The following is a 57,671-nucleotide window of genomic DNA, read 5'->3' on the forward strand; positions in this document are numbered from 1 at the left end:
CCGGGGCAGTAATGGGGTTCTGGGCATTCAGCTTCGGCGCGACATCTATCGCTACAGCTCCTTTACGTCTTCTCGGTCATGGGGACAACGCAGCCATTTCCGTGGTCGCTCCCGTCACGTTCATTCTTGCGAACGTGCTCGTTCTCGGACTGGCGGTCATGACGGTCTGGCTTCTGCTCTCCGGCAGGATGTACGGCAAGTCCGCCCCATAATTCAGCTTTAGCCTCATCAGCGCGATCAGAGTTGCGCAGTAGCGCCGGATCGCAAGCCCCTGTCATTAGACGTTCGTCACCCGACCGGACCCGACTACCTGTCCGGCCGCAGACTTCGAAAACCACCGAGGATTTGTCATGACCGCCACGCTCGAAACAGCAGTTACCGAATATGTCGAAGTGCGCGGCGTGCAGCTCGCCTATCGCCGGATCGGACATCGGTTCGCACGGAAGCTCGTACTTTTGCAGCATTTCACGGGGACGATGGACACCTGGGATCCAGCCGTCGTGAACGCTCTTGCCGAGGTCAGCGAGGTCTTCGTTTTCGACAACGCCGGCGTCGGTTCGTCCGGCGGAGCGACGCCGGACAGCGTAGAGGAAATGGCGGGTTACGCGGAAGGTTTCATATCGGCCCTGGACCTCGGGGAGGTGGATCTCCTCGCCTTCTCACTCGGAGGTTTCCTCGCCCAGGTAATGGCGGCGCGCAGGCGGGTTGCTATCGGACGGATGGTCGTCGCCGGGAGCGCACCGAACGGAGGCGAGGAGCATCTCCTCAAAGTCGTCGAGGAAGCATTTGCGCAAAAGTCTGCCGACGTACGCCTTCCGCTGTTCTTCACACCGTCCGCAATGAGCCAGGCAGCAGGCAGGGCTTTCATCGAAAGGACGCTCGTCCGCTCACGCGATCGGGCTCCGGAGAGAGGCGAATCCGTGAGCGGCCCACAGGCAATGGCGATCATCGACTGGTGTGCCCGCCCGGACCCCGATCATTTATCGCTGAAGTCTATACCAACCGCCACCCTCATCGTGCATGGCAGCGACGACACCATGTTCCCCTCCGACAACGCTTACACGATGTTCAAGCACATGCCGAATGCAACGCTCATCCTCTATCCGGACTCTGGCCACGGCGCGCTTTTCCAGCAGCCGGAAACTTTCGTCACGCACGTGAAAACTTTTCTCGAACTCTAAACCCCGCAACTCGAAGGATCACAAAATGAACGCGCTCGTAAGCAAGATCATCGACGCCCACGGCGGCCTTCAACAATGGAGGAAATTTTCTTCTCTCAGAGCTCGCCTCAACCAAGGAGGAGCTTTGTGGACACTAAAAGGACACCCCACGACGCTGTCAGTGACAACCGTGACCGTCGACCTTAGGAGAGAGTGGGCGTCGCACTCGCCGTTCGGCCCGGAGGCTATGCTCTCGAGTTTCGAACCGGGCAGGGTCGCGCTGAGTAACGCCGACGGCGAAGTCCTCGAAGAGCTGCTGGACCCACGCTCGACGTTTGCCGGGCATACTCTGGAGACGCCGTGGAACGAGCTTCAGCTTGCGTACTTCGCCGGCTGCGCCATGTGGACTTACCTAAACATGCCGTTCTTGCTCGCCCATGAGGGCGTCGAAGCCGAGGAACTGCCGGATTGGTCGGAGAATGGTGAAACCTGGCATAGGCTAAAGATTACCTTCCCAGCGGACATCCTCAGCCATAGCGCGGTGCAGACGATTTATTTCGACGATGCCGGACTGCTCAAGCGCCACGACTACGACGTTGAAATAGCCGGCGGGACCCCCGGAGCACACTACATCAGCGGATACATAGATGTCCAAGGCATCAAAATCCCTACAAGCCGCCGCATTTACCCGAGACAGGCGGACGGACGGTCACTGCCGGAGCCTCTCGTCGTCTCGATCGAACTTTCGGATATCGTGCTGACATAAAAGAACTGAGTGCCTCAACTAGATTGAGGCAGGCGCAATTCGGTCATCGGTGATGTCGAATGCTTGTTCGTCGACGGCGAACGCAGCGTTCGCTTTGCCCTGACGTTAGTTTCAGCATGACGCAAAACGGGCCCACCCCCCATTCTGCCTGGGATGGGTGTTGACGGCCCTTCGATCCGAGATGTTTGGCATCGACAAGCGACGTACACACTGTGCTGCGGTCGCTGTCCACAGCGTCCGCAGAAAACCGGAGCAATATGATGTACAATGATCTGTCAATGCGCGAAGCCATCACGGACGAATTGATAGCGCGTGTCAACGCCGCGGACGGCACGGACGAACAGTCGTTCGCCCTTCTGTTGGAAAGCGTTGCTCTTAGGCTTGCGGCCGAGGAAGGGAAGGATAGTTCAGAAGATCTCGTCATATCGACTGCCGATCGCCACATAGCAAAGCCCACACTATCCAGGGCACCGCACGAGGCGTTTTGGTCATTTTCCAATCAACTCCTCCCGGACGATCTCTCCCCTTTCCCCAATGCCTGAGCTTCCATTAGGTGATGCGAAGGCTCACGGAGGATGCCGGACAATCGGCTCCTCGTAAGTACTTTACTCCTTCGCTATCCGGGTCTTTTGCGGACCAATACCTGTCTCTAGGGATAGGTAAGGCCAACCCACAGTACAATTGTTCCCAGCCACGGGTCGTATATCGATTGCGTGTGACAGGCTTCTTCGGCGCTGTCAGCGGCTTTTTACCTCGGATCGCTCCCGGTCTCTGACCCGATCGATCACAAAGTGGGCGCAGGTGGACGATGACGGTTCTTCGGTTCAACGATTTCGAAATGGACATTCCGGCCCGAAGCCTTAAACGGTCGGGTTGCGAGGTCCGCATCGGCTCACGCGCTTTCGATCTGTTGGCCGCTCTGGCGTTTCGGCATGGAGAAATCGTCTCCAAAGCGGAACTGATGGAGGTAGCCTGGCCCGACACTCACGTGGAAGAGAGTTCTCTTCGGGTGAATATCGTATCGCTTCGCAAGGCACTCGACGGCGGCAATCCCTATAGCTTTGTGGAGAACGTCGCCGGCCGGGGCTATACCTTCACCGCTATCGTCACCAAGCATGACGAGCACCGAACGACCGACGCGACACTACGGACGGACAGCCTCCCGAACAGCTGCGCGCGCCTCGTGGGTCGGGAGCAGCTGATTTCTAAATGGGCCGATATGATCGGCACAGGAATCACGACTATCGTTGGACAGGGAGGGATCGGAAAGACTGCGGTGGCGCTCCGGATAGCCAGCCTCCTCCGAGACGCGTACGACAGCGTTGTATTCTTGGACATCGCGGGAGAGACGGCAAGCACCCGGACGCCGATTTCCATGTCCCTAGCGGTAGAAAACCTGACATCGGACGTGCTGCGGCAAGCTGTAGAGAGTCTTGCGGGACAATCCGCGCTACTGGTTCTCGATGGATGCGACTGGTCGATTGATCGGGCGGCGCTGGTTGCCGAGTCTCTTGCAGACAGGCATCCGGGCCTCGCCATTCTGGCGACGAGTCGTGAACCACTCGGCATCATCGGTGAAAACGTTCTCCATCTCCCCGGACTAGAGGTCCCCGAAGCCGAGCAACAGATAGATGATCTCGTGAAATTCAGTGCCGTCGAGTTGTTTGCAGAACGGGTATCGATGGTAGCGGAGGAATACGCTATCGGCGGCGCGAGAGAGATCGAACTCGCCGCCGAGGTCGTCCGCAAAACGGACGGCAACCCCTTGGCGATCGAGCTAGCCGCGTCTCGCGTTGCCGACCTCGGCTTGGAGAACTTGGTGATCTCCCTCGATCGTCCTTTGAGGACGCTCCGCAGAGGAAATCGGACGGCCCATCCACGACAACAGACGCTTCGCGCAAATATCGACTGGAGCTACAACCTTCTAGACAGAAATATGCAGTCGCTACTCGGACTGCTTTCAATGTTCGACACGGAGTTCACGAAGGAGGCCGCGAATAGGCGCTATGGCCTGGAATTCGCACGCTACGACTTCGAGGAAGCTTTCGACGGTCTCGTTATGAAATCGCTCATAGCAGGTCGGCCTGGCGGCGGTACATACGCCCTGCCCGGGCTGATACGCCAGTACGCGCTGGAGAAACAGGCGGAGGCTACGACTGCTACTCATCTGCCGTCGATGAATACGGAGCTCGTCCCGAGCTACGGCGACCACCATCAGGGTTTCCCGGCACCTTTATCTTCGCGCACCAACTCGCGTACGGCCACAACGACCAGCAACGCCGCCTAGCTATCGATACTGGTCGATGATTGCTCTTGCGCTAGAAGTTCGGCCTTCTTGACGAGGTCAGCCACCGACCGGACACGCATTTTCTTCATCACGTTGGACCGATGAAGCTTGACGGTCACCATACTGATGCCGAGCTGGCCGGCAATTTGCTTGTTCATAAAACCGTTCACCACCGCATGCATGACCTCGACCTCCCGGGGGGTCAAAGTCTCGCGAAGTCTTGTGACTTCCGAAAGGGTCCGAGACTGTGACCTTATGACTTCGTCTCTCTTGATCGCGCCGGTTACGGCATCGATTAGGTCTTGCTCTCTAAATGGCTTGGTTAGAAAGTCTATGGCTCCCGCTTTCATCGCCCTCACGGTCATAGGAATATCCCCATGTCCTGTTACGACGATTATCGGCATCCGATTGCCTGCTTTCTGTAAATCCGACTGGAAATCCAGACCGCTCGTTCCTGAAAACCTCACATCGAGCACTATGCAGCCGGGCGTATCGAGATCGTCTGCTTCGAGCAATGCCCGAGGTGCGTCGTACGCTATCGCATCGAGATCCATCGACTTGAATAGGTCGAGAAGAGCCACTCGCACGGATTTGTCATCATCGACTATGCGAATTAGCGGCTGTGATGGAGATTTCTCTTGCACCGGGCGATCCTCGATCCTCGACGGCTCCAACCGGAAAAGATCTTACCGAAACCAGTGGCGTCTAGAGGGAAATCTAGCTCGGGAGAGCGCAGGTTGCAATTCTATCGACCACATAGAAGTGTGGGTAACGGAGGTGGCGAAAACGCCACGCGCCGGCCGCGGCCGATCTTCGCAGACAGGCCCCTCCCGCGCTGCGGCATCGAGGAGGCCGGAAAGACTTCCTGCGGACAGACGAACGCCTTGGAGGCGATGCTTTCACACGCATGCCCTCTTCGGCATATCGGCGATGCGTGATCTACCTCTCGATGACAGGCTGCCCGAGACTACCGGGACAAGGAGGCGCTTCGAATTATACCGCCCACGCAGGAAATCCAAATTTAACAACATTTCACATGCGTTAACTCACGTTTTCGGTGAAGTTTTCTCAAGGGCATCAACGAGTTCTGAAACCTGTTACTTCGAGATGTTCGACATCGTCGGTCGGTTCGTTGACGGGAGATGAGTACCCGTCCGAATAGTCGCTCTAGCTAGGTGTCCGATCGGGCGGTTTGAGACATGGTATGTCGGGACAGGGAGCAATGACGATAACAAATGGGGCAGCGGTTGCGGAGAACGAAGAGATCTCCGATCTGGTCGCTAGCCGTGGGAGGGAGCAGATACCGAGCCGTGTCACTGGAGGCGGCATCCCCGTGGGCGAGTATGCACCCGCGTTCGTACTGCCACGCGGTGACGACGGAAGCAGCGGTCTCGCCGATATGATGGGGGCACCGTTTGTACTTCATTTCTTTTCGGGAGCGGAAGACGATTGGCTGCGGCAATCTGATTGCCTTACGGTGATAGCTCCCGCTCTCGGCGAACTTGGTGTAGGTCTCGTTGGTATAATTTGCGCGGACCGATGGCGGGTACGTCATTTCGAGGCCGTCGGGAAGGGTTATCCGATCTTGATGGATTGGGAGCCCAAAGCACTTGTCTCCCGGATCTACGGTTTCAACCGTACCAAGGCCTCGCCTGATATGTCGGCTACCTATCTCGTGGACCGACGAGGTGTAGTCAGGTGGGTCGCATTCAATGGAGCAGAAGGCCGCAGCGCTCCATCGTCGATATTGGGTGCCGCGAGGCTACACCTCCCACGTCTTTCAACCGTCGACACGAGCGACTGAGCCAAGGTCCTGCCGCATGTCGTACCTACAATTCGACGACTACGAAATCGATATCGAACAGCGACGGTTGACCGAGAACGGAATACCGCTGCGGCTGGGAGGCAGGGCATTCGATATTCTCTCGGCTCTTGTCTCCAGGGCGGGAGATGTCGTGAGCAAAGACGAGTTGATCGCCGAGGTCTGGCCGACGACCGTCGTTGACGAGGGAGCGCTCCGCGTCCACCTGGTCGCGCTCAGGAAAGCTCTGGGGGAACACGCGAGACACTTGATCGAGAATGTACCGGGTCGAGGATATGTCTTCGCAGGAAGCGTTCGGCGTATTTCGCGTGAGAGACCGAATCCGCAGACGGTTGTGACGGAACTCAAGGTTGCTGTCGCCAGAATTCCCCGTATACCGAAAAAATTGATCGGCAGAGACGGGTACATCCTCGCGACGCTGGATCTGCTCGAAACGACGCGTCTTTTGACGCTTGCCGGTCCCGGTGGGATCGGAAAAACCGCGATCGCCGTATATTGTGCTAATGCGGCTGCCGAAAGGAAGCGCGTGGTGTTCATCGATCTCGGAACGCTCGCCGACGGTGCCGGTCTTCTTTCCACGATTGCAACCGAGCTCGGATTGAGCACATTCGGCGACGACACCCTTCCCGGCATAGTCGTCGAACTATCAAAAAAACCCACTTTGCTACTCCTTGACGGGTGTGAACACGTCGTTGATGCCGCTGCCAACGCTGCGGAGGAAATCCTCCGAGAATGCGCGACGACACAGATCCTCGTAACGACCCGCGAACCTCTGAGAACAGCGATGGAGAAAGTGCGGCACGTCCCGCCGATCGAACTGCCGCCCGACGGGGGAGACAGCTCAATTCTCAGCGGAGTTCCGGCCATTGAACTCTTCACTTCGCTAGCGGTCCTCGCCGGAGACGACCTCGATCTGTCCGGCAAAAAAAGCCTCGAGCTGGTGGCGGACATAGTCCGCAGTCTCGACGGGATACCACTGGCTATCGAACTCGCCGCAGCGCGCCTTTTCGATATGGACCTGCCATCCCTCCACCGATCGGTCGCCGAACCCATCGCCTTCCTCAGGCGTGGCCGCAGGACTGCGCCACCCCGCCAGCAGACAATGAGGGCGACCTTGGATTGGAGCTATTCGACCCTTTCCGACGCAGAGAAAGAGCTACTGTTGCGTCTCTCGGTATTCGCCGGGACGTTTTCCACAGAAGCCGCACTCGCGATATCGGAGAAGGCGGAAGATCCCGAAACCTTCTACGAGGCTTTCGATGGCCTGTTTCTCAAGTCACTTCTAGCAGTCACCCAGAGAGGCGGTAGCTTTAAGCTGCTGTTGACGACGCGGGACTACGCCCGTGAAAAGCTCGCCGACACGACTTTCTCGCGATCGTGCAGGGAGAAGCACGCACGTATTTGTCTGGATCGTCTTCGCTCAGCTACGGACGAATGGCACACGGTTGATCCGATAAAATGGCGAGCTAGTAACAGCGAGATCGTGAACGATATGCGTTGTGCCCTCATATGGGCGCTCGGAGACGACGGCGACGAAAACCTCGGCATGGCGCTCACAGCGACTTCCGACACGGTCTGGGTACAGTTCGGTCTCATCTCAGAACAGCTCTCTGCTACGGAGCGCGCGCTGGAACTGTACGAGGCCCGAGGCCTTTCGGATCCTGCACTCGAGATGAAACTGCGCATGTCCTACGGAATCGCGCTCTATCACACGAAGACCTTCGATCGGAACGGTGATGTCATAGTTCAATACGACAGGGTATTGGACCTCGCTGTGGCCACCGGAGACATGGCCATGTTGATGCGGGTTATAGGAGGAGCGGCGGCAATTCACACCGCTAACGGACACTACCGGAAGGCGATCGACCTCGTTCATCGTTTCGGAGCAGAGTTCGATCAGATGCCTCCGCAGGCCCGGAGCCATTTTCTCAATCATAATTATCACTACATCGGTGACTTCGACAGCGCGATGGAGCATGCTCGGATCACGCTCGTTCCGCCAAAAGAGACCCTCAGACCCCCGCCTAACAGCGGCAGCTATTTCGACATCCGCATCAGCGCGTTTTGCGTGATTGTCAAGACACTCTGGATACAGGGGCGATATTCCGCCGCGGAAACGACTCTGCAAGACGCCCTCGGCGAAGTGAGGGAAAAAGATCACGCGATTTCGACATGCCTCTTTCTGGCCGCCTCTGCATGTCCGACGGCGCTAGGCATCGGCAACGCCGATCTTGGGACGAGGCTCGTAGAAATGCTCCGAGAAGAGTCGACTAGGAATTCGCTACTCAGATGGAGAGCCTGGGGGCGGGCCTACGAGGAAGTCATAGCCGCTACTAGAGAGAACGATCCGGCAGCATACGACAGAACGGTATCCCGACTGGGCGGAACGCCTTTCGAAAACTGCCTCGTCATAGGCGGCCGTCTTGCCAACGCCGGACAACTGGAGCGGATCGTGCCGGAGGATACCTGGTGTGGCGCGGAAGTCCTGAGATTGCGCGGCGAGTTGGCGATGTCGACATCCGCGGCACAGGGCCGAGGCCTCCTGCTGAGGGCTCATGATCTAGCATTGAAGCAGGGCGCGGGCACTTTTACCCTGAGATGCGCGACCAGCCTTTACCGATACTCGGCACCGAATATAAGAAACGCCTCGAGAGACCTGCTTCTCAGGGCGTTGGAGGCAGTGGAATATCGTGATGATATCGCCGATGTGGCTGCTGCCACATCGGCTCTTCAGCTGCTGCCCGGACGGGTTAACTTTTGCGATTAGACTCGAACAGGAACCAGACGCGACCTTCGGCTTCATCCACCCAGCCTTCGAGAAGACTTGTGGTGGCGACATCGCCATGTTCGGATGTCAAATCGTGGACCTGTCTCATGATCCCTATAAGTTGTTCGTTATCGCTCTTGAGTTCGGCGAGCATATCGTCGGCGGTGACGAAATCGGCGTCGTTGTCGAGCAGTCGCTGGACCCTCGCGATATGACCGACGGACCGTAGCGTCGCGCCGCCGATCTTTCTGGCCCGCTCCGCGATCGCGTCCGTCATCCCGATCAACTGCCCGGCTTGATCGTCCAGCATGAGGTGGAAGTCTCGGAAGTGTGGCCCTGAAAGATGCCAGTGGAAGTTCTTGGTTTTGAGATAGAGCGCGAAGACATCTCCAAGGAGAGCGGTAAGAGCCCCGGAAATATCGATGCGCGCGTTTTGGCCGAGGTCGGTCGGCGTGTTGAGGGAAGCTTTACGAAGCGTGGATGCGGAAGTCTGGTCCATAGAGGGCTCCTTGGGTGCTGTCGGATGTGAAACGCTGAAGCGCCACCTGTCCGGGATCACTGAAACCTGATGGGTATTCGAACACGTTTATTGCACGATCGCGCCTTTGAACCCGAGTTCCGCATAGCTGGAGCAACGCCGCGGGCGACATCTATGGTCGAACTCGCTCGGTGCGGCACCTTTGACCAACGAAAATACGCCTCGAAGCCGGACCGTGGTCCGGGCTGACCTATTGTCTAGCGACAACGAGCGCGTAAGGAGGTATTTAGGTCCGCGGGGACGGCCACGTGGACGGCTGGCTGAAAAAGGGCCTGGGCGGCATGACTGAACGGTTACGACGAGCTTTGTTTCTGACGTTCGCAGCTATGCTGGCCGCCCTCGTCTTTTGGATCGATAGCATCGCCGAATACGAGTCGTCCGTTGCAATTCTCTATTTAGCGGTTCTCGTTCTCGTTTCTGCGGTAGGGAGCGGTGCGGAAGTGACGCGCGCCGCGCAATGTTGTGTTGGTTTGACCGTCCTAGCATGGCTCGTCGTCCATCTCCACGATCCGGGAGCCGCGAGTATTTTACGGTGCGCATTCGCCTGCATCGCGATCGGTGTCACGGCGGCGCTGCTTATCAGCAGAAAGCGGCTCGAGGCGACCCAGCAGGACCTTGAACATAGTCGCGCCGAGGTCGACCTCTTCGCAAACTCCGTGCCTTACGTACTTTGGCGTTCCAACCCGCGTGGCGAGATCGAGTACCTAAACGCAAGTTGGACGGCCGTGACCGGAATGGATCGCTGGGACGTGCTGGAAGGTCAGCGCTATAACGAGGTCGTCCATCCGGATGATATTCCCATTCTCAACGAAACGGTTTCCGCAGCTGTCGCCAACCGTACTGTAACGAACCTCAAGGTCAGGATACGTCAAGCGGACGGCACCTACCGTTGGATGCAGATCTACGACAACCCGGCCTACTCGCCCTTGACTGACCGGGTGGAGCGCTTCGGAGGCTTGTCCGACGTCCACGACGAGGTAGTCGCGAAACAGCAGCTCCAACTTGTCCGTGACGAACTGGAGGTCAGCAGGGCAGAACTCGTTAACTTCACGGACTCGGTCCCGCAAATTTTGTGGCGCGCCGACGCGGAGGGCAAAATCGACTTTTTCAATCGCCGCTACACGGAAATCACCGGAAGAGGCGCCGATCAGACGATTGAGGGACAAACCCAAGCAGATGATGTTCATCCGCAGGATCTGGAAACCTTTGACCGCGCGTGGCGAGAGGCGATTGCCGGACGCTCGGAGGTCCGCGCGACCTATAGGCTGCGTCACGCAAGCGGGGAATACAGATGGATGTCGCTGGTGGGGAGACCCGTTCGAGTGGGCGAGAGCCCGGGCGAAATCCGGTATTATGGTGGTATATCGGATATTCACGACGAGGTGATGTCGCATCAGAAGGTCAAAGAACTGAACGAGACCCTCGAGCACCGCGTGGCGGAGCGGACGTCGGAGCTGATGCGGACGGAGCAGAGGTACGCGGGGCTTTTCGACGTCAGCAACATGACCTTCGCGGAGATGGACTTCAGCGAAGCAGAAGAGATGCTCGACACGATCAAGGCCCGCGGGGTAACCGACTTACGCGCCTACATGACCGCTCACCCCGATGAACTAATTCGTACTCTCGGCGCGATCCGGACGACGAGGGTGAACGAGGCCTTAGCGCGACTTATGGGGTACGAAAGCGTTGCGGACCTGGTCGCCAATCCGCCCGCCCAAAACGCCGAGGATGGCACCGAGGTCCTCCTACGCCAACTCGAGATGTATTTTCACGACATTCATCATATCGATGGCCGCACCGTACTCATCGGGAAGGCCGGGCGGCGCATTCCTGTCTATTTCACGGTGACCAGGCTATCGGACGGCCTTCATCTATCGAGCCATCTCGACCTTTCGGAGCAGGAGCGTATCGAGCAGATGCGCCAAGCAGCCCAGACGGAGATCGCGCGTGCGAACCGCATCGCAACCGTTGGGGCGTTCTCGGCATCGATCGCTCATGAACTTAATCAGCCGATCACGTCCATGGTGTTCGACGCCCGGACCGGGACCCGCATGATTGCACGTGAAAACCCGGACATCGAAGGGGTCGACCGTATTTTGCAACGCATGGAAAAAAACGCGCAACGTATATCAGGCATCGTTCAGCGAACCCGCGAGAACCTCGTCGGGAGACGCAGGGCAGTCGGAGCTGTCGACCTTCATCGCCTTGCTCTGGAAACGCGTGATCTTATCGACCACGACTTGAAGCGCGCCGACGTCGAAATGGAAGTGAACTGCGAGAATACCATTCCGGCGATAATGGGCGATCCTGTGGAGCTTCAGCAGGTTTTCGTCAACCTAGTGAACAACGCGATAGACGCCATGCGCGGTGGGGAAGGAGCACGTCGTGTCACGATAGGTCTCGCTGCGAAAAGCGGCTCGGTCGAGGTCAGGGTGACCGACACCGGACCGGGAATACCCGAAGAGTATATCCAGAAACTCTTCGAACCCTTCTTCACTACCAAGGAAACCGGGATAGGTATGGGACTTGAGATATGCCGTTCCGCCGTGGCTGCGATGGGAGGGCAACTCACTGTTGCTAATCTACCTTCAGGCGGCGCCTGTTTCGCCTTCGAACTTCCGTTTGCTGTGGCGCCCCCTTCCTAAAGAGCTCTTTGCGTCAACCGGCAACGCGCGATGGCGGTGTTATCTTACAATATCTGTTTGTGATTCTGGCTTCCCTTTATCGGATGAACGCGTGCTGCCCACCGCGGCACGCGCCCGATTTGACCGACGAAGGGGAACGAGTATGCAGGATGAGCGTCCGGATGGTATCGAACGCTACGACGAGCCCGCGGGTGGGTGGGGCGCCCTCCGAGCCGTCGCGAAGACCCTGGCCCATCAACAGGTCGTCGCCCAGGGCGCCGCAACATTGTTGAAGGCGAACCAGCCGGACGGTTTCGATTGCCCGGGTTGCGCATGGCCCGATCCCAAACACACCTCTTCGTTCGAGTTCTGCGAGAATGGCGCGAAGGCCATTACCTGGGAATCGACCGCTCGTCGCGTCGGTCCGGACTTTTTCGAAGACCACGCGGTCGAGGACCTCTGGACCTGGACAGACCATAAGCTCGAAGACGCCGGCAGGCTTACTACGCCACTCCTCTATAATCCGAGCCGCGACCGCTACGAAGCCGTCGATTGGGAAGACGCGTTTAAGATCATAGCGTCTGAACTGAACAGATTGCCCGAACCGAGCATGGCCGAGTTTTACACCTCCGGCCGGGCATCGAACGAAGCGGCATTCTTGTATCAACTGTTTGTTCGTGCGTTCGGGACCAACAACTTCCCGGACTGCTCCAACATGTGTCACGAGGCCACGAGCGTCGGCTTGCCGAAGTCGATCGGCGTCGGCAAGGGAACGGTAACACTCGAGGACTTCGATCACTGCGATGCGATCTTCTCCTTCGGCCACAATCCCGGCACCAATCACCCGAGAATGATGACGACGCTTCATGAAGCAGCCCGCAGAGGCGTGCCGATCTTGGCCTTCAACCCTCTGAAGGAGCGCGCTCTCGAGCGGTTCGCAGCACCACAGGACCCCGTGGAAATGCTGACCCTGTCGTCGACCCCGATAGCGTCTTCATACAACCAGCTGCGCGTCGGTGGAGACATCGCCGCCCTTAAGGGCTTGATGAAAACGGTGTTCGAGCGCGATGAGGCCGACATCCGGCGCGACGGTCCGGGAGTGCTGGACCGCGTGTTCATCGCCGAACACACGACCGGGTACGACGAGCTCCGAAGCGAGGTGAAGGCATCTTCTTGGGAGAGCATCCTAGAGGTATCCGGACTTTCAAGAGAGGATTTCGATCGCGCGGCCGACGTCTACATCCACGCCACCAGCGTCATCGTCTGTTATGGAATGGGGCTGACACAACACGAAAACGGCACGGCCAACGTCCAGCAGATCGCGAATCTCCTGATGCTGCGGGGAAATCTGGGGCGCAAGGGTGCTGGCATCTGCCCGGTTCGGGGCCACTCGAACGTTCAAGGTGACCGTACCGTCGGCATCACGGAAGCACCCAATGCTAGTCTGCTCGACGGAATGGAGAAAGCATTCGGCTTTCGCCCGTCAGGTGAGAAGGGACACAACGCCATCGAAACGATCGAGGCAATCGCCGAAGGTCGCTCCAGAGCGCTCGTCTGCCTCGGCGGAAATTTCGCCGTCGCGATGCCCGACCCGGAGGTGACATTCGAGGCCATGCGGAAGCTCGATCTAGTTGTTCACATCGCAACAAAGCTAAACCGATCGCATCTGCTTTTGGCAAAGACATCAATCATTCTGCCTTGCTTCGGCCGGACGGATCTCGACACCCAGGCGTCGGGCCCGCAGTCCGTAACGGTCGAAGACTCGATGTCCATGGTCCACGCGTCTCGCGGTTTTCTCAACCCTCCCGATCCGCTGCTGCGCTCTGAACCTGCGATTGTCGCAGGTATCGCCAAGGCGACGCTCGGCGACCGCCACGGAATCGATTGGGAGGGGCTTGTCGCCAACTACGACCGCATCCGCGAGAAGATTGAGATCGTCTTCCCCGATTTCTACGATTTCAACAAACGCGTGCGTGTCAAAGGCGGCTTTAGGCTCGATATTCCGGCATCGTACCGCGTCTGGAAAACAGACACCGGAAAAGCCAACTTTTTGCTTGCTCCGAGCCTGGATGGCGACCGTCTCGTCAAGAACCGGAGTGCATTGATGCTGACAACGATACGCAGCCACGACCAGTACAACACTACCGTTTATGGCCTCGACGATCGATATCGCGGCGTCTTCGGGCGGCGGGATGTAGTATTCATGAATAAGACGGACCTCGCCGAGCGTGGGCTTCGTGACGGCGATCTCATCGATCTGACCGCAACGCTTACCAGCGAGCCTCGAACGGCAAGCAAGTTCACGGTGGTGGAATACAACATCCCAAGGGGATCCGTGGCCGGCTATTACCCGGAGCTCAATGTCGTCATCACGCTCGAGCACTTCGACCGACTCTCAGGGACACCATCGTATAAGAGCGTCCCGGTGCTCGTTTCCGCAGCTTCCTGAGGGAGAAGCCAGTCCATTATAGCTGGTATTGTCACGAAGGAGAGAGAGTCTTGCGGATAATTACAGACCTTGAAACCCCGGATCGTCTGACATTGGAAGTACATGTGCCGGACGCTCCCTTGGGGGCGATCCTCCTGTTGTATGGTTTAGGGCACCGTGGCGACACGGACCCGGACCCGGTGCTTACAGAACGCCTTTGCACATCGGGTTTCCTCGTGGTCTCGATGCGCCTCGACTTAGATCACGGCCTGCTGAATGCGCTGGACGAAGCCATCACCGCGCTTCGCTGGCTTCAAACTTCTGATTTCGTATTCGACCGTGCTTGTCTGGCGTTGTTGGGGGTCGGCTTGGGCGGAACGATCGCCATCGAGGTTGGCTTGAAGGAAGGATTGCCGGTTGCGGCATGGTCCGCATTGATAGACTTCAAGGGTTTCATGGACAGCTCTGCTACTCTCGGAGACACTGATCATTTGCGTGACTACGACGATGTGAGTTGGGAGACGATCATTGCCGCAGGCGACCAGGTTCCTTTTCTGAGAGGGGTCGTCCTGTCCCTCGTCGTCAATAATCTCAGCCTTCTTGCCTCGATCAGCCCTCTAGGACGCGTTACTAAAAAATCGGGGCCCATGCTGCTTTTCAACTCCGTGGCGGAGATGATACCCGCGAAGGGCGTCTCTTTAATAAGAGAACGAATGGAGGAGTGCGACGTACAATGCGCCACCCACCTTTTGGAGGGTGCGCGACACGGCTCGGAGTACATGCTTTCTGCATTGCCCGCCACGATCCGGTTCTTTCAAAAAGCGTGGTCGTCAGAGAGATTCGACGTTCTCGACGCTGCCGACGGGACACTGCATCGGTACTCGAGCGAAACCGGAACGAACCGTGCGCTTGGCCTGCATTACGGCTCGCCGGACTTCCGCGTGTAGGAGAGCGTTCGGCTCTTTTGACCTATGGGGGCGATTTTCGACAATCTTGTTTCGAAGCGGCGTGCACATTTTAGTGTTCACTTAACGTCGCCGATAAAGAGTCATGATCGAACAGTTGCTTTGGAACCCGTTACTGGAGTTCTCCGTCCTCGTTTTGACGACAGTCGGAATCCGCGTTTCTCTCGGGCGAAACCCGACGGTCCGTTTCATAGTCAGTGTCGCCTTTTTTGGCCTGTTGACCGCGAGCCTGTTGTCCCACGACATAACGCCTTATTCCCCCGATCTCGGCGACCACGTGTTGTCCAGAAGGATCACCGCAGGGCTGCTCAAGTCTGTCTGGTGGATCGGAGCAGCCGTGGTCCTGATAAGTGCGGTCCGTTTATTTCTGATCTTCGAGAACAAGCCTCGGGAAGGTCGCCTTGCTCAAGACCTGGTGATTGGCGTCATCTATCTCGGGGCCGGTCTAGCTTTGATCGCGAATGTCTTCAGCCTGCCTGTCGGCACACTGATAGCTACGTCGGGAGCCTTCGCTATCGTTTTGGGCCTTGCACTCCAAAGCACTCTCAACGACGTTTTCTCGGGCATCGCGTTGAACCTCGGCCGCCCCTACGCCGTCGGAGACTGGATCATGCTGGATGGCGGATTTCAGGGGCGCGTCGTTGAGACCAATTGGAGGTCGACGCACTTGGTAAACGGATCCGACGATCTCGTCGTACTGCCGAACAGCACTTTGGCCAAGTCGCGTTTAGTCAACCTGACGCGCCCGAAAGAGACGCATGGCGTTTCGATCGTTGTGCGGTTCCTTCCTACCCAGACCCCTTCGGTGATAGAGGCAACGATGCGGACGGTCCTATTGAGCAGCTCCGCTATTCTCGACACCCCTCCGCCCTCTGCGTTGGTTGTCGATATCGACAGTACCGCCGTCGAGATCGAGCTCACCTTTCGTGTCGCAGGTTTCTCCGCCGCCGGAACAGCCAAAAGCGAACTTTATGATCTAATCTTCCGACATGCGAGAGCCAACGGCCTAAGATTGGCAGCTCCCCGTGACATGACCGTTCTCTACCCTGAGCCATCCGGTGACGCGCATTCGATCAAGCATCCTGGTACGCCATGGAGGCTGCTCGAAACCATACCGCTTTTCGCTACACTGACAGACGATGAAAAGGACGCTCTTGCATCGAGTATGACACGCCGTACCTATCGGAAAGGTTCTGTCATCACCATGCAGGGAAGCAAACTCTCCTCTTTGATGATCATGAGGACGGGCGTTGTGGCGCTGCAGCGCCGGGATAACGGGCATCTCGTCGAGCTGGCGCGTCTGTCGCCGGGGGACCTTTTCGGTGAAAGAGGGGTGTTGATCGACGCGGCCGAGGCAGGAGACACCACTGCGCTGACCTTTGTGGTGATTTACGAGATTACCAAAGACGATATCGCGGCTGTCATGCGCGATCGACCGGCACTGGCGGAGGAACTCGGGGTTTTGTTATCACGACGGATGGACGACGAGCAACATCTGTCGAATGCTATCTCTACGCCGCATGGAACTCATCCCGACACTCTGGCAACGCGTATAAGGCGGCTTTTCGAAATCCCGAAGGATACGGAGATGCTGTAGCGGCCGCCGACGCGCCGGCGGCCGCGGCAAGACGCTACTTCACGTTAGCGAACAACATATTCAATCCCTCGGATATTGTGGGATGGGCAAAGATCCCGTCCCTGAGAGCCGTGAACGGCAAGTCGCCGAGCATGGCCATCTGTACGACGCTCATGACATCGCCAGCATTTACGCCGAGCATCTCGAACCCGAGGATACGATCGCTGTCCTTGTCTACCAAGGCCTTCATAAAGCCCTTCCGCTGCGAAAGCGTCCGTGCTCTCGGCACGACATCCATCGGAAGCTTCGCGATGCGGTATTCGATGTTTCTGGAGCGCGCTTCGCGCTCGTTCATTCCCACCCGCGCGAATTCGGGGTCGATGAACACGCAGTACGGGATCATCCGCCCGTCTGTCGTTCTGTTGTCGCCCTTGAGTTGTCCCGAGACAACACGATAATCGTCCAGTGACGCATGAGTGAACATCGGCGTGCCCGCGACCTCGCCCATGGCCCATACGTCGTTTGCGGTGGTTCTGAGAAGGTTGTCCACTTTGACGAACCCGCGGGCGTCCACTTCGACTCCAGCCAAATGGAGGCCGATTCCCCCTGTCCGCGGACGACGGCCAGCGGCGACAAGTAGATGGGATCCCTCGAAAATTCGTCCGTCGGCCGTCGAGATGCTCACACCCTGCCCGGACTTCCCTGCCACGGTCGTTCCAGAGCAGTCGAGGGCTACATCGACGCCCTCGTCCCGCAGAGCCTCGAGCAGGGCGGCGCTGACGTCCTCGTCCTCTCTTGGAGCGAGGCGCGTGCCGTGCTCGATGATGGTGACGTCTGCTCCGAGCCTACGGAATGCCTGCCCGAGTTCCATTCCGATATAGCCGCCACCGAGTATGAGTAGGCCCGTGGGCATGTCGCCGAGCTGAAGGGCTTCCACATGCGTGATCGGATCGGCAGCCGCCAATCCGGGGACGTCGGGTACAGCGGCCGTGGTGCCGAGGTTTATAAATACCTTGTCGCCCGTCAGCGTTCTGACGCCGTTTCCGGTCTCCACGGCGATCGTCTTCGGAGAAACGAAACGTCCCCAACCTATAACCAACTCGAACCCGCTTGCGTCGAATCCGTTTTGATTGAGGGCGACCATCTCGGCCACGACGCTCGCTGTGCGGTTACGGACAAGATCCAGGCTGGTCCGGATATTTTCGGCCTGCGTACCGAATTCCGAGGCTCTGCGTGTCGCGTAGGCCACCTCGGCACTTCTTATCAATGTTTTGCTGGGGATGCAGGCAATGTTGATGCACGATCCGCCGATCAGGCCAGCCTCGATCACGGCAACGCGCTTGCCCGCCTTCGCTTGCTCGATCGCGAGTGTCTTGCCCGCTTTACCGCCACCGAAGACGAGGATGTCGAAGGATTCTACTTGAGCCATAATGGTCTCTCCTTGAGGATTAATGTCCCTTGGGAGAAAAGCAGCTGTCGATGGTAGGCGATTGTAAAATCGAGCCGCCCGCCGAACCTGCGACGTGGCTTCATGTTATACGGGATCCGGGGCTGTCAAACCATCGGAAACAGCACGGAGAAACGCAAGCCGGAACGCGTGATGGAATGCTCCATCTTTCCGCGAAGCTGACGCTCTACGATCACACGCATCAGCTTGGAACCCTGGCTCGGCGACGCGGCGCAATCGGCTTCGGGTCCGCCGACCTCTCGCCACCAAAAGCCAACCTCCCCGTCGGAGCAGGTCCACCGGACCAGGACTTGACCCGATCCGGTGGAGAGGGAGCCATGCTTGAGGGCGTTGGTAGCCAATTCGTTGGCTAGTAGACCCAACGCCACCGCAATCGAGTAACTTATCGCTATATCGGGACCTTCGGCCGATATCCGTGGCATCTCTCCTTCGTTGTACGGTGTCAGGACGCCTGCGAGGAGCTCGCGCACCTGAATAACGAGGGTATCGCTGCTTTCGTTATCGAGGAAGTCGTGGACTTCGGCCAACGCTCTCAAGCGACGCGCGAAGTCCCTCGAATGGTCCTTAGGCAAAGAGAGGTTTGCGAGACCGATCGCGGATGCATAGACGTTTTTGAGACGATGCCTCACTTCGTCGCGCTCGAGCCTCAAATGCTCGCTCGCTTCGATCTGCGTTCCGATATCGACGCAGCGAGAAATCGCCGCCGACGCGGCGCGAGCCAAAGTCTGCGCCGCTACGATCTCACCGAGCGCATCGGAAAACGACCCTCCGGCGCGAAATTCGGCGACTTCTCCCATGGGAGAATGAAGTGATCTCGGGGACGTCTGGAAACTCTCGGTGTAGGGAGCCAAGGCAAAGTTCGTTGAAAATGCTTCACCGCCGACACCGCTCCCCGCTACGGCTGTTATGGCCGGAACCGGCGCGAACGAGGCAGCTGGGAAGATGGACGTCGAACGCCCATCCTGCTCCGGCATGCCGGCGCCGGATTGAATGAGCGCGAGAGCCGCGGGCGAAAGAATGCGCCGCGCGGCATTACGAGCGATTTCAGAAATCTGGTTCCCGTCGTTGGATGCGGCGATCTGAGTGAGCGCTTCGACGAGGATTGGATAAGACTGAGGCATGTTCGACACCAAATTTTTCGCGAGTCGCCGCATGGGCTGTTGGTATCGTTATGGCTATGCGCTCGTTACTGCGCGGAATAGGACGATTCAGCCCTCGGTTCATGCTGGTATCCAGCTACATGTTGAGCCGTGGCCTCGTCTTCCGGACCAGACCTATTCGCTCCCGGAGTGAACCGGATCCTGCAATCCGGCGGTCAGCTTTCGTTGTATTCGAAGATTTTACATCGGGTGACAGGATACGAAATGACTATAGTTCAGCCGCGAATATTGAGGACCCTCGGTGCCCTCGAGCATCTGTTTGCCGCTTACGGTGAAGACGGCACGATGAACTTTTCGATCGCTGCACGCATCTCCGGTACGATATCTGAATCGGCAGTAACTGCAGCGCTAGCCAAGGTGCAGGATCGGCACGTCCTTCTTCGAGTTTCAGCGGGTTGGTCTCCGGATGGCGCTCACTGCTTCATGCCTACCGAGCGCCGGATTCCCCTGAGAGTCGAGGTGGCTCCGATTGCGAATTGGGCGCGCATCGCCGAAAGTGAGATGAATAGGCCGCTTCTATCGAGCGACTCACCGCTTGTTCGTGGGACCATAGTCGGCGAATTGGGGGCAACGACCCTCGTCTTAACTTTCAATCACGCGATCACGGACGGTATGGGTGCCGTCCTGGTGATGCGAGAGGTTTTGACCGCGTTAAGCGGAGCGGCGCTTCCGGAAGTACCCGGCGACGCCAGACTCGAAGAGAGGATCGGGCTGGAGGTTCCACTTTTCCATCGGCACTCGACCCTCAGCGGTGAGACGACCTGCGAAGACTTGGGGGGCGACTCCGCACCGACAAGTAGAACGACCGTCGACAGCATCGAAATCGACCGAGATCGGCTGGCGAAACTGCTTTGCACCGCGAGGTCCCGGGACACGACGTTGAACTCCATGATGACAGCGGCGCTAGGGAATGCGCTTGTCAACATCGGCGATCAGTGGCGTCGAAAACCTCTGCGTGTGATGTCGCCGATTGACCTCAGGTCCGGGTTCGATATCCCCGAGCACGTCGGCCTATCTCTGTCGATCGCGATAACCTCGTTCGAGAGGGGTGATACGGCGTTCTGGGACGAGGTACACCGGGTGCACCAACAGATCGCCAAATTCAGGGATAGGAAGATGGCTATTTGGATGGTCGGAGATATCGCAAAGCGGTGCATCGAAGACCCGAGCTACGACGCGACAAGACGACGGGTGCTCGAACACAGTCCCTTCGATAGTATTATGACGAATTTTGGAGTTTTAGGGATGCAGACGCACTTCGGCGATCTTGTCGTTGAGAACATCTGGGCTCCGGCGCTCCGTTCTGTTCCGGGTCAGGACGCCGTGGCCGCGGCCACTTTCGACGGTGGCCTCAGCCTGGTGCACACCTCGGTAGCCGGAACGGACGGACTGCTTGCGCGACTGGTCGAAATAATGGAGGGCTCCTAACCGATCGAATGCCGCTAGACATCGGCCTTCCCGATATTGATGATGCTAGCCGCCCGTCACGCTCATATGGCGACGGATGGCCGGCTTCTCACCCCTGCCGATAACGAAGTCATGTCCCCGCGGTTTACGCGCAATTCCCCCGTCGATCACCCTTCCGACCTCGACATCGTCTGCCCCCGACCTTAGTACCGCGCGGAGATCTACCGCATCCTCGTGCCCGAGACACATGTAAAGAGTTCCGGTGCATGTAACTCGCACCCGATTGCAACTTTCGCAGAAGTTATGACTCATAGGGGTGATGAAACCGAGCCTGCCACCCGTTTCCGCCACCTCGACATATCGCGCCGGACCGGAGGTACGGTAATCCATAGGCAGCATCGTAAAATGGTCGGCAAGCGTCCGACGCAGTTCCGACAGCGGCAGATAGAAGTCGCTCCTGTCCTCTCCGACGTCTCCCATCGGCATCGTCTCGATCAGCGTGACGTCCATTCCCTGACCGTGCGCGAAACGGATGATATCCGGTATCTCTTCCTCGTTGACGCCGCGCATCGCCACTACGTTCAGTTTGATTCCCAGGCCTGCTCCAAGCGCTGCTTGGATCCCTTCCAGTACCATCGAAAGCTCCCCGCGCCGCGTGATCCTGCGAAACTGCTCTGCCTGCAGCGAGTCCAACGACACGTTGAGCCTTCGTACGCCGGCCTCGGCGAGTTCCGCCGCATGGAGTGCGAGTTGCGAACCGTTCGTTGTTAAAGTCAGCTCGTCGAGACCGGATCCGATCTTGCGACCGAGCGCCCGCACGAGATGCATCATTCCTTTGCGCACCAGAGGCTCGCCCCCGGTCAGTCTCAATTTTCTTACGCCCTTGGAAATGAAGACCATGCAAAGCCGCTCGAGTTCCTGGAGGGTGAGGAGTTCGTCCCTCGGAAGGAATGACATGTTTTCCGTCATGCAATACGTGCATCGGAAATCGCAGCGATCGGTCACCGACACACGCAGATAATTGACAGCACGACCGAAGCTGTCGGTCATCGATTCGAATTTAGGTGCTTCCATGTCTTTTCCGTCGCCGTGCCTCCGCCACCCGCAAGCGATGGCGCAGGGATCTATATCTTGCAGGCGCGTTTTCATACCGCTGCCTGTGATAGAGGAAGTGACCTGATGCGCTTCCCCGTCGCCGAGAATATTGCGTTCGCTAGCGCGCCTGCCGCCGCCGCTGTTCCTGCCTCACCCACGCCGCCGGGCTTCTCGAGGCTTTTGACCTGATAGACCTCGACTTTGGGCGCTTCGTTGATGCGGAGGATTCGATAGTTGTCGAAATTGCTTTGTTCCACGGCACCGTCGGCAAAGGTCACCTCGTTGAACATCGCTGTACCGAGCCCGAACAGCACGCCTCCCTCCATCTGCGCCCTGACGGTGTCCGGATTGATGACGATCCCGCAGTCGACCGCCAATACCGATCGCAAGAGCTTCACCTGCTTTCCGGGGACGACTTCGATTTCGAGTATATGCGCTAGGTACGTATTAAAGGCGAACTGGAGACTGACGCCGCGGCCGTGCCCCTTTGGGAGTTTGCCCGTCCATCCCGCCTTCTCGGCAGCCAGTTCGAGAACAGCCAGTGCGCGAGGGTTCCTGGTCAGCATCTTTCTTCTGAAATCGACGGGATCCTGCCCGGTTGCGTGAGCCATCTCGTCGACGAAGCTCTCTATCACGAAGAGATTGTGTGTAGCGCCTACGCCCCGCCACCATGCCGTCGTCAAACCTTCCGGTTCGTGGCGGACGTAGTCCGCGAAAACGGATGTCTCGTCGTACGGGGTCTCGACCGCGCAATCTAGAGAGTCTGGATCGATACCGTTTTTGAAGGCCGGGGGCGCCCAACGGGCCATGACAGACGATCCTGTAACCCGATGCGTACGCCCGACGAGGCGACCCGCTTCGTCCAGTCCCGCCGATACGCGGTCGTAGTAGTACGGACGGAAAAAATCATGCGTGAGGTCTTGCTCGCGCGTCCAGACCAGTTTGACCGGATATCTTATATTCCGCAGGAGCTTTGCCGCCTGCTCAATCGTGTCGACATCGAGACGGCGTCCGAAAGCACCGCCCATTAGCTGGTTGTTCACGGTCACCATCTCAGGAGGAAGCCCTGTCGCATCCGCGACCGCCTTCTGCGCACGGACCGGAACCTGCGTCCCGACCCACAACTCGGCACGATCATCCTCGATGAAGAGCGTGCAGTTCATCGGCTCGAGCGGAGAATGCGAAAGGAATGGCGAACGGTAGACGGCATCGAGCTTTGTCTTCGCCCTTCGTATGGCTTCGGTCGCTCCGTTTTCGTCGCGCACGACAACGCCCGCCTTAAGGGACGCCTCATGCATATCGTTTACGATCGCTTCGGTCGAAACGGACGCGTTCGGACCGCTTTCCCATCTCAGTTCGAGAGCATCGACTCCGAGCTTGGCGGCCCACATGTGGTCACCGATAACGGCGACAGAGTCTTCTGTCCGGACAACGTCGCGGACGCCCTTGACAGCACGGGCAGCTGCTTCGTTCATATTTGCGATCTTGCCGCCCTTAACCGGGGCTATAGCGACGGTCGCATAGGCCATTCGCGGAAGCCGAGTGTCTATACCATAAACCAGCGATCCGTTGACTTTGGCCGCGGTGTCCAGACGCTTTGCCGCAGTGCCGATTAGCTTGAATTGCGACGGGTCCTTGAGCGGGACCTGTGTGGGCACCTCTCGGGTAGCGGCTTCCGGTGCAACATCGAGGTAGCTCAACGATCGCCCGGAAGGCTTATGATGGACTACCCCCTTTTCAACGCCGCATTCGTCGGCCGAAACACCCCACCGTTCGGCCGCGGCTCCGACAAGCATTATTCGTGCAGACGCCCCCGCCTCCCTTAATCGCACCCAGTCGGACTGCGTGGACGTCGAACCGCCCGTCGCCTGATCGAAAAGGATCGGGTCCATGTACTTCTTGAGGTCTGGAGGCGCAGCTTCCACCCGTATCTGGTCGAGGCCGACCTCGAGTTCCTCGGCCATCAGCATAGCGCTCGACGTGTAGATGCCTTGGCCGACCTCCGTGTGCGGCATGATCAGGGTAATGCCCTCAGCGTCAATTTTAACGAAGGCGTTGGGTATGAATCTCGACTGCTCGCCAACCGCGGCGGAGGCACGGCGAGTGTTTCCCGGGAGCTGGACAGCCAGCACCAATCCCGCGGTCGCAAGTGCGGTTCCACGGAGAAAATTCCTGCGTGATACGAGGTTCTCGATCATTGCGAAGCCCTCACACGTTGACCGAATGGATTGCTTCGCGGATTCGGACATACGTTCCGCAGCGACAGATGTTTCCGGCCATAGCGTCGTCGATGTCGGTATCGGTGGGCTTGGGGTTGTCGCTAAGGAGAGCGGTCGCCGACATGATCTGTCCGGACTGGCAATAGCCGCACTGAACTACTTCCTTGTCCAACCATGCGGCCTGAACCTTGGCTCCGATCGGTGTGTCGCCGACACCCTCGATGGTGGTGATCGGCATGTCTTCGATCATGTCCATTGTCGTCTGGCAGGAGCGCACCGCAACGCCTCCAAGGTGCACCGTGCATGCCCCGCACTGGGAGATGCCGCAGCCGTATTTCGTACCTGTCAGTCCGAGCACGTCGCGCAGCACCCAAAGGAGTGGCATGTCGTCCGGCATATCGACTTCGTGCACTTGGCCGTTGATTGTCAGCTTTCTCATAGTCGCCTCTTCTCCGTGGCCAGCCGGGGCGCGATCCGCATCTTGACTGGCTGGGCTGTAAAACCGTCACCGCGCATTTTGACGGAGTTCAGAGCCGAAGAATTGGATGATCCCGCACCTTCGTGTCTTCGAAAGTCCGAAATAGAACCATTGCGCTGACTGGCGTGCGTGTCGCAAAGGTCATCAAGCGATGGAGGCGTGAGCGGCACGGTCAACGCCTGGACGGCTGCCGGTAGTCAAGTAGTCCCATTGCCCGGTCCTGGTCACGGACGCGTTCTTGCGCCACTTAAGAGGCGTTGTTCCGACAAGGCGCTTGAACACCTTCGAAAGATGGGCCTGGTCACTTAGACCGCAAGCATGGGCTATCTGGCTTAGAGGTTCATGGGTCGACGCGATGAGGTATTTCGCCGCCTCGATGCGCCGCGAAAGGACATAGTCATATGGCGGACGTCCGAATGTGACGTTGAAGCCTTTGGAAAATCTGCTCACGCTCAGGCGGACTTGCTCGCTGAGGTCTCCGACGCGGAGCCTCGAGTCGACGTTTTCGTCGATGTAGCGGATGATCTTTTTCCGCTGCCACTCGCTGAGTCCAGAAGTAACCTTCGCCTTGACCACACCCACTGCGGGCGCGATTTTGCCGACGACGGCCTGCTTTTCAAGCCAAGCCTCGATTGTCCGGAGGTCTGTTTCTGAGTGCCAAGCCCGGAATGTACCACCTACGTCCAGGGCTGTATCTAATGAGAGAGAGGTGTCCATCGCGATGTCCTCGCTGCTTCTGATGCAGTGAGGTTGACGTGTTGGGACGTGTGAAATCGAGTTATAGGATGTAAAAAGAAGTTATGGCGTTAAGGCCCGGGCTCTAACAAATTCCGGAACCGGATTTTACAATATTGTTCGACTTCTTGCCGATAGGAACGGTCGGAGGGCTTTGCCGTACATGCGGCACGCGTTTCGGCATTTCAAAGCAAGCTATGAGGCAACCCGTGAGCGCGGTAGGACTTACTTCGAACCGGATCACAGGGTCTCGGGTAGCCCTCGTCACGCGGGCGACATGTGACATCGGCGTGGCTACTGTACAAGCGCTCGCTCAAAGCGGAGCGGACTTGGCGCTTGCGCTGGAGATCGAGCCCTCGCCTCATTTCATGGAATCCCTACGAGCTTATGGCGGGCGCGTCGTCTGGTTCCCGATCACGGGATCTCTAAACGGCGTCGAGGCAGCTATACTCGTGCGCTCCGTGGTGGCGGCATTGGGGCGCATCGATGTGCTTATCGCCAACACGGTTCGCCGTGTGGAAGGCCAGATCGACGACGGTGATGTCGATGAAGACGCGCTTGACGAGCAAATGGCCACGGATGTCCGGAGCGTCATCGCACTTGTCAAGGCGGCCTCCAGGTCAATGAGCCACGGCGGGCGAGTAATCGCGCTGGGCTCGAGCCTCGCCGACCGTGTCGGAACACCGGGTCTTGCCGATTTTGCGGCCACGCGAGCGGCGATCGCAGCCTTCTGCAGAGGGGCCGCGCACGACGTCGGTCCCCGGGGCATAACGGTAAACGTTGTTCAGATCGGTGCGATCGAATCTCAGGCTGATGGAGGCCTATCCAGGGAAATGCTGGCCGCCGAAAGGGACGCCAATGTCCTTGGAAGACTTGGCAAACCATCTGAAGTTGCCGAGGCCATTATGTTTCTCGCAAGCCCCGGAGCCGCGTTTATAACCGGCAGCGTCTTGAATGTGGACGGCGGCTGCAACGCGTAGACCGGCTTCGACGCAGGCCGCACCGCGCAACATGAAAATCCCCCGGAATGCAGGTGTCAGAGACCGAGGATACCGCGCTTCAGCCCGATCGCCACTGCATGGGCCCTATCGTTCGCGGTGAGCTTGCTCAGTATGCTTTTGACGTGCCCTTTGACTGTCTCCTCGGTGATCGACAACACCAGACCTATCTCCCGGTTCGAGTTGCCTTCCGCGACCAAGGCCAACACCGATATCTCCCGTGCGGTCAGAGATTCACCATCGGCATAAGTAGCCAGTGTGTTCGCAATACCTGCATCGACGTGCCGTCGCCCGCTCACCACCGACCTTATCGTATTTATGAGATCCTTCCTGACGGACGATTTGAGCAGGTAGGCTTGGGCACCTGCGCCTATTGCCCTGCTTGCCAATTGCTCGAAATCGTATGTTGTCAAAACGATGACACGGGCGTTCGGATGCTTCTTGCGGATTTCCGTCAGGACGTCGATGCCGTGGACTTTAGGCAATTGGAGATCGAGAAGCATGACATCCGGCTCAAGTTCGCCGTAACGCCGTATGGCCTGCTCACCATCGGAAGCTTCTCCGACCAGTTCGATGTCTGCGTGCGCGGCTATCAGAGCCGCTAATCCTTCGCGGATGAGCAAATGATCGTCGGCGGTCATTACTCGTATGGGGCGTGATGTCATGTTTCTCAGCCGCCGCGGCACGTGTGCCGGCAAAGACATCGGCGAATCTCCGATCGGTCTCCGCTGGCGGCAACCAGGCTGGAACCTATCCGTAACGGCATCAACCCCGCTCCCTTCTGCATTCACAATACTGATTTCGACGTTGTCCGGTTTGCCAGACCGGGGGTCTTGCTGACAAGTCCAATACCGCCCCCCCCGATCGTAGAATTTGGGCCGATGTTGTCCACCCTCGAAAGAGGGACCGAAAAAACCATCGATGCAGCCATTGACCCAGCTCGCCTTTAGACAATGACCTACCACAATGGATAGGTATCGACCCGGGAAATATCGGTGTTACCTCGCAGGCCTAATACAGCCATGGGTAGGGAGCCCTCAAGATTGCAGGAGGAGGCAATGTTGTTACGGCGTATGGTCGCTGTGGTTTTTGGCCAACGAAAGATGACCGCTTCAGAAGCTGGATGCAGGACTTCGAGAGCGAAACGCCTGGAATGTCGACGGTTCTGTGCCACGCCCTCCGAAGAAATGGCAAGTTGTCGGGCTTGAGCGATGTCTCGGGCTTCCCGCGATGGAGTGTATGAAGAAGCGATGTCGTTCATCCGCAAAAATCTGTTTGCCAGGCGTCGCTTGCGGGGTCCTAATGAAATCGGTTCACCGATTAATGGGTCGACCTCGCTCCTCGACCCTTGGCATGTCTCGTGGTCATTCGCTTTAACACTCTGGAGCTTGGCTTTTCTATCGCGGATGTCCGATCGCGGCGAGTTACCGACCGCTCTGACTTACGACTGGATCGAAGCGTACAGTATTGCGGCCCTTGCGATTGTTGCTATTGCCTCGTTAGCGAACGCATTTCTTCGCGCTCGTCCGCAAATTTCACCGGAACCAACCTTTGAATCCACCGACGCTCGCCAGGAGCTCGGCGATGCCCTGCCTCATGTCGTCTGGGGCACCAGCGCGGATGGGCGGTGCGAGTTTCTTAATGAACGATACACCGAGACATTCGGCACCCCCCGTCTCAAGGCGATCAACGATCAAAGCTGGGCCGATCCTATCCACCCGGACGATCGCCCCAAGATGTACCAAGCTTGGCGTGCCGCGGTCGATAGCGGGAGCTCGAGCTACTCGGCGCACGCTCGTGTGCGCATGAGTGATGGTTCTTATCGATGGATGGAGTCGCAGGGCCGCTCGGTGAGATCGGCCGAATCCGGAGAGGTGGCAAAATGGTTCGGCAGCCTAGTCGACGTCCAACCCCAGGTGGAGGATCGCGAGACCATCACGAGACTACAGTTCGATCTGCAAACCATTGCAGACGAATACGAAAAATCGCTTTCACGCGCGGACGAGCGCCTGAACTCCCTCTTCGAGCCGAGGGAGATAAGCTGGGTGGAGTACGACATCAAGTCCGCGCGACCGTTAACCGACGCCCTCAGGAATGTAGGGGTAGTCGATATTCCCGCTTATCTCGAGACGAACCCCTCACGGACCGACGAGGCAAGGCAGGGCATCCGGGTCTATCGGGCCAGTGAAGATGCGTCGAGAGCGCTCGGGCACGAGAATGTTCCGGACACGATCTCTCAGTGGACGGGCGCCGACGGCGTTCGCAATCTTGATGTTGAAACTGCTGTCCTCGCCGCCCTTCTCAATCGCGTGACGGCGACATGCGGCATTACAGAGCTCGTCGATGCCCAAGGAGTCACACGCACAGTCCCCTTCTCGATCTGGATCACGGAAGATGGTGTCGCCAGAGTGTCGTTCTTCAATACTAGAGAAGTCTACAGTCGGGCGGAGCGAGCTAGTGCCGCACGGCAGGAACATGCTCGGGCGAACAGGATTGCCTGCGCGTCCGCGCTCTCTACAACCCTCGTTCACGAAATGAGCCAACCGCTTACCGCGATCTCGCTAGATCTGGCAACGGCCGGCAGGCTCGTCGCAATGGGACCCGGCGGCGCGGAAGCGGTCGGCAAAGTCATGGAGCGGCTGCGCTGGAACATCCAGCGCTTGACGGAAATAGGAACCAAAACCCGCGAAAGTCTCCGACCCAACCGTCATAACCGGCGGCCTGTGGACATCCTGGAGCTTTCGAGGCGTTCAATAGATCTTGTTTTCGGCCCACTCGACCTGGAAGATAGCTTGGTCGAGGTATCGGCGGACAGCGATCTCCCGCTTATAAAGGCGGACCCGGTGGCTTTGCAGCAGGTTCTTTGCGCCCTACTACTGAATGCGTTCGAAGCGGGAAGTTCCCCTGACCGGCCGGCGACAGTCTCCTTAGCGATCTCCCGCCCGCTGCATGCGACGGAAGTAAGGATTTCCATTTCGGATAGCGGCTCTGGAATTCGCGATGAGCATCTGGCGCTCGTCTTCGACCCTTTCTTCTCGACAAGACCCAACAGGCTGGGTTTCGGTCTGACGGTGTGTCGTAGCGTGGTAGAAAGCTTCGGAGGAACGCTTAGCTTGAAGAATAGAAGCGACGGAGGAGCCGTTGCAGAATTTTCAATTCCGATGATTGATGGTAACGCTTTCGACGCCTCTCCACAGTGTTGATCTAGCTCACATCGTAAGTCGATCAGGCCACGTCACCTCAGTCGAAATCGTAACCGGCTACACGCATCACGCCTGCGATTATGTCGTCTATGTCGCTTCCCTTGCTAAAAAAGGCCGTGGCTCCGGCTTCCATAGCCTTTGCTTTGGTAATGTCGTCATCCTGCGATGTGATGAAGACGGTCTTGAAGGTTACATCCCTTTCTCGCAGTAAACCCTGAAGTTCCAGGCCACTCATTCCTGGCAGTCTTTGGTCCAGGATCAGACAGGCGACCTTATGATCCGCCACATATTCCAAAAACTCCTCCGCCGTCGGGAAGATGACGGTTTCGCAGTCGTATGAGCTGAAGAGATCCGAATAGGCTCGCCGTACGGCAAGGTCATCTTCGACGATCGCGATCGGAGGGCGAGACAGCTTCTTATTCCTCGGACTTGAGCCAATGAGGCTGCATGTGAGTATTAGCGGCTAACGTACATGGTGTGCGGCCAACCTGCGAGATATCGACTGGAGACGGCTCTCCGTCGTACTCATTTTTAGGATGACCTTTGTACCTTGACCATCTTGGCTGGATATCGAGAGCTGTGCGCCGAGGTTCGACGCGCGCTCCCTTATCCCCGCGATGCCATAATGGCCTGAATAATCCAAGTGTTCCGATAAGGCGGGCATCCCTTTTCCGTTATCGCAGACGACAATTTCCATGCGGGCACCATCGAAAGTGAAACGGCATTCGATTTTGTCCGCCCCCGAATGAAAATAAGCGTTTCTCAGGGCTTCACGGCATATTTGACGAAGTTCGTCACGAACCTCGACCGGAAGACGTGGCTGTTTGCCCGTCACCTCCAGGGAGAATTGTGAATGCGCTCCCTCGGGCTGGAGCGTCGAGAGTTCGGCCGCATCCTCCTCGACTAACGTCAAGATGTCTGCCGTAGCCTTGGCGGGATCGCGGAGTGACTGGATCGTATCTCGCCCTTCGACTATCGCGTCATCGCTCTTGAGCAGAATGACGTTGAGCATCTCAGAAGCCTTCGCTGGTTCGCCGGGAAGCAGATTCCGCACCGCTTCGAGACGGTAGATCAAACCTTGGAAGCTCTGCAGGAGCGTGTCATGAAGATCGCGCGCGACGCGTGTCCTTTCGCCGAGCCGCTCCTCAAGGCGCGCGTTGTATAGCATCTCGATCTGCATCATCCGCGCCTTGTATGCGGCGATGATTGCCGCGATGGACATCAGGCATACCAGGGTGATGAACCACCAGCTACTCCACCACGGTGGAGAAACCTGTATCGCCAGCGAGCCGGATCCTTCCCATTCCCCCCTTTCCGTGGCTGCCTCGACCACAAGTTCGAAGGTGCCCGTCGGAAGTGTCGCAAAATTGATCGTCCGCAACGCCGACGGCAGGAGGTGCCAGTCGGTCTCTAGCGGGGCTATACGATATCTGTATCGCACGGCCGCGGGATTCGAGAAGTCGAATGCCGAGAAGGATACGGCGAAGTTCTGGTCATAGCGAATTCGATACGCGACGTCGGTATTTCTAAGGGGGTAGAGGACCGGCTTGTCCTCGATCCTGATGTCCGTAAACAATACCTTGGCCATCGGGTCTGCGGAGCGGATTTTCGAAGGGTCGACGACCGCGGCACCCGGGAAGCCCGCGAAGTACATTCGGCCGTCTTGGCCGCTATTGCAGGCATGCCATCCACCCATGTCGTTGCCCGGCAGCCCGTCCGCACTCGTGAAATTCTGGAACATTCCAGTGGCCAGATCCAACTTGGAAACGCCGCGGTTCGTGCTGATCCAGAGGTTCCCGTCGCCGTCCTGTCGCGTGCAGCTCACGGCATTTCCGGCGAGGCCGTCCTTTTCGAAATAAGCCGTGAACTTTCGGGTGGCGGGGTCGAACATGTTCAGGCCGTTGTGAGTGGCGATCCACAAGCGGCCGTCGCGCGCCCGAAAGACATTGTTGGTGGTGTTGTTACTGATCGTCGTTGGATCGGAAGCGTCGTGGCGAAATTCCTCGAACTCCTCCGTGACCTTGGAAAACTTCACGAGCCCAACTCTGGAACCGATCCAGAGATTGTCGTGATCGTCCTCGTCGATTGAAAAAAGCTCCTTGTTCAGAGAGCTGTCCGCCCTATAGCTCTTGAAGGTCTGCGTCTTGGTGTCCATCCGGTTGAGACCGTTCCAGGTCGCGAGCCATAGAATCATTTGCCGATCCAGGAAAACCCGGGTCACTACATCGCTGCTTATCCAATCACGCCGCCCGCGTTCATATCTGTACGTTTTCGTCCTGCCTGTCTCAGGGTCGAAGGAAATCAGACCTGTTCCGATAGTGCCGATCCACAGCGTTCCGTTCTCGTCTTCCACCATCGACAGGATCTCCACCGAGGCGCCGCTTCCCGCTAGGTCGAATATCCGTAACTGCCCTGCGGTGTCGATACGCGTCAGCGCGCCACCGGTGCCCATCCAGACATTGCCCTTTCGATCTTCCAGGATCGCGTTGACGAAGGTCTCGCCGAGCTTGTTCACGTGGCCGGAGTATGGCCAGACCTTGCGGAACGGCAAGGGCTCGGGAGTGAAGACATTTGGTGGGCTGGCATGCAGCCCTGTCCAGATATTGCCCTGGCGGTCCTCGAAGATTTCGATGGCCCTGTTTTCGGATAGGCTCTGTGGATCCGTGGGATCGTTCACGTACTGGTCGAATGTGAAATCGGCCCGGTTGAACCGCAAAAGGCCAGCGCCCATGCTGACAAGCCACAGATCGCCGTTACGAGTCTCTATCATCTTGTAGACGCCGGACATAAGCCCATCGGCGCTATTGCTGAACGATATCTTCCTGACCGTATTCTGATCCCGATCGTAGAGCGCGAGGCCACTGCCCGACCCCCAGAGGATCCAGAAGAGGCCCTTAGAATCTTCAAAAAACTGAAACTCTCGTGCTTCGATCCGTAGCGGAATGCGGCGGTTCACCTTCCCGGTGTCGGGATCGAATGCCTCAAGTCCATTCCCGGTAGCTACCCAGAAGACGCCTTCGCGGTCGGTAGCAGTCGATTTGATGTCGTCGGTACTCAGGCCGTCGTCCCGACCTTGTACCTGCCCGAAACGCTTGACACTACCCGTTGCGGTGTCGAGCCTGTATAAGCCCTGCGAGGTTGCAAGCCATAGGAAACCATGACGGTCTTGGCTGATCTGCAGGACCGTCGGCGTCGATTCATCAAGTGCGAAGTGCTTGAATTTCCCGGTCTTCCGGTCGAAGGCATCGAGTAGCTGATCAGTTCCTATCCAGACAGTCCCATCGCGGTCCTTGAACGTCGAATAGATATAGACCCCGCTTAGGCTATCCGGGTCGTCACGGTCGTGCTTGAAAACCTGAAAGGTATAGCCGTCAAATCTATTGATCCCGTGCTGTGCGCCGAGCCACATATATCCGTCGTCATCCTGAATTATCTGGCCTACCCGGGTCTGCGAGAGCCCTTGGGACAACGACAGCTTGGTGAATTGGATATCACTTTTCGGTATGAGCCGGCTCGTGATTACCTCGGAGAGGACCATAGCAGTCGGAACAAGTTCGTCAGCGCGTGCGAGGCTTAAAGGGGCCATCAGGATGAAAAGCTTTATCGCCAAAGCCCAGAAAAATGTCCGCGGCGAAACCCTCCACGCAAAACAACTGATCAAGACGCGCCCCCGCGAAATACAAAAACAACGCTCCGGATTATGTCCGAAGACCAGAATTCCACAAGCTGTAGTAGAATTCCGGTGTCCCGATCGAGCGAGTTCTAAATAGTCCGTCATCCCGTCGATCCGCAAGCTCTCGATGAGCAGACACATCTTGGGCGAGCCCCCTCTTTCGAGGGTGTGCGGAAGGATCCCTATGGAACAGTATACCGCTCAGTTCGCAATACTGGATATCGACAACTGTCAGGCAACCTATTTTTACGGGGACGGCGTAGATGACGACTTTAAACGCTACTCCAGATGATATCGCTGATGCTGGCCGCGACCAGGCATCCGACGGATGCCTGTCGGCACTTGTCCCGTATGAAAACGCCGCGCCTTCGACCGAGCTTGCCGAATTGCTCTACCTGTTGAAACTTGGCGTTAAGACCAATCTCCGCTGGATAGGAAGAGAGCAGCCGGATATCGACGCGGCGCGCAAAACCTCCGCGCGACTGTGTACGTATGTCGATCGCCTGGAAACATTGATCGCATCGGCGAACCCCAATCACCCTGAACGCCTCTGAGTTCAAGGCGAAAGCAGCCGACCGCGCGGGTACGTGCAGGCCCGGCATTAATCACAAAGGTCTCGAGTAACACATGCGGGCGAACGGAAGATTGGCTCGCCCGTTGCTTTGAGCGTCGACAGATGTGATATCCGTCATAGAAACGAATTCTGGCGGTATCTGCGGCTCAACGATGACTCTTATCAAGTTCGGCACCTTTGAACTCGATCTCGTCAACAAAACTTTGACGGAATCCGGCAGACCGTACCAGCTCGGCAAGAAGGCGCTGGATTTATTGGTCGCGCTTTTAGGGAGAGCTGGGGAGATCGTTTCTAAGGAGGAGTTGCTGAGAGCCGCTTGGCCGACGACTACCGTCGACGAAGGCGCTTTACGCGTGCATCTGATGACACTTAGGAAAGCACTCGGCGAATATAGCGATCAACGGTATATCGAGAACATCGCCGGACGTGGCTACATTTTTGTCGCGCCGATTGAGCTTTCCGCGCCAGGCGCGGCCACGCCTGCTGGGTTGGCGATCGCGCCCGAAACGAACCTGCCACGATTTGCGAGCCGCCTGGTCGGTCGCGAGGACTTCATCGAAACGAGCTTGGCCGCACTTGCATCCACGAGGCTGCTGACGGTATCGGGTGCGGGCGGGATAGGGAAAACCGCAGTTGCGCTGGAAATCGCCGCTCGTGTCCAGTCTTCAAGGCGGGTTGTCTTTGTCGATCTTGCGGTTTTGAAAGACGGTCGCTTGCTTATGCCCACGTTGGCATCACTGTTAGGCATCGTTCTCTATACGGATGACCATCGGCAAGCAGTCCTCAATTCCCTGCAGTTCAGCGACGTTCTTTTCCTATTCGACAACTGCGAGCATTTGATAGAGTCCGTAGCAGTCGAAGCCGACCAAATTCTCAAGGCGACGACACACGTGGCGATCCTGGCGACAAGCCGAGAGCCGCTAAGGTTGGCTGGCGAGCGCGTGCGGCAGTTGCCGTCGCTGCCCATCCCCGACTTCGGGGTGCCGGCGGAAGAGCTTCTGTCTATTCCTTCCGTGGAATTTTTCGTGGAGTCGGTGAGGCTTGCATCTGACTTGGAAAACTTCGAGGACGACGAGAGCCTCCAAGCTGCGGCAGCTATCGTCCGGAGCCTTGACGGCATTCCTCTGGCGATCGAACTCGCGGCATCGCGCGCAAGCAGCCTCGGATTAGAAAGCGTTCTCGGATCGCTTGATAACCCGCTGTCGATCCTGCGCAGGGGACGACGTACCGCGCCCCCACGGCAACAGACCCTGAGGGCAACCCTTGACTGGAGTTACGAGAGCCTAGAGGTTGATGAGAGGCTGCTTTTCGCCATCATCGCGGTCTTCCCCGGAACCTTTTCGGACCAAGGCGCGGAGGCACTCGCGCGTGAATGGCTCTCCGGCGAAAGGTTCGACAATGCTTTCGACGGATTGCTCCTCAAGTCGTTGGTGGCGGTGTCGACCGCCGACGGCAGGTACCGTCTTCTGGATACCACAAAGGGATATGCGGCCGAAAAGTTGGGCGATAGCAAGCTGGGAAATGCTTATCGACTCGCGCATGCGCAATACTGCCGCGAGGAACTCCTGAGGGCGGAGTACGACTGGCGATCGTTCCCCACCAGCGACTGGACCCAACGGTATGGCTCGCTGATCAACGATCTTCGCACCGCTTTGGACTGGGCGCGCTCACCTGATGGAGACCTAGACCTGGCTGTCGAGCTCATCGCTATATCAAATGTGGTTTGGGTCCAACTGGGGGCCATGAGCGAGCAGTCGATTGCCATCGAGGAGGGCCTGAAGCTCCTCGCGTCCACGAGGCACGTAGGGACGGACGTCGAGCTGCAACTTCGTATCGCGCGAGGCAGCTCTCTGTATCACACCCGTGGCTTCAAGAGCGACAACGAAGCCATCGCCGAATTCGAGCGCGCCATCGCCATCGCAGAGCGTCTCGGCAATGCGGTTCGCATAATGAGGGCTTTTGGCGGCAAAGCATCCGTGACGAGCTCGAACGGCAGCTATCTCGACTCAATCGCGATCGCGAAAGACCTGAAATCGAGATTTCCCGGGGCCTTGAGCTTCAGTAGACTGCTCGAGCACAATTATCTCTTTCATGGAGACTTTTCCGCCTCACGCGAGCAGGCGGAAATTTCGGTGATGGAAGCCAGCCGTGCGGTCCGCACGACACAAAACTACGGCACGGGCTACGATCAAGGAACGATAGCTAAATCAGTTCTGACGATGATCGACTTTCTAGAGGGGAAGGTCGACAAGAGCATCCTCGGCATACGAGATTTGCTCGCCGATACCGAAGCACTCGGACACTCTATATCGACGTGTTTGATGCTGTGTCTTAGCGCTATGCCGATCGCCTACCTTGCCGGCGACATCGCGGATGCCAGATCGAGACTTGACGCAGTCAGACGGATAGCGGCCAAGGATATGCTGGTCCGTTGGCAGGAATGGGTCGATGGATATGACCTTATCGTCCCCCATTACACTCAGACCGACGAGGCTCAATCGGAGCTACAGCGCGCTCTTCTCGAGGCGGTCGGCATGAGGCTGGAGTACATGACAGTACTTGCCGGATGCAGAGCCTCTCCCGCAGCTTTGGATCGAGCGTTATCCGGCGACGCCGGCTGGTGTAGACCGGAACTGCTAAGGCTCAAGGCGGTTACCCTGATAAAAAATGATCGCGCTGCGGCGACAGAACTACTCAAAGAGGCGGTAAAACTCGCCCGCGCGATGGGGTCGGTTTTCTGGGAACTCAGATGCGCTGTCTGCGTATTCAGGCTCGCGACGTCACGGGAAATCGCCGCGGCGCGAAGCGACCTCGAATCCGTTCTAGCGAAATTCGTGTGCAGCCACCCCTTACCGGATATCATGATGGCGCGCAGGCTCCTCGACGAGTAATACGCTCTCCGGCGGCGTCGCCTCCGAAGAACGTGTCAATGCCGAGCGTTCAGGCCGCTTTACGAACGTTGGTGATCCTTCGCTGCGTGAAGTCTTCCATGCCTTCGATACCGTTCTGCAGGCCCATGCCGGACTGCTTTGCGCCGCCAAATGCGGCCTCGTACGGGAGCGACATGTGCTGGTTCACCCAAACTGTACCGCTCTCGACTTGGTAGGCAACCGAGACGCCCCTCTCGACGTCACCGGTCCAGATGACACCGCCTAGACCGAACTCTACACTATTCGCCTCGGCGATCGCTCCCTCCACATCATCGTATACTTGGATCGGAAGAATCGGACCAAACTGTTCCTCCTTGACGAGACGGGCGTCGTTCGGCAGGTCGCGTACTATCGTCGGGCTGATGAAATAACCGTCCCCATCGATCCGGTCTCCTCCGGCAACGATACGGCCATTGGGGCGCGAGCCTTCAATGAAGCCCTGCAGCTTGTCGTACTGCATCCTATTTTGGATGGGGCCGACCGTGGTGCCCTGCTCCAGGCCATCGCCAACCTTGGCCTCCCTAGCAAGCGCGACAAGGGCTTCGGTGAGCGGTTCGATGAGCTTTTTCGGCGCGTAAACGCGCTTGGTGGCGAAGCAGATCTGGCCGGCATCGAGCGTGGCCGCTCGGAAGATCGCCGGAGCGACGTTGTCGATGTCCACATCATCGAGAACGATGGCGGCATCGTTGCCGCCCAGTTCAAGCGTGAAGCGCTTGAGGGTGCTCACTGTGCTTTCCAGAACCTTCTTTCCCGTCGGAGTCGATCCGGTGAAACTGACGTGAGCAATGTCTTCATGACTGGTAAGGAGGGGCCCAAGGTCGTTCGTGTCGGCCAAGGTCTGGAAAACCCCGCTCGGAAAGATTGCCGCGGGCAGTTCGCCCAGCAACAGCGTCGTCAGTGGCGTCGTCGGCGCGGGCTTGGCGATAACCGGATTGCCCGTCATCAGCGCCGCGCCGATCTTGTAAATCAGGAGCGACATCGGGAAGTTCCAGGGAGTAATCGCAGCAACGACACCTTGCGGGTATCGTTGCTCGACTATGTATTCCTGCTCGTTATCCCGGATGACACGCGGCTTGATTTCCTGGGAACTGAAAAAACGTAGGGCCGCCACCGATCCGCGGATTTCGGCTTCCGTCTGCGAAAGCGGGTTTTCCCTGCTCGAGTGTGAGCAGGCGTGCGAACTCAGGAGCGCGAGCATCAAGAGCGGCTGCGAACGCTTTGACGTAACCGGAGCGATACTCGTAGCCGAGCGCCGCCCACGAGGGAAACGCCTTCTTCGCGGCTGCGATCACCCTAAGCGCGATCGTCGCGTCCGCTCGTGGAGCCGTCTCGAATTCCCTGGCGGTCGCGGGATCAATCACCGCTACGTTCTTTGCCCCGTCAATAAGTTGACCGTCGACCAAAAGTCTGTAGCTCTTTGGTAGGTCCTCTTGAGAGCGCCACGTTAGGGGCGTCGTATCTTGAGCCCTCACGGGCTAGCGTGTTCGACGGCCGCGAAGCGGCCGCCGCGCATCGCGGCCCGGATCAGACCGGGATCGGATCCTTGACCATGATCTCGTTGAACTGGAAGACGAACTGGTGTTCCTTCGAACCCGGATTGTCACGCAGCATCTGGATTGCGTCGACGTAGATGTCTTCGTTGTCGGTCGCGAGCTTATCCATCGTCTCCTTCACGAAGGCATCGAGTGGCATCGCGCGAGGATCGCCGCTCTTCTTGACGAGGTCCGTGTCGACCCACGGCGGAGCGATTTCATGAACCTTGACGGCTGTATCGCGGAGCGTGAATCGCTGCGACATGGTGAAGGAATGGAGCGCCGCCTTGGTCGCCGAATAGACGGCATTGTAAGCAAGCGGGACGTAAGCCAGGACGGAAGTGTTGTTGATGATGACCGCCGAGGGCTGCTTCTTGAGATGTTCGATCAGGGCGGACGTCATCCGGATCGGGCCAAGGAAGTTCGTGGTGACGATATTCTGCATCGTTTTCTCGTCTATCGGCTTCGCCGCGTCGTCGAATGGCATGATGCCTGCGTTGTTGAACAATACGTTTAGCGTCGGATGGTCGGCGACGATCTTGGCCGCGACCTCTTCGATGTTCGAAGGGTCGGTGATGTCCATCTCGTAGGCTGCCATGCCCGGATTCGCCTTGACGGTCTCGTCGAGGTTCGCCTTACGCCTTCCCGAGATGATCACCTGGTTGCCGAGCTTGTGGAAGGCCTCGGCAAGGCCGCGGCCGATACCGGAGCCGCCGCCTGTGATGAAGATCGTGTTGCCGGTCAATTTCATGATCATTCTCCTTAGGATTGATTGGTGAGGATGGAAGCCTGTGTTGACGCTGCCGACGTCAACGAACAGAAAACGTGTTGGCTGATGCCGACTTGGCGGCCAAGCCGTAAAGGAGGATGACGCCGATCACCTCAGCAATAGCTGCAGCAAGACCGAGTTCGGCGACCTCTCCATGAGCGACGACGAAGGAGCCGATCGCGCTCCCGATGGCGAAGCCGCCGTACATGAACGATGCGTTCAGCGAGAGTACGACCGGGGCCGAGGCCTGGCCGCCAACATGGATCAGGTTGGAGATCTGGGCCGGGAAGAAACCCCATACGGTCACGCCCCATACGGCGACGGAAATCACGATCGGAACGACGGCCTGCGAAGGAGTGAGGAAGAACGCAGTGAAGGACAAAGTGAGGAACGCTAGTGCAAGCACCACAAGGCAGGTACCCATCACGGCCCGCGCCCCGAACCTGTCGCTGAGAGTGCCGCCGCTGAACACTCCTACCGCCGAGCCGACGCCCCACAGGCAGACGATGAAGCTGATGCCGTTCGGTCCGAAATCGGCGACGGATGTTAGGTACGGTGCGATGTAAGTCCATACGGTGTAGGCGCCGATCGCCCAGAACAGCGTGACTGCGAGACCGAGCAGCACAGGTGGCCGCTTCGCAACCGCGACCCTTGCTGCAAGACTGGGCACCGCCATTCCCGTTCCGGCCGATCTGTCGAGACCGAAGACCAGGCCGACGACCGCTATAGCCGCGAGAACTCCGACGCCGAGAAACGTGACGCGCCATCCGAGTGCATTGCCCACTAGGGAACCGATCGGCAACCCGAGCGCAATGGCGATGGTCATGCCGCCATTGACGATGGAAAGCGCCTTGCCCCGCTTCTCAGGGGCAATCAACACCGCGATCAGCGCGTTGGCGTTGGGGGTATAAAGCCCGGCCGCGATAGCCAGAAGGACGCGGGCGATAAAGATACCCCAGTACCCGCTGGATTGCCATGCGACCAGGTTTGCCAGCGCGAAGAACACCATTGTCGAGATCAAGAGACGCCGACGGTCGACGCTGCCGAACAAGGTCGTCAGGATCGGCGAACTGAACGCCAAGGTCAGCGTGAATACCGTGACGAGTGTCGCAATTGTCGCGATCGACAAATGCAGGTCGGCCGCCATGTTCGGCAGCAGCGGCACGATCATGAACCCTTCGGTTCCGATAGCAAAAGTGCCGAGGGCCATTATCCAGGCCGGCGTCAGGTTCTTGTTTTGGTTATCGGCTGCCATGGCAACACCTCTCCAGTTGTGCCCACACGAAATATGACCGGTTGTATTATCTTGCATTGCGATATGACTGGTCGTATTATTCTGTCAAGCGAGTTTATTTTCGCTACGCGATGACCCTTCGCTCTTGATTTCGTATTGCCCCGTACATATCCCGGGACCCAAGGAGAAACTCATGGCCGTAAAGACCAGGGACAAGATTTTCACCGCCGCACAGGACCGCTTCCATGCGCTTGGCTACAGCGCGTGCGGTGTCCAGCAAATCGTCGATGCCGCTGGCGTCCCGAAAGGCAGCTTCTACAATTACTTCAAGACCAAGGAAGGTCTCGCTCTCGAAGTGTTGGAGACATATGTCGCATCGTCCAAGCGCGAAATATTGTCCAATGCTGCCCTCTCCCCGCTCACCCGGATCAGGGAGCATTTCGGCTTCTTCATCTCAAGATACGAGAAGGACGGCTTCGATAAAGGTTGCCTGATCGGGAATCTGTCGGCGGAAAGTTCGGAAAGCGTACCGCTTCTTAGGGATGCCCTGAGAGACTCCCTCTCGACGTGGGCGGACTTGCTGACGGGCGTAATCGCCGAAGGTCAGGAATTGGGAGAAATCAAACCAGGTCTCAAGCCCGCAGAGATGGCGCGCTTCCTTATCAACAGCTGGGAGGGAACGGTTCTCAGAATGAAGGTCATGAACGACCGACGGTCGCTCGACGACTTCATGTCGATCGCGATGGGACTTCTGGAACGCTAACTGCATAGAGGACGCCGCCCGAGACGTCTTCGTCGAATGGATCTCTTCGAGACAATCGGTCGCGCCTGCCGAGTTAGGCGGGCAAGCTTTGGCTCACCTTGAGACCGACGGCGGTTAGCGCGGTGATGTCGGCAACCACAGATACCGCAAGCGATGCGGCATCCCTGGCCTTGTCGAACATGCCGATAGGAGCCTTGATCCGCGCGACTTCCGCGTCGTCGTAGCCGAGGCTTTTTAGCGCCTGCTTGCGCTTATCGTGCGTGCGGCGGCTTCCTAACGCGCCGATATAGAACGCGGAGGATTTCAGGGCGGCTTCGAGCGCAGGCAGCTCGGCGGCTAGATCGTGGTTGAGCAGCGCGACGGCGGAATATTTGTCAGCAGAAACATCCCAGAGATGTTTATCGTAAGCCCTACCGACCTGATTGACCTCGTATCCGACAGCCATGGCGACGCGCGCAAGGGCGTTCGCCTCCAAGGCGTTGCCCGAAATGAACAGTCGGGTCGACGGCTTGTATATCCTCGAGAAGCCTTCGGATTGCCATCCCGTCTGCACCGACTCGACATAGGCGATCGCCTCCGCGCCCGCGCTATAAAGCAGCCCGGCTTCCCGACGCAGAGCCAGCTGCGAAAGGACCTCATCTACAGGCTCGATCGCCTTGACAACATGTATCGAAAGCCGGATGCCCCCACCGCACGGCAGCACGACGTCGAAAAACGGCGAGCCCTCGCCGAGGAGAAGGAAGCGATCGTGCCCTGCCTTAAGGGCCTCGATGGCCTCGGCAGCGACAGCTGCTTCCGTGCATCCGCCGGAAACGAAACCGCAGTAGAGCCCGTCGATGCGCACGGTCATCTGCGCTCCCAAAGGCCGGGCCGCCCCTCCCCGGATTTCGACGAGTGTCACCAATGCAACCGGAATGCCATCTCTGAAAGAGGCACTTGCATAGCGAAGTATTTCAACCGGATCGTCAGTGACGAATGCGGTCATTGGCGCTGTATATTCAACTGTAAAAACCTGTGCGTTCATAGCGTCCGTCCAGTCGGCAGATGGGTTTAATACATGGGCCGCGCTTGGATTCGCGGCCCCATGCGGCGAGCGCAGGTATCAGCGGGCTTCGGAAACCTGTTCGGCGGTAACGGTCCCTTTCCGTCCGCTGAAGTGTTCGACCACGTAGTTCGTCAAAGCGGCAATCTCGGCGTCGGTAAATGTCTTTGCGAACGACGGCATCGTTTTCCCGGGAGCGGAAGCATGGTCGGACGATCCTTGCAGGACGACCCTCACAACGTTGCTGGCTGACGGGTCGGCGAGAGCGTGCCCGCCGAGAATCGCGGCATGGGGATTGAACTGGCCCTCGCCATTCCAACCGTGGCAACTCGCGCACGCTCCGGCGTAGATGTCCTTGCCTGCCTGCAGGCTCGCGGATGTCGGGGTAGAGCCGGCCGTCAACTCCTCCTCGTTGCGGCGCACCGCCCTGTGATCGGCATCGCCCGACACCGCCGGAACGGTGCGGAGATAAGCGACGATGGCATCGATGTCGGACTTGGGAAGCTTGCTGAGGCTCAGGTCGATGGCCTCACGCATCGGACCCGCGGCGACGCCGCGGCCTTTCGCATGACCGACCGTCAACATATCCGCGATCTGACCGTCGCTCCAGCTACCGAGACCGAAGTCTTTGTCCGAGGTGATATTCCAGGCCTTCCAGCCGTCGACATCGCCACCGGAAAGTGCCACTCCCTGCTTCCTTTGGAACATGAGCCCCCGAGGCGTGTGGCACTCTCCGCAGTGAGCCAGGGCCTCGACGAGATAAGCGCCGTCGTTCCACTGCTTGTCTTTGCCGGGGTCCGGCTGGAACGGACTCCGCGGCGCGAAGAGCAGCTTCCAACCGCGCATCAGCGGTCTCTGGTTGAAAGGGAAGGCCAGAGAGTTTTCCGGTGCTGCATCCGCTACCGGAGCGAGTGTCGTCAGATAGGCCTTGATCGCAAGAATGTCGTCGGTCGAAAGAAGAGCGTAAGAACTGTAGGGGAAGGCAGGATATAGATCTTCGCCATGCTTACCGACGCCGGATCGCATTGCCCTGACGAACTCCGCATCTGTCCAATCGCCGATCCCGGTAGTCTTGTCCGGCGTGATGTTCGGCGAGTAGATGGTTCCAAACGGAAGTTTGAAAGCCAAGCCGCCGGCAAAAGGCTCGCCGCTCTTGGTCGTATGGCAGGCAGCGCAGTCCGCGGCGATGGTGAGATATTCCCCGCGTGCGATCAGTTCGGTCCCTGTCGGCTGGGATTTACTTGCCTGAACCTGGGGCAGCCCGTGTGGCCAGAAGAAAAATGCGGCCGCGCCGACAAGACCCGCGACCGCGATCGAACAGATCCCGATTATATAGTTCCGCCAACGTTTCATTGCCTTGCCTTTCCGCGCTATAAACCGATGGACACCAGACCGTTTCGATCTTTCGACCTTCCCCCGTGCTCGGACGCAATCGGGAATGCGGTCCTGGCGACTACATCAGGGATAGCGGCTCCACGGCAGCTGGATTGCACAATCCTGCACTCGCGAACGTCGTCTTGATATTTTCCGGCAGCTGAAACGAGGCTCCTCGGGCCCCGAAGGAAGCGATCCCTGCTCTTTCTGGGAGGGGCGGCCAAGAGCAGGGATCGCAAAGCCGCAGCCATGGCGGATGGACTGCGACTGGAAGGCGGTGAAGTCACCTTCGCAGAGAGGCTGGCCGATGGGAGGAGGAGGTCGACCGTGTTGCCTCGCCTGTATGTATAAGGCCCCATATCACCCCGCTTTTCTTGCAAGATTCGATTTTGCGTAACGAGGGTTTTGTACGATTCCGCATTGTAATATTGTCCTGAACAAAAAACGCCGACCCTGAGGATCGGCGTTTCTTGAGAGAGCTTGTTTCGAGGCCGGTCAGACCACGATCTTCATGCCGTGTTCGGCAACCAAACGCGGCTTGTACCGGGACCGCAGGAGCACGAAGAAGACTGGGGTGAGGAACAACCCGAAAAACGTGACGCCGAGCATGCCCGAAAACACGGCCGTACCCAGCGACTGCCGGAGCTCCGCGCCCGGACCCTCAGCGATCATCAGCGGGACGACGCCGAGGATAAACGCGAACGCCGTCATAAGGATCGGCCGTAGCCGAAGCCTGCATGCGTTGATGGCCGCCTCGACCGCGGTCGCCCCCTCGTCTTGCGCCTGCCTCGCGAACTCTACGATCAGGATCGCGTTTTTCGCGGCAAGGCCGATAAGGACGATCAGCCCGATCTGGACGAGGATGTTGTTGTCCAATCCTCTGAGATGGACACCGACCAGCGCCGCCAGAATTGCCAGCGGTACGATCAATATGATCGCCAACGGCAGTGTCCAGCTTTCGTACTGGGCCGCGAGCGCCAGGAAGACGAAGACTACCGAGAGAATAAAGATGTAGGTTGCCGTGTTTCCGGTGCTGCGCTCCTGATACGACAGTTCGGTCCAGTCGAAGCTCGTGCCCGGCGGAAGGACCTTGGCGGCGACCTGCTCCATGGCGTCCAGAGCGCTTCCCGTGGCGACGCCCGGTGCGGCGCTTCCCTGGATCGGCACGGAGACATACATGTTGTAACGTTGAACCAGCGACGGCCCTGAAAGGTCCTTGATGTCTACGAGTGTGCCCATCGGGACAAGCGCACCCGTGGCCGATCTGACCTTAAGCGCCAGAATGTCGTCTCTCTCCATCCGGTGGCTTTGTTCCGCCTGCGCCCGCACCTGATAGACTCGGCCGTAAGCATTGAAATCGTTGACGTAAGACGTTCCGAGGTTGATAGACATCGCCTCGAAAATGTTCGGGATCGGCACGTTCAGGGAGCGCGCCTTGTCCCGGTCGATATCGAGGAAATATTGCGGGCTGGAGGCGCTGAACGTCGTGAAGACACCCATCAGCCCTTTGGTCTTGTTCGCGGCCGCCATCACTTCGTACGCGAGTGGCAGGATACGCTTCATGTCGGAGTTGTTCAGGTCCTTGATCTGCATCTTGAACCCACCCGAATTGCCCACGCCGCGGACCGGGGCCGGAGGGATCGCGATAATAAAGGCCTCCTCGATCGACTGCATGTTCGCGTAAAGCTGGGCGATCAGCTTCTCGGCAGTCTGTCCCTTCTTGAGCCGTTCCTCGAACGGGTCGAAGGTCGCGAAAATAAGGCCTTGGTTCGAAGCGTTTGTGAAAGTCGCCCCGCTGAACCCCGCAAAGGAGGCGGTGTGGGCGATCCCCGGCATCTTGTTCATGATAGCGGAGGCCCGTTTGACCACGTCGTCGGTCCGGTTGAGCGATGCTCCGTCCGGAAGCTGGACAACCACCAGAGCGTACTCTTGGTCCATAGTCGGGATAAAACCCCGCGGCACGATCTGCGTCATATAGAAAGTGCCTCCCAGCAACGCAAGAAACGCCACGGTCGAGCAACCCAGGGCGACTTTCGTCTGAACCATCCTGCGGACGATCCAGGAATATCCATCGCTCAAGCGATCGAAGCCGCCGTTGAACTTTTCCGCGGCCCACTCTCCCGCTCGGCTTAAGATACCCGTGGGCTTGGCATGTTCGTGCGGCCTGAGGACGATCGCGGCCAGTGCAGGAGAGAGAGTAAGGGAGTTCAATGCCGAGATGGCGGTGGCAACGGAAATCGTCACCGCGAACTGTCTGTAGAACTGGCCCGTGATGCCGGGAATGAAGGCGGTCGGGACAAAGACCGCGATAAGTACCAGAGAGATGGCCACCACGGCAGTCCCGACCTCGTCCATCGTCACGTGAGCGGCCTGGCTCGGGAGCATTCCGCTGCGGAGGTTTCGTTCGACATTCTCGACGACGACGATGGCGTCGTCGACCACGATGCCGATAGCCAGGACTAGGCCGAAAAGCGAGAGCATGTTTAGCGATATGCCGAACGCGAGCAGAAACGCGAGCGTCCCGATAAGCGATACCGGGATCGCCACGATCGGGATGAGCGCGGTCCGCCAAGATTGCAGGAAGATCAGTACCACGATGGCGACCAGCACCGCCGCTTCGAAGATGGTCTTGTAGACTTCGTCGATGGACTCCGAGATGAATTTTGTCGGGTCGTAGACGATCCTGTACTCAAGCCCGGGCGGGAAGTTCTTAGCTTCGGCTTCGACGATTTTCCGGACTGCCGCCGCGGCTTCCAGCGCATTCGTGCCGGGGCGCGCGAAGATACCCATTCCCACCGCGGGCGTGCCGTCGAGATAGCTGTTCGTGACGTAATTCTTGGCACCGAGCTCAATGCGGGCGACGTCCTGGAGCTGGACCAGTCGGCCGCTATCCGTCGACTTGACGATGACATACCGAAATTGGCGCGCATCGCTGAAGCGGCCCTCGGTTCTCACCGTGTATTCGAACGCGTTCGTGCCTGCAGCCGGGGGGCTGCCGATAGAGCCGCCGGACACCTGGACGTTCTGGTCACGCAACGCTTGCACCACGTCGCCCGACGTCATCCCGTAGGCGGAGAGCTTTTCGGGGTCGAGCCAGATCCGGAGGGAGTACTCGCGCTCTCCAAAGAGGGTGACGTCCCCTACCCCCTCGAGCCGGACAAGCTGGTCGCGGATGAGATTGCGGCCATAGTTCGAGATATAGAGCTGGTCATAACGGCTGTCCGGCGAAAGGAGGTGGACGACCATCATGATATCCGGAGAACTCTTCACGGTCGTCACGCCGAGACGGCGGACGTCTTCGGGAAGGCGGGGCTCTGCGATCGCTACGCGGTTCTGGACGAGGACCTGGGCCTTGTCGAGATCGGTCCCGAGCTTGAAGGTGACGGTGATCGACATCGCACCGTCGGCGCTCGAGTACGAGGACATGTAGAGCATGTCTTCGACGCCGTTTATTTCCTGCTCGATCGGAGTAGCGACCGTGTCGGCGATCGTCTGGGAGTCCGCGCCGGGATAGGATGTACGCACTACGATCGTTGGCGGAGCGATCTCCGGGTATTGCGCAACGGGAAGGTTGAAGTAGGCAATGCCGCCGACGATCAACAGGACGAAGGAAAGGACGGAAGCGAAAATCGGCCGTCTGACGAAGAAGTGCGAGAACCTCATTGGATCGCTCCTAGTACTACGGCTTCCTGCGGGAGCTCCGTCATCTTGGGCGTAACTTTTTGGCCGGGGCGTGCCCGCATGAGGCCGTTGACGATGATTGTTTCGTCGCCCTTCAGGCCTTCGCGTATCACCCTGTACCCGTACAGCTTCGGTCCGGTACGCACGGCTTTCGCGGCGACCGAGCCGTCCCCGCCCACGATGTAGACGACCCGCTGGTTCTGGTCGGCAGAAAGCGCATCGTCGGGAACGAGGATCGCCGAGTAGGCCTTCGACGCACCCACCTCGATCCTGCCGAACAGCCCGGGCTGCAGCACGAGGTCGGGGTTTGGAAAGCGAGCGCGCACGCGCATGGTACCCGACTGGCTGTCGACCTTGTTTTCGGAGAAATTCAGCTTCCCCGAGAAAGGCTTGGATGTGCCGTCCGCGATTGTTACCGTCACGTCGAGGCCACCGCCGCCTTCCTGCAGCGATTTCCCGGCTTCACGGGCAAGTGCGGCATAGGACAGAAGCCTCCGCTCGTCGACGTCGAAGTAGAAGTCGATCGGATCGAGCGATACGATCGTCGTCAGTTCGGTCTGGTCAGCCTGGACGAGATTACCGGGAGAGATCATGTGCCTGTCGATCCGCCCACTCAACGGTGCGGTGATCTGCGTGTATTCCAGATCTAGCTGGGCACGATCCGCGCTCGCCTTCGCGCCACGCACATTGGCCTGCGCCGTTATCCACTCCCGTCGGCGGTCGTCGAGTATCGAAATCGACTGGCTGCCGTTTGTGGATAGCGTTTCCGCGCGGCGAAACTGGGCCTCGGCGTACGTCAACGTCGATTTGGCAACCTCGAGCGCGGAGGTCGCCTCCTCGAGAGCGGTCTCGAAAGGTCTCTGGTCGATCACGAACAGCGGATCGCCGCTCTTGACGAGAGCCCCGTCCGTAAACTGCACTTTGTCGAGGTAGCCGCCCACCCGCGCGCGGACAAGAACCTCCTCGACTGCCTGGAACCTGCCAATGAAATCGTCCTGCTCCGTAACGACACGGACGACGGGCTTGGCGACAGTCACGGAGGGCGGAGCTGGCATGTCCTGCCCGAACGTCGCGTACGCGGAATAGAGTGTGGCCAACGTCACGAGGATGGCTGACTGCACATGCTTCCTCGATCTGGCGGTTTTTTTGGGTTTCATAGTCGGAGCCTTGTCTCTCGAGGTATTTCCGGAGAGACACTCTGCCTGCGGTAAAAGGTGCGCGATTGTATCTTACGGCCCTGCCGCAGACCGGTCATCGGGCTTTTGGACAATCCTGTCCTCTCGAAACATCCCCATATCTATGTGGCCATTTCATACAATAACGGCCCTTCCTGCCATCTTAGCTTCCGCTCATCAGCACCTCCAGAAGGGAGACTTCCGATGAGAGACAGCTACCAGGCCACCTCGGACAGCTATGGCATGGTTCCAATCATCCTGCTCACCCTTTGCTTTATGGCCGGCATGGCCGGATACCTCGTCGCCTTCGCCGAGACGTTCAGGGCAAGCCCGACACCTCGGATCTACATCGCCGACATACCCGAACTTTACGGGCAGCCCGTCGCCAATCGCTGACGTGCCCTGCCCCTATTCACCACACAAGAAGGAGACGTCCGTTGGCGGAAGCTGATGACAACATACTCAAGCTGCAGGTCGCCAGTGCGCAGCCACAGGACGCCGGATACGGTCTTGCCCGGTTTCCGCGCAACGCGATGGCTTCGCTGGGTATAACGGAGGGCCAGATCGTAGAACTGGTCGGCAAACGGCACACGGCAGCCATCGCGGTGGACTCGTATCAAGAAGACGAAGGCCTCGCTATCGTCCGCCTGGACGGACTCCAGCGCGTCAATGCCGGAGCGACGAGCGGCGATTTCATCGAAGTGAAGAAGGCGGACGTGAAACCCGCGACCCGGGTCGTACTTGCGCCCGCGCAGAAAAACCTAAGGTTACAGGGTTCCGGCGAAGCGTTGCGGCGAACGTTCTATCAGCGCCCGATGGTCGCCGGGGATGTGATCTCCACATCCGTCCAGCAACGTGCGCGGTCGGGCGATCCTCGGGTGAGCGCCGCCATGAGGGGATTTGCGGAACTACCATCCTACGGTCTCCAGGAAATCCGCTTGGTCGTGGTCTCCACCCAGCCTCGCGGAATCGTCCAGATGACGGACGCGACGGAGGTCGAACTCCGGCCCCAGTTCGAGGAACCCAAGGACGCGAGGCGCGCGGACGTCACCTACGACGATATCGGCGGGCTCGGCAACGCGGTCGAGCAGGTCCGCGAAATGGTGGAACTTCCCCTGAGACATCCGGAACTGTTTCAGCGGCTTGGCATCGATCCCCCCAAGGGCGTGCTCCTCCACGGTCCGCCGGGCACTGGCAAGACGCTTCTGGCCCGCGCCGTCGCGAACGAGACGGAGGCGAGCTTCTACCACATCGCCGGTCCCGAGATCATGGGTAGCCAATACGGTGAATCCGAGAAGCGCCTTCGCCAGATATTCCAGGAAGCATCGCAGAATGCCCCGGCGATCATCTTCGTTGACGAGATCGACTCGATCGCACCCAAGAGGGAAAACGTCACCGGGGAGGTAGAACGTCGGATCGTCGCCCAGTTGCTGACGCTCATGGACGGCCTCGAACCGCGCCAGAACATCGTAGTCATCGGCGCGACGAACCGCCGCGACGCTATCGACGAGGCGTTGCGGCGTCCCGGCCGCTTCGACCGTGAAATCGTCATCGGCGTCCCCGACCAGAAAGGGCGACAGGAAGTCCTCGCCATCCACACCCGCGGCATGCCTCTTGCCGAAGACGTGAACATGGAAGAGATCGCGAGGACGACCTACGGGTTCGTCGGCGCAGACCTCGGTGCGCTCGCCCGCGAAGCGGCGATGGATTCTCTCAGGCGTATCCTGCCGGACATCAATCTCCGGGACGGCATCCCGCCCGCCGTCCTGGAAAACCTCAGCGTCGGACAGACCGATTTCCTGAGCGCACTCAAGCGGATCCAGCCCTCGGCTCTCCGCGAGATCATGATACAGGCTCCGAACGTCACATGGGACGACATCGGCGGGCTGGACGACGCCCAGATGCGGCTCAAGGAGGGTGTCGAGCTTCCCCTTAAGTCGCCCCAGTCCTTCAAGCGTCTCGGCATTCGTCCCGCCAAGGGCTTTCTGCTGTTCGGACCGCCCGGAACCGGGAAAACGCTGCTGGCCAAAGCGGTCGCCCGCGAAGCCGAAGCGAACTTCATCGCCACCAAATCCTCTGACCTGCTTTCGAAGTGGTATGGCGAGTCCGAACAGCAGGTATCCCGATTGTTCGAGCGGGCGCGTCAGGTCGCACCGACCGTCCTTTTCATCGACGAGATCGACTCGTTGGCCCCGGCCCGCGGAGGCGGCCGCGGCGAGCCGGCGGTGACGGAGCGCGTGGTGAACACCATTCTCGCCGAGATGGATGGGCTTGAGGAGCTTCAAGGTGTCGTCGTCCTGGCCGCGACGAACAGGCCGACCCTTCTCGATCCCGCGCTCCTGAGGCCTGGCCGCTTCGACGAGCTCGTCTATGTTCCCGTGCCGGAAGCAAAGGGACGCCGGAAAATCCTCGGCATCCACACCAAGGGAATGCCCCTCGCGTCGGACGTCGACCTCGACGCTCTCGCGGGGCGAACCGAACGCTTCACCGGGGCAGACCTCGAAGACCTGACGAGGCGTGCCGGACTTCTCGCATTGCGTTCGAATATCGACGTGACTGAGGTGCGCGCCGAAGACTTCGAACGGGCATTCCACGATACGCGTCCGTCGGTGACCCCGGAAGTGGAGCGCGAGTACGAGGACATGTTGAAGACGCTCAGGCAGGAGGCTCCTACTCGCCAACGGATTGGCTTCGTTTGACGGCGAATCGCGAAAACTATGCCGCGATGCTTCAGCAGCACCCCATCTGCTGAAGAATTCTGACTGTCGACATCAAGCAACAATAAATTGTGTCGATAACGAAATTTCACTTGAAATCGGCTCGATATAGCGGCCATATGATACCCTATAGAGTGACATACAAAGTCGCTATTTTTTATAAGCATGCAGTACATTTGGATCAAGCGGAGATGCAATGGCTAACATTGTCCGGTTAATGATCATTTCTGCTGTTTTAACTCTATCATCTATCACAGCATCTGCCCAAGGCCTTACGGTTATGGCGGTGAAAACCGCATTGGAAGACGCTCTCAAAGCTTTTAATTCTGCTATCAATACAGCGGGAAATGAAGTCCGATCTTCAGGTACATCGCTCGCGACCAATGCCCAGAATGTGATTGTCGATATGAACGATCAGTTGGGAGGACGGTTGACGATGTCGATAAGTCAGCTCGATGGGCTTCAACGCCGTCTAGCGGACGACGCAATCGTTCTCACCAGGCAAATCCAACAAGCAACGCTTGCTGTAACAAATGCTGCTGGCGAACAGACAAGGCAAACCATTTTTGAAGCTGACATAACAGCTTACAACGCCAGCTATTCTCTGCCATGCAGAACGCTTACTCCTCGGATCGTGTATGCCAATCCTTCCGCACTTAGACGCGGTAGTGATCTCGCTGAGGTCCGATTGAGAGGTAATTTTCTCGACATTGGTGAAAATCCGACCGTCAAGATCGATGGGAAAGCCGCTGACATTATAGCGCGTTCTCGAAACGAATTGGTCGCGTCGATACCCAAAGAAGTGATCGACTCGATATCTGACACGCGATCGTTGCCAGTTGCGGTCCGCATAGATCAGGCTAAACGGACGAATTTCTGGGTCTATTGTTACGACCGCAATACGGAAATGGATTCGTCGCTTTCAACCGCTATCATCGTAAAACCCGAACTCTACTACAACATCCATGGCAGCATCTCGGGGATGTACGATGTTTATGACCCGTGGTCGCATACATTCAGATATAGCAAGAGCGACGATGACTGTGGTGCAAACTACGACGATACCCAGCAGTTTTGCGCTCCCGATGGATATAAGCTCAATCCAAGCGGCCCATTCGGAATCGCCAAATATTCGGCCAACTGCAACTCGTCGATCGGAGATCCTCAGATCGCGGGTGCCAGATGCGTGACGGTTCCGGCTCATCTGGGAGGTTGCGGATATCGAAACTTCTATCTTGGCCGAGAATGTAGAGGCCGCGGTTTTTTTGAGTATGACGTCACTGTGAACGCTCAAGTTGCCACAAGATCAGCGATACAGACCTACGAGTTCGATCATTCGTCCAACGGAAGCGTTCAGAGAAGTTTTCAGGCGACCCATCCCTCGGCTATAAATCCTTTACCTAACGTTGCTTGGCAGTATTCGATCGTAGTGGATATTAAAGAGGGAACGAAAACAATTAAAACGATCTCCGCCGGTACCGGAAGTCCGAATCCTGAAGGTGTCGTGTCGAGGATGGTCGATGGCACCGTCTATATCGAAGTGAAGGACTGACGCAGCCGGGTCTATTTAGCCTTGATGGTAGTTTCGACGCGGAAATTTCGAATTGAAACTTCGCCTACAAGCTAAGTATCTACGCAACAGAATTTGACTTTGAATGTATCGGGGTTCGCTTGTTTGCTCGGGGGCGCAGATGGTGGATGATGTAAACGACACGCAGTTTGACGCGATCGTCAAAGCTAGAATTTTACGAAATTCAGGTGAAATCGAGCATTCCCTCAGGCAGATCGCCGCCGGGAACCCTCTTGGCGCGGAGACCAGTCCCGAGCGGCTGGTGAAACGGATCGCGCGCAAGACAAGCATGTCGATCCGCGACGCCACCGCGGTCTCCAAGGTCATCGAGACCGCTGCCAGGTACGACGACGATGCCAGGATGGCAGGCGGCGCAGAGGCGATGCAGGGTCCCACCATCGACTTCACAGGGGTCGAGTTCCTCACGCGCGGCCGACGCGCCGCCGATACCGTGGGCCGGGTCGTCTGGGGCACTGGAGCGGCGCAGGGAACGGGCTTTCTCGTCGGCCCCGGGGTCTTCCTGACGAACAACCACGTCATCAAGTCCGCAGCGCTGGCCAGCGGTATGCAGGTCCACTTCGACTACGAAGCGGACGACGACGGCAGCCAGCGTCCCGTGACCGTCTTCTCGTTTGCCCCCGGCAAGCTGTTCGTCAGCGATCCCGTCGAAGGGCTGGACTACACGCTGATCGCGATCGGCGACAGGTTGTCCGGCGGCCGCGCGATAACGGAATTCGGATACATCCCGTTGTCCGACGCCTCGGACAAGCACGCGCTCGGCGAAATAGCGAATATTGTCCAGCATCCGCTCGGCGGCCTCAAGCAGATCGTGGTCCGCGAAAACAACCTCGTCTCCCGAGACGAGACCGTCCAGGTCCTCCACTATCTCGCAGACACCGACCAGGGCTCTTCCGGTGCCCTGGTCTGCAACAACGAATGGGAGGCGATCGCGCTGCACCACTGGGGCGGCCCGTTTCTCGAGGTGACGGACGCGAACGGCCAACCGCTCCGGCGCGATATAAACGAAGGCATCCGGATCAGCGCGATCGTGAAGGACCTCGGCCTCAAGGTCGCGGCAGGCGGCACGATGTCGGCTCCCCTTGGCCAGCTGGTGGAAATCTGGAAGGGCGCTCCGCGGACCGGGCCAGTATCCGCTGTCGCGAGCGAAAGCGTGCATGCGGCCGCAACCGAAGCGACGCCGGGCGCGCGGCTGGGGGCAGACGGCTCGCTTACGTGGGTTTTCCCGATTGAGATCAGCGTGCGTGCTCCGCTCTTTTCAACACGCCCGAACGTCCCTCCGGTTCCGCCCGTCGTCACGGCGTCACCACCACAGCCGGGACCCGAGAAAGTCGCCCGCGCTCCGCTCGATTTTTCCGACAGAGGAGGATACGAACCCGGCTTCATCCCTGGTTTTGTCGTCCCACTTCCCGACATGTCCAGCCTCCCCTATGCGCTGGCCAAGAACAAGCAGGCCCAAGCGGGAGACGATCCGCACGAGCTTCGCTACACCCATTTCTCGATCTTCATGAACAGCGAGCGCCGTCTGGCGTCGTTCACCGCATGCAACATTGACGGTGGGCGAACGGTCGCCGTGAACCGCGAGACCAAAGAGATAACGCACGATCCCTCGCTCAAGCAGCTCGATCTCGTGCCTGCCGGGGCAGAGTCATCCGACGACTTCCAGCCCGACCCGCGTGTCGACGCAGAAGAGCAGATGGCGAGGCCGTACTACGAGAACCAGAACGCCCCCGGCTACGAGAAGCCCGTGTACCCCGGCAAGAGCGCCGCGGCACAGGCCAAGAAAGAATACGCGCGCGCGATGGCCGAGCGCACGGCCCGGATATTCCAGAAGGGCCACATCATCATGCGTGGCGATCCCGCATGGGGTGCGGATGCCGAGGCTCTCGCGGCGGAGGCGGATACTTTCTTCTACACCAACGCCGCCCCCCAACTGGGCTTTTTCAATCAAGGCAGCGCGGACGACAGGCCTGGAGCAAAGGGAAAGCTCCGTTGGCGAGCCTTGGAAACATACGTCCTTCGGAACGCGGTCACGACCAGGAAGCGGGTTTGCGTGTTCGCGGGCCCTGTTTTCGATGACAGGTACGACGCCGGATACCGTCATGACTCGAAGGTTCCGATGCGGTTCTGGAAGATCGCGGTCTGGGCGGATGGCGGCAGACTTCGATCTGTCGCGCTGCTCGCCGACCAGAAGCCCGTGCTGGAGAAGCTCGCGAAGGGCGTCCCGGAGGCCTACCCCGACGAGGAGGAGATTGCGCGGGTATCCGAGTTCGCGGCGACGGTGGCCGAGATCGAGAGGCTCACTTCTCTGGATTTCGGAGTTCAGATCAGGAACGGCGACATCCGCGCTGGTTCTCCCGAAGCGATTGCCGTCCCGGATTTGAGTGTCGAAAACTTTGCCGCCCTGGTCAACGGTACCGCTGCGGGCACGGAGGCAGAGTGATGGCGATCGCTATCTTCATGGGCGAGGTCTGCCGCCCTGCCCGCCTACGGATATCGCTCGCGGCGGCTTTTGCTTTCGCCCCGATTGGGATGCACCCAGCGCAGGCCGGGTGCTGGTCCGTTCTGAAAAGCCCCAAATGGGTAGAGGTCCAGGCGTCCCTCGAAAAGGCAAAGCTGTGCGAGGTGATCCCAGCGGGTCCGAACAGGACTGATCGCATCTCGATAACCCGTTTCGATATCTGCGACGCCCCCGGAGGGTTCAAGCTCGAGGCATCGGGCTCCGTCGAATGCAAGTCGAGTCCGGCAGCGGTTTTCAAATCCTCCGCCTCCGGGTCAGCCGAGACTTCGGCAGTCGTGGATATCGGCACATGCACCGTCACAGACATTCAGGTGAATCTGGGTGGCACCCTCGGCGCATTTCTATCCGGCAGGCCCGAGCTCAGGCAAATCGTCAAGAATCTGGCACAGGCAAAGCTGTCTGAGCTTTGCGGCAAATAAGCATCCCCTCACTGCCCTACTACCCATCCGGAACCTGTTGGAGACCAAGTTGATCAAGTCAGTCGGTATCGCGCTCCTTGCGTTCCTATTCGGCAGTGCCTCGAGCACCGTCGCCGAACTCCTACTCGTCGGACTTAACGAGGTATGCGGCGGCCAGCCACCCAAGCCTGACTGGATCGCGGAAGCGGGCGTTGTGATCGTGGCGATCGGGTTTGCCGTGCTACTTTTCTTACGGGCCCAAGCCGCCGTTGTTTCAGGCAAGGCGGCGGCGAAGAAAGAAGTCGTGACGACTGCCGCGGTAGGCTTGGCTGGCGGCTTGGTCGCGATCCTCAAGGTCTGGCTCGACGCAAGGCGATCGGCAAGGCTCGTCGAGTGGGATATCTCGGAAGCCTTGCTTATCCTCGCGATCGTCACCGCGATTTTTCTCGTGGCCGGATTGCTCATGACGAAGGTAGGCCGTTCCGCCCCATCTTCGTTCTCCGAGTTCGGCTACAGGGCGGCTATCGCCATCTTGATAGCCGGCGGCGCTGGGATGGCGGTGCAGCTGTTCTTCCTGTTTCTTGGGATGTGGTCGGGCTATGGCAACCCCGGAGCCGAATGCTCCGAAAAGAACCTTGCCGGACTTTTCAGATACGGCACTACGTCGTTCTTCATGTCTGCACCGATGGCCGCGATGATTTTCGCGCTGTACGCATTCGCGAGCGCCTTTGCCGCCCGGCGCGCCGGGCAAAACTCTCGACCGAGCCGCCATACTGTGCTGGCGGCCACTCTTGTCGGAGCCGCTGTCATCAGTGGCCTCTACGCGCTCTCTTCGGCAGACAGGTGGCCAGCCGCATATACCGCTTACGCGCTCCTGATGCTCCAGATGCCAGCGACCTGGGGCGCCATTGTCAGCGGCAGCTTTGCTTCCAAGGCATCAGGCGACCTCCGCGGTCCGGTTGTTACCGCCATAGTAGGATTTTGCTGTGCCATGGCGATAGCCTGGCCCTTTATCCCGACGGAGGACATGACGGCGGTGAAGGCGGTGGCATTCTCCCTTGCTCACGCCGCCACCGCGTTCTTCACGTCATGGGGTGTAACACTCGCGATCACGCTCGATACCGAGAACCGGAAGAAACCCGTGCCCGCGACATAGGTCCTCTACTCTGCGGGCTCGCCGCTTCGCATCGACGGTTTGAAGTGCGCCTCGTGACCGAAGCCCGGTTCCTGTGCCCAGTAGCCGACACCGAGCATCACGAAGCCACCGAGTATGTTGCCGATCGTCACGTATAACAGGTTGTGTGCCGCCCCCATCAGCGTCACCTCGGCCGGATGGTCGCCCATGAGCGCCATCGAGAACGCGAACATGTTCGCCACCGAGTGCTCGAACCCGGACGCGATGAAAATGACGATCGGCCAGAAGATCAGGAAAATCTTGGCAGCGTCGTTCTCGGTCCTTCCGCACATCCAGATCGCAAGGCATACGAGCCAGTTGCAGAGGAGACCCTTTGCGATCAGCGCCATCGGGGTGCCATTCATTTTGGCCTCGACGATTGAGTAGAACGTGGCACTCCCGTCACCCAGAAGAACGCCGCCGCCGGCGGCGTGCATGATCGCGGCGAGAACCGCAGCGCCCGCAAGGTTTCCAAGCCAGCAGACGACCCAGACCTTCAGCACATCCGTCGGCGAAGCGGTGCGCTTGAACAGGGCGAAAGCCATGTACATCGCGGTTCCCGTGAAGAGCTCGGATCCGGCAAAGATGACGATAGTCAACGCGGAGGCAAACACCACACCCATCACGAGGTGGCTCCACGAAGGATCGGCATGCGCACCGGCCGTAAACATGATGACGTCACCGAAGCCGATATAGGCTCCTGCCATCATCGCGCCGATAAAGAAGGCAGGCAGATGGTTCTTGATCATGTCGACCTTGTGTTGGCCCACTGCGGCGAATTTTTCGACCGTCTCGATGTACATGGCGTAGTGAGTCTCCTGCGCGATAGA

Annotated in this window: 42 protein-coding genes and 1 pseudogene (1 of these 43 cut by a window edge); 23 read left to right on the forward strand and 20 right to left on the reverse strand. The window is 58.5% G+C overall.

What is annotated here, in order from left to right; all coding sequences use genetic code 11:
- From tehA to AAIH70_RS15970, 5 genes are all read left to right on the forward strand, one after another.
- Positions 1–212, forward strand: partial view of a dicarboxylate transporter/tellurite-resistance protein TehA gene (tehA, locus tag AAIH70_RS15950; protein ID WP_430034652.1) — the 3' end only. It extends 805 nt beyond the left edge of the window; only the last 212 of its 1,017 coding nucleotides appear in the window; the start codon falls outside the window, past its left edge; the stop codon is at positions 210–212.
- A 138-nt stretch (positions 213–350) separates the two neighbouring features.
- Positions 351–1,181: an alpha/beta fold hydrolase gene (locus AAIH70_RS15955; protein WP_430034654.1), complete on the forward strand. Its 831-nt coding sequence runs from the start codon at positions 351–353 to the stop codon at positions 1,179–1,181.
- Between the two features lie 25 nt (positions 1,182–1,206).
- Positions 1,207–1,926 (forward strand): hypothetical protein, encoded by a 720-nt coding sequence (locus tag AAIH70_RS15960; RefSeq protein WP_430034656.1) that lies wholly within the window; start codon positions 1,207–1,209, stop codon positions 1,924–1,926.
- 260 nt (positions 1,927–2,186) lie between these two features.
- Positions 2,187–2,468, forward strand: coding sequence for a hypothetical protein (locus AAIH70_RS15965; RefSeq protein ID WP_430034658.1), 282 nt, complete (start codon positions 2,187–2,189; stop codon positions 2,466–2,468).
- A 266-nt stretch (positions 2,469–2,734) separates the two neighbouring features.
- Positions 2,735–4,213, forward strand: a complete 1,479-nt coding sequence (locus AAIH70_RS15970; RefSeq protein WP_430034660.1) for a winged helix-turn-helix domain-containing protein — start codon at positions 2,735–2,737, stop codon at positions 4,211–4,213.
- Here AAIH70_RS15970 and AAIH70_RS15975 read toward each other — a convergent pair.
- Entirely contained in the window at positions 4,210–4,857 is a 648-nt protein-coding gene (locus AAIH70_RS15975) for a response regulator transcription factor (RefSeq protein ID WP_430034662.1), read from the reverse strand. The two genes, AAIH70_RS15970 and AAIH70_RS15975, sit on opposite strands and share 4 nt — an antisense overlap.
- A gap of 578 nt (positions 4,858–5,435) precedes the next feature.
- Between AAIH70_RS15975 and AAIH70_RS15980 the strand changes: the two genes are divergently transcribed.
- Both AAIH70_RS15980 and AAIH70_RS15985 read left to right on the forward strand, forming a co-directional pair.
- Positions 5,436–6,017, forward strand: a complete 582-nt coding sequence (locus AAIH70_RS15980) for a redoxin domain-containing protein (protein WP_430034664.1) — start codon at positions 5,436–5,438, stop codon at positions 6,015–6,017.
- A 16-nt stretch (positions 6,018–6,033) separates the two neighbouring features.
- Positions 6,034–8,802, forward strand: coding sequence for an ATP-binding protein (locus AAIH70_RS15985; RefSeq protein ID WP_430034666.1), 2,769 nt, complete (start codon positions 6,034–6,036; stop codon positions 8,800–8,802).
- Here the strand turns inward: AAIH70_RS15985 and AAIH70_RS15990 are convergent.
- Complete coding sequence (locus tag AAIH70_RS15990; protein WP_430034668.1) at positions 8,786–9,301, reverse strand: Dps family protein; 516 nt, start codon at positions 9,299–9,301, stop codon at positions 8,786–8,788. The genes AAIH70_RS15985 and AAIH70_RS15990 overlap by 17 nt on opposite strands.
- Before the next feature lie 287 nt (positions 9,302–9,588).
- On the opposite strand from AAIH70_RS15990, the gene AAIH70_RS15995 reads away from it, so the two are divergent.
- The 4 genes from AAIH70_RS15995 (at position 9,589) to AAIH70_RS16010 (ending at position 16,954) form a co-directional block, all read left to right on the forward strand.
- Complete coding sequence (locus AAIH70_RS15995; RefSeq protein ID WP_430034670.1) at positions 9,589–11,985, forward strand: PAS domain-containing sensor histidine kinase; 2,397 nt, start codon at positions 9,589–9,591, stop codon at positions 11,983–11,985.
- A 142-nt stretch (positions 11,986–12,127) separates the two neighbouring features.
- The gene (locus tag AAIH70_RS16000) at positions 12,128–14,413 is read left to right on the forward strand and encodes an FdhF/YdeP family oxidoreductase (RefSeq protein ID WP_430034672.1); all 2,286 of its coding nucleotides are present in this window, start codon (positions 12,128–12,130) and stop codon (positions 14,411–14,413) included.
- A 50-nt stretch (positions 14,414–14,463) separates the two neighbouring features.
- Positions 14,464–15,339: a hypothetical protein gene (locus AAIH70_RS16005; protein WP_430034674.1), complete on the forward strand. Its 876-nt coding sequence runs from the start codon at positions 14,464–14,466 to the stop codon at positions 15,337–15,339.
- Positions 15,340–15,442: 103 nt separating this feature from the next.
- On the forward strand, positions 15,443–16,954 hold the full coding sequence (locus AAIH70_RS16010) for a cyclic nucleotide-binding domain-containing protein (RefSeq protein ID WP_430034676.1): 1,512 nt from the start codon (positions 15,443–15,445) through the stop codon (positions 16,952–16,954).
- 34 nt (positions 16,955–16,988) lie between these two features.
- On the opposite strand, the gene AAIH70_RS16015 is transcribed toward AAIH70_RS16010, so the two are convergent.
- A complete protein-coding gene (locus AAIH70_RS16015; RefSeq protein WP_430034678.1) occupies positions 16,989–18,362 on the reverse strand; it encodes a dihydrolipoyl dehydrogenase family protein in 1,374 nt (457 codons plus the stop codon).
- Between the two features lie 125 nt (positions 18,363–18,487).
- Positions 18,488–19,522: a sensor histidine kinase gene (locus AAIH70_RS16020; RefSeq protein WP_430034680.1), complete on the reverse strand. Its 1,035-nt coding sequence runs from the start codon at positions 19,520–19,522 to the stop codon at positions 18,488–18,490.
- Between the two features lie 243 nt (positions 19,523–19,765).
- Here AAIH70_RS16020 and AAIH70_RS16025 point away from each other — a divergent pair, with 243 nt between their 5' ends.
- Positions 19,766–20,989: a hypothetical protein gene (locus AAIH70_RS16025; protein ID WP_430034682.1), complete on the forward strand. Its 1,224-nt coding sequence runs from the start codon at positions 19,766–19,768 to the stop codon at positions 20,987–20,989.
- Between the two features lie 45 nt (positions 20,990–21,034).
- Here AAIH70_RS16025 and moaA read toward each other — a convergent pair whose 3' ends face one another.
- From moaA to AAIH70_RS16045, 4 genes are all read right to left on the reverse strand, one after another.
- Positions 21,035–22,042 carry a GTP 3',8-cyclase MoaA gene (gene moaA, locus AAIH70_RS16030; protein ID WP_430034684.1) on the reverse strand — a complete coding sequence of 336 codons (1,008 nt, stop codon included), beginning with the start codon at positions 22,040–22,042 and terminating at the stop codon, positions 21,035–21,037.
- 71 nt (positions 22,043–22,113) lie between these two features.
- Complete coding sequence (locus AAIH70_RS16035) at positions 22,114–24,261, reverse strand: molybdopterin cofactor-binding domain-containing protein (RefSeq protein ID WP_430034687.1); 2,148 nt, start codon at positions 24,259–24,261, stop codon at positions 22,114–22,116.
- 10 nt (positions 24,262–24,271) lie between these two features.
- Positions 24,272–24,721 carry a (2Fe-2S)-binding protein gene (locus AAIH70_RS16040; protein WP_430034690.1) on the reverse strand — a complete coding sequence of 150 codons (450 nt, stop codon included), beginning with the start codon at positions 24,719–24,721 and terminating at the stop codon, positions 24,272–24,274.
- 183 nt (positions 24,722–24,904) lie between these two features.
- Positions 24,905–25,477: a helix-turn-helix domain-containing protein gene (locus AAIH70_RS16045; protein ID WP_430034692.1), complete on the reverse strand. Its 573-nt coding sequence runs from the start codon at positions 25,475–25,477 to the stop codon at positions 24,905–24,907.
- A 215-nt stretch (positions 25,478–25,692) separates the two neighbouring features.
- Between AAIH70_RS16045 and AAIH70_RS16050 the strand changes: the two genes are divergently transcribed.
- On the forward strand, positions 25,693–26,475 hold the full coding sequence (locus AAIH70_RS16050) for an SDR family NAD(P)-dependent oxidoreductase (RefSeq protein ID WP_430034924.1): 783 nt from the start codon (positions 25,693–25,695) through the stop codon (positions 26,473–26,475).
- A 56-nt stretch (positions 26,476–26,531) separates the two neighbouring features.
- Here the strand turns inward: AAIH70_RS16050 and AAIH70_RS16055 are convergent, their stop codons facing one another.
- Complete coding sequence (locus AAIH70_RS16055) at positions 26,532–27,134, reverse strand: response regulator (protein ID WP_430034694.1); 603 nt, start codon at positions 27,132–27,134, stop codon at positions 26,532–26,534.
- A gap of 609 nt (positions 27,135–27,743) precedes the next feature.
- On the opposite strand from AAIH70_RS16055, the gene AAIH70_RS16060 reads away from it, so the two are divergent.
- A complete protein-coding gene (locus AAIH70_RS16060) occupies positions 27,744–29,696 on the forward strand; it encodes an ATP-binding protein (protein WP_430034696.1) in 1,953 nt (650 codons plus the stop codon).
- A gap of 37 nt (positions 29,697–29,733) precedes the next feature.
- On the opposite strand, the gene AAIH70_RS16065 is transcribed toward AAIH70_RS16060, so the two are convergent.
- Positions 29,734–30,153, reverse strand: coding sequence for a response regulator transcription factor (locus tag AAIH70_RS16065; RefSeq protein ID WP_430034926.1), 420 nt, complete (start codon positions 30,151–30,153; stop codon positions 29,734–29,736).
- A 6-nt stretch (positions 30,154–30,159) separates the two neighbouring features.
- Positions 30,160–33,357 carry a two-component regulator propeller domain-containing protein gene (locus tag AAIH70_RS16070; RefSeq protein ID WP_430034698.1) on the reverse strand — a complete coding sequence of 1,066 codons (3,198 nt, stop codon included), beginning with the start codon at positions 33,355–33,357 and terminating at the stop codon, positions 30,160–30,162.
- Positions 33,358–33,632: 275 nt separating this feature from the next.
- Here AAIH70_RS16070 and AAIH70_RS16075 point away from each other — a divergent pair, with 275 nt between their 5' ends.
- On the forward strand, positions 33,633–33,923 hold the full coding sequence (locus tag AAIH70_RS16075; protein ID WP_430034700.1) for a hypothetical protein: 291 nt from the start codon (positions 33,633–33,635) through the stop codon (positions 33,921–33,923).
- 172 nt (positions 33,924–34,095) lie between these two features.
- Positions 34,096–36,834 carry a winged helix-turn-helix domain-containing protein gene (locus AAIH70_RS16080; protein ID WP_430034702.1) on the forward strand — a complete coding sequence of 913 codons (2,739 nt, stop codon included), beginning with the start codon at positions 34,096–34,098 and terminating at the stop codon, positions 36,832–36,834.
- Positions 36,835–36,883: 49 nt separating this feature from the next.
- On the opposite strand, the gene AAIH70_RS16085 is transcribed toward AAIH70_RS16080, so the two are convergent.
- The 4 genes and pseudogenes from AAIH70_RS16085 to AAIH70_RS16100 all read right to left on the reverse strand — a co-directional run bounded on the left by AAIH70_RS16085 (position 36,884) and on the right by AAIH70_RS16100 (position 40,429).
- Complete coding sequence (locus tag AAIH70_RS16085; protein ID WP_430034928.1) at positions 36,884–38,071, reverse strand: aldehyde dehydrogenase family protein; 1,188 nt, start codon at positions 38,069–38,071, stop codon at positions 36,884–36,886.
- Positions 38,072–38,075: 4 nt separating this feature from the next.
- Positions 38,076–38,345: pseudogene (locus AAIH70_RS16090) on the reverse strand (aldehyde dehydrogenase family protein); the annotation flags it as partial.
- 52 nt (positions 38,346–38,397) lie between these two features.
- Positions 38,398–39,156, reverse strand: a complete 759-nt coding sequence (locus tag AAIH70_RS16095) for an SDR family oxidoreductase (RefSeq protein WP_430034704.1) — start codon at positions 39,154–39,156, stop codon at positions 38,398–38,400.
- A 58-nt stretch (positions 39,157–39,214) separates the two neighbouring features.
- A complete protein-coding gene (locus AAIH70_RS16100; protein ID WP_430034706.1) occupies positions 39,215–40,429 on the reverse strand; it encodes an MFS transporter in 1,215 nt (404 codons plus the stop codon).
- A gap of 172 nt (positions 40,430–40,601) precedes the next feature.
- Between AAIH70_RS16100 and AAIH70_RS16105 the strand changes: the two genes are divergently transcribed.
- Complete coding sequence (locus tag AAIH70_RS16105) at positions 40,602–41,171, forward strand: TetR family transcriptional regulator C-terminal domain-containing protein (protein WP_430034708.1); 570 nt, start codon at positions 40,602–40,604, stop codon at positions 41,169–41,171.
- A gap of 73 nt (positions 41,172–41,244) precedes the next feature.
- Here AAIH70_RS16105 and AAIH70_RS16110 read toward each other — a convergent pair whose 3' ends face one another.
- The 4 genes from AAIH70_RS16110 to AAIH70_RS16125 all read right to left on the reverse strand — a co-directional run bounded on the left by AAIH70_RS16110 (position 41,245) and on the right by AAIH70_RS16125 (position 48,425).
- Complete coding sequence (locus tag AAIH70_RS16110; protein WP_430034710.1) at positions 41,245–42,195, reverse strand: XdhC family protein; 951 nt, start codon at positions 42,193–42,195, stop codon at positions 41,245–41,247.
- 78 nt (positions 42,196–42,273) lie between these two features.
- Positions 42,274–43,566 carry a c-type cytochrome gene (locus AAIH70_RS16115; protein ID WP_430034712.1) on the reverse strand — a complete coding sequence of 431 codons (1,293 nt, stop codon included), beginning with the start codon at positions 43,564–43,566 and terminating at the stop codon, positions 42,274–42,276.
- Between the two features lie 516 nt (positions 43,567–44,082).
- Positions 44,083–47,250, reverse strand: coding sequence for an efflux RND transporter permease subunit (locus AAIH70_RS16120; protein ID WP_430034714.1), 3,168 nt, complete (start codon positions 47,248–47,250; stop codon positions 44,083–44,085).
- Entirely contained in the window at positions 47,247–48,425 is a 1,179-nt protein-coding gene (locus tag AAIH70_RS16125) for an efflux RND transporter periplasmic adaptor subunit (RefSeq protein ID WP_430034716.1), read from the reverse strand. Before AAIH70_RS16125 ends, AAIH70_RS16120 begins: the two co-directional genes overlap by 4 nt.
- A 222-nt stretch (positions 48,426–48,647) precedes the next feature.
- Here AAIH70_RS16125 and AAIH70_RS16130 point away from each other — a divergent pair, with 222 nt between their 5' ends.
- From AAIH70_RS16130 to AAIH70_RS16155, 6 genes are all read left to right on the forward strand, one after another.
- The gene (locus AAIH70_RS16130) at positions 48,648–48,839 is read left to right on the forward strand and encodes a hypothetical protein (RefSeq protein ID WP_430034718.1); all 192 of its coding nucleotides are present in this window, start codon (positions 48,648–48,650) and stop codon (positions 48,837–48,839) included.
- Positions 48,840–48,880: 41 nt separating this feature from the next.
- Positions 48,881–51,142 (forward strand): CDC48 family AAA ATPase, encoded by a 2,262-nt coding sequence (locus tag AAIH70_RS16135; protein WP_430034720.1) that lies wholly within the window; start codon positions 48,881–48,883, stop codon positions 51,140–51,142.
- A gap of 214 nt (positions 51,143–51,356) precedes the next feature.
- Positions 51,357–52,712, forward strand: a complete 1,356-nt coding sequence (locus AAIH70_RS16140; protein ID WP_430034722.1) for a hypothetical protein — start codon at positions 51,357–51,359, stop codon at positions 52,710–52,712.
- A 139-nt stretch (positions 52,713–52,851) separates the two neighbouring features.
- Complete coding sequence (locus AAIH70_RS16145; protein WP_430034724.1) at positions 52,852–55,191, forward strand: DNA/RNA non-specific endonuclease; 2,340 nt, start codon at positions 52,852–52,854, stop codon at positions 55,189–55,191.
- Entirely contained in the window at positions 55,191–55,688 is a 498-nt protein-coding gene (locus AAIH70_RS16150) for a hypothetical protein (protein WP_430034727.1), read from the forward strand. The genes AAIH70_RS16145 and AAIH70_RS16150 overlap by 1 nt, the downstream gene beginning before the upstream one ends.
- Positions 55,689–55,737: 49 nt before the next feature.
- Positions 55,738–56,823 carry a hypothetical protein gene (locus AAIH70_RS16155; protein ID WP_430034729.1) on the forward strand — a complete coding sequence of 362 codons (1,086 nt, stop codon included), beginning with the start codon at positions 55,738–55,740 and terminating at the stop codon, positions 56,821–56,823.
- Positions 56,824–56,828: 5 nt separating this feature from the next.
- Here AAIH70_RS16155 and AAIH70_RS16160 read toward each other — a convergent pair whose 3' ends face one another.
- Positions 56,829–57,644, reverse strand: a complete 816-nt coding sequence (locus AAIH70_RS16160) for a formate/nitrite transporter family protein (protein WP_430034731.1) — start codon at positions 57,642–57,644, stop codon at positions 56,829–56,831.
- Between the last annotated feature and the right edge of the window lie 27 nt (positions 57,645–57,671).

Source organism: Neorhizobium sp. BT27B (assembly GCF_050455485.1).
In the GTDB taxonomy this organism is placed as follows: Bacteria; Pseudomonadota; Alphaproteobacteria; order Rhizobiales; family Rhizobiaceae; genus Neorhizobium.

What these genes read in the sequence shown, in the direction of transcription:
- AAIH70_RS15955 (WP_430034654.1), top strand. Translation starts at nt 351, where the DNA reads ATGACCGCCACGCTCGAAACAGCAGTTACCGAATATGTCGAAGTGCGC.
- AAIH70_RS15960 (WP_430034656.1), top strand. Translation starts at nt 1,207, where the DNA reads ATGAACGCGCTCGTAAGCAAGATCATCGACGCCCACGGCGGCCTTCAA.
- AAIH70_RS15965 (WP_430034658.1), top strand. Translation starts at nt 2,187, where the DNA reads ATGTACAATGATCTGTCAATGCGCGAAGCCATCACGGACGAATTGATA.
- AAIH70_RS15970 (WP_430034660.1), top strand. Translation starts at nt 2,735, where the DNA reads ATGACGGTTCTTCGGTTCAACGATTTCGAAATGGACATTCCGGCCCGA.
- AAIH70_RS15980 (WP_430034664.1), top strand. Translation starts at nt 5,436, where the DNA reads ATGACGATAACAAATGGGGCAGCGGTTGCGGAGAACGAAGAGATCTCC.
- AAIH70_RS15985 (WP_430034666.1), top strand. Translation starts at nt 6,034, where the DNA reads ATGTCGTACCTACAATTCGACGACTACGAAATCGATATCGAACAGCGA.
- AAIH70_RS15990 (WP_430034668.1), bottom strand. Translation starts at nt 9,301, where the DNA reads ATGGACCAGACTTCCGCATCCACGCTTCGTAAAGCTTCCCTCAACACG.
- AAIH70_RS16000 (WP_430034672.1), top strand. Translation starts at nt 12,128, where the DNA reads ATGCAGGATGAGCGTCCGGATGGTATCGAACGCTACGACGAGCCCGCG.
- AAIH70_RS16010 (WP_430034676.1), top strand. Translation starts at nt 15,443, where the DNA reads ATGATCGAACAGTTGCTTTGGAACCCGTTACTGGAGTTCTCCGTCCTC.
- AAIH70_RS16015 (WP_430034678.1), bottom strand. Translation starts at nt 18,362, where the DNA reads ATGGCTCAAGTAGAATCCTTCGACATCCTCGTCTTCGGTGGCGGTAAA.
- AAIH70_RS16020 (WP_430034680.1), bottom strand. Translation starts at nt 19,522, where the DNA reads ATGCCTCAGTCTTATCCAATCCTCGTCGAAGCGCTCACTCAGATCGCC.
- AAIH70_RS16025 (WP_430034682.1), top strand. Translation starts at nt 19,766, where the DNA reads ATGACTATAGTTCAGCCGCGAATATTGAGGACCCTCGGTGCCCTCGAG.
- moaA (WP_430034684.1), bottom strand. Translation starts at nt 22,042, where the DNA reads ATGGAAGCACCTAAATTCGAATCGATGACCGACAGCTTCGGTCGTGCT.
- AAIH70_RS16035 (WP_430034687.1), bottom strand. Translation starts at nt 24,261, where the DNA reads ATGATCGAGAACCTCGTATCACGCAGGAATTTTCTCCGTGGAACCGCA.
- AAIH70_RS16040 (WP_430034690.1), bottom strand. Translation starts at nt 24,721, where the DNA reads ATGAGAAAGCTGACAATCAACGGCCAAGTGCACGAAGTCGATATGCCG.
- AAIH70_RS16045 (WP_430034692.1), bottom strand. Translation starts at nt 25,477, where the DNA reads ATGGACACCTCTCTCTCATTAGATACAGCCCTGGACGTAGGTGGTACA.
- AAIH70_RS16050 (WP_430034924.1), top strand. Translation starts at nt 25,693, where the DNA reads ATGAGGCAACCCGTGAGCGCGGTAGGACTTACTTCGAACCGGATCACA.
- AAIH70_RS16055 (WP_430034694.1), bottom strand. Translation starts at nt 27,134, where the DNA reads ATGACCGCCGACGATCATTTGCTCATCCGCGAAGGATTAGCGGCTCTG.
- AAIH70_RS16060 (WP_430034696.1), top strand. Translation starts at nt 27,744, where the DNA reads ATGTCGTTCATCCGCAAAAATCTGTTTGCCAGGCGTCGCTTGCGGGGT.
- AAIH70_RS16075 (WP_430034700.1), top strand. Translation starts at nt 33,633, where the DNA reads ATGACGACTTTAAACGCTACTCCAGATGATATCGCTGATGCTGGCCGC.
- AAIH70_RS16080 (WP_430034702.1), top strand. Translation starts at nt 34,096, where the DNA reads ATGACTCTTATCAAGTTCGGCACCTTTGAACTCGATCTCGTCAACAAA.
- AAIH70_RS16085 (WP_430034928.1), bottom strand. Translation starts at nt 38,071, where the DNA reads ATGCTCGCGCTCCTGAGTTCGCACGCCTGCTCACACTCGAGCAGGGAA.
- AAIH70_RS16095 (WP_430034704.1), bottom strand. Translation starts at nt 39,156, where the DNA reads ATGAAATTGACCGGCAACACGATCTTCATCACAGGCGGCGGCTCCGGT.
- AAIH70_RS16100 (WP_430034706.1), bottom strand. Translation starts at nt 40,429, where the DNA reads ATGGCAGCCGATAACCAAAACAAGAACCTGACGCCGGCCTGGATAATG.
- AAIH70_RS16105 (WP_430034708.1), top strand. Translation starts at nt 40,602, where the DNA reads ATGGCCGTAAAGACCAGGGACAAGATTTTCACCGCCGCACAGGACCGC.
- AAIH70_RS16110 (WP_430034710.1), bottom strand. Translation starts at nt 42,195, where the DNA reads ATGAACGCACAGGTTTTTACAGTTGAATATACAGCGCCAATGACCGCA.
- AAIH70_RS16115 (WP_430034712.1), bottom strand. Translation starts at nt 43,566, where the DNA reads ATGAAACGTTGGCGGAACTATATAATCGGGATCTGTTCGATCGCGGTC.
- AAIH70_RS16120 (WP_430034714.1), bottom strand. Translation starts at nt 47,250, where the DNA reads ATGAGGTTCTCGCACTTCTTCGTCAGACGGCCGATTTTCGCTTCCGTC.
- AAIH70_RS16125 (WP_430034716.1), bottom strand. Translation starts at nt 48,425, where the DNA reads ATGAAACCCAAAAAAACCGCCAGATCGAGGAAGCATGTGCAGTCAGCC.
- AAIH70_RS16130 (WP_430034718.1), top strand. Translation starts at nt 48,648, where the DNA reads ATGAGAGACAGCTACCAGGCCACCTCGGACAGCTATGGCATGGTTCCA.
- AAIH70_RS16140 (WP_430034722.1), top strand. Translation starts at nt 51,357, where the DNA reads ATGGCTAACATTGTCCGGTTAATGATCATTTCTGCTGTTTTAACTCTA.
- AAIH70_RS16145 (WP_430034724.1), top strand. Translation starts at nt 52,852, where the DNA reads ATGGTGGATGATGTAAACGACACGCAGTTTGACGCGATCGTCAAAGCT.
- AAIH70_RS16150 (WP_430034727.1), top strand. Translation starts at nt 55,191, where the DNA reads ATGGCGATCGCTATCTTCATGGGCGAGGTCTGCCGCCCTGCCCGCCTA.
- AAIH70_RS16160 (WP_430034731.1), bottom strand. Translation starts at nt 57,644, where the DNA reads ATGTACATCGAGACGGTCGAAAAATTCGCCGCAGTGGGCCAACACAAG.